General features: G+C 48.5%; 63 protein-coding genes and 1 other RNA gene (2 of these 64 running past the window's edge). 44 read left to right on the forward strand and 20 right to left on the reverse strand.

What is annotated here, in order from left to right; translation table 11 throughout:
• The 7 genes from ESP131_RS08795 to ESP131_RS08825 form a co-directional block, all read left to right on the forward strand.
• Positions 1-189: the final stretch of an acetoacetate decarboxylase gene (locus ESP131_RS08795; protein WP_029341374.1), read on the forward strand. Its footprint begins 549 nt before the window's first position; only the last 189 of its 738 coding nucleotides appear in the window; the start codon falls outside the window, past its left edge; its stop codon occupies positions 187-189.
• Between the two features lie 90 nt (positions 190-279).
• On the forward strand, positions 280-798 hold the full coding sequence (locus ESP131_RS08800) for a GrpB family protein (RefSeq protein ID WP_029341375.1): 519 nt from the start codon (positions 280-282) through the stop codon (positions 796-798).
• Entirely contained in the window at positions 791-1237 is a 447-nt protein-coding gene (locus tag ESP131_RS08805; RefSeq protein WP_029341376.1) for a DinB family protein, read from the forward strand. Before ESP131_RS08800 ends, ESP131_RS08805 begins: the two co-directional genes overlap by 8 nt.
• 19 nt (positions 1238-1256) lie before the next feature.
• Positions 1257-2144: an alpha/beta fold hydrolase gene (locus ESP131_RS08810; protein ID WP_029341377.1), complete on the forward strand. Its 888-nt coding sequence runs from the start codon at positions 1257-1259 to the stop codon at positions 2142-2144.
• 501 nt (positions 2145-2645) lie between these two features.
• Entirely contained in the window at positions 2646-3767 is a 1122-nt protein-coding gene (locus tag ESP131_RS08815; protein ID WP_034786225.1) for a GTP-binding protein, read from the forward strand.
• Positions 3768-3878: 111 nt separating this feature from the next.
• Positions 3879-5402, forward strand: a complete 1524-nt coding sequence (locus tag ESP131_RS08820) for a cardiolipin synthase (protein WP_029341379.1) — start codon at positions 3879-3881, stop codon at positions 5400-5402.
• Positions 5403-5554: 152 nt separating this feature from the next.
• Positions 5555-7930: a glycoside hydrolase family 31 protein gene (locus ESP131_RS08825; protein ID WP_069940426.1), complete on the forward strand. Its 2376-nt coding sequence runs from the start codon at positions 5555-5557 to the stop codon at positions 7928-7930.
• Positions 7931-8005: 75 nt separating this feature from the next.
• On the opposite strand, the gene ESP131_RS08830 is transcribed toward ESP131_RS08825, so the two are convergent.
• The 3 genes from ESP131_RS08830 to ESP131_RS08840 form a co-directional block, all read right to left on the reverse strand.
• Positions 8006-8806 carry an SMI1/KNR4 family protein gene (locus tag ESP131_RS08830; RefSeq protein ID WP_069940427.1) on the reverse strand — a complete coding sequence of 267 codons (801 nt, stop codon included), beginning with the start codon at positions 8804-8806 and terminating at the stop codon, positions 8006-8008.
• 105 nt (positions 8807-8911) lie between these two features.
• Entirely contained in the window at positions 8912-9493 is a 582-nt protein-coding gene (locus ESP131_RS08835) for a DUF1643 domain-containing protein (RefSeq protein ID WP_035397944.1), read from the reverse strand.
• Between the two features lie 15 nt (positions 9494-9508).
• A complete protein-coding gene (locus ESP131_RS08840; RefSeq protein WP_069940428.1) occupies positions 9509-10192 on the reverse strand; it encodes a lytic transglycosylase domain-containing protein in 684 nt (227 codons plus the stop codon).
• Positions 10193-10299: 107 nt separating this feature from the next.
• Here ESP131_RS08840 and ESP131_RS08845 point away from each other — a divergent pair, with 107 nt between their 5' ends.
• The 8 genes from ESP131_RS08845 to ESP131_RS08880 all read left to right on the forward strand — a co-directional run bounded on the left by ESP131_RS08845 (position 10300) and on the right by ESP131_RS08880 (position 17604).
• Positions 10300-10974, forward strand: coding sequence for a CPBP family intramembrane glutamic endopeptidase (locus tag ESP131_RS08845; protein WP_069940429.1), 675 nt, complete (start codon positions 10300-10302; stop codon positions 10972-10974).
• 147 nt (positions 10975-11121) lie between these two features.
• Complete coding sequence (locus ESP131_RS08850; RefSeq protein ID WP_047395960.1) at positions 11122-11544, forward strand: hypothetical protein; 423 nt, start codon at positions 11122-11124, stop codon at positions 11542-11544.
• Between the two features lie 402 nt (positions 11545-11946).
• Positions 11947-12627, forward strand: a complete 681-nt coding sequence (locus ESP131_RS08855; protein WP_029341385.1) for an ABC transporter ATP-binding protein — start codon at positions 11947-11949, stop codon at positions 12625-12627.
• Positions 12624-13442, forward strand: coding sequence for a hypothetical protein (locus ESP131_RS08860; RefSeq protein WP_029341386.1), 819 nt, complete (start codon positions 12624-12626; stop codon positions 13440-13442). Before ESP131_RS08855 ends, ESP131_RS08860 begins: the two co-directional genes overlap by 4 nt.
• Before the next feature lie 12 nt (positions 13443-13454).
• On the forward strand, positions 13455-14525 hold the full coding sequence (locus ESP131_RS08865; RefSeq protein WP_069940430.1) for a hypothetical protein: 1071 nt from the start codon (positions 13455-13457) through the stop codon (positions 14523-14525).
• A 54-nt stretch (positions 14526-14579) separates the two neighbouring features.
• On the forward strand, positions 14580-15461 hold the full coding sequence (locus ESP131_RS08870) for an ATP-binding cassette domain-containing protein (RefSeq protein ID WP_069940431.1): 882 nt from the start codon (positions 14580-14582) through the stop codon (positions 15459-15461).
• Positions 15462-15466: 5 nt separating this feature from the next.
• A complete protein-coding gene (locus ESP131_RS08875; protein ID WP_148662012.1) occupies positions 15467-16510 on the forward strand; it encodes a hypothetical protein in 1044 nt (347 codons plus the stop codon).
• Entirely contained in the window at positions 16507-17604 is a 1098-nt protein-coding gene (locus tag ESP131_RS08880; protein WP_069940432.1) for an ABC transporter permease subunit, read from the forward strand. Before ESP131_RS08875 ends, ESP131_RS08880 begins: the two co-directional genes overlap by 4 nt.
• A 91-nt stretch (positions 17605-17695) precedes the next feature.
• Here the strand turns inward: ESP131_RS08880 and ESP131_RS08885 are convergent, their stop codons facing one another.
• The 3 genes from ESP131_RS08885 to ESP131_RS08895 form a co-directional block, all read right to left on the reverse strand.
• Complete coding sequence (locus ESP131_RS08885) at positions 17696-18589, reverse strand: hypothetical protein (RefSeq protein WP_029341391.1); 894 nt, start codon at positions 18587-18589, stop codon at positions 17696-17698.
• An 89-nt stretch (positions 18590-18678) separates the two neighbouring features.
• Positions 18679-18885: a DUF2922 family protein gene (locus tag ESP131_RS08890; protein ID WP_029341392.1), complete on the reverse strand. Its 207-nt coding sequence runs from the start codon at positions 18883-18885 to the stop codon at positions 18679-18681.
• Between the two features lie 36 nt (positions 18886-18921).
• The gene (locus ESP131_RS08895; RefSeq protein WP_069940433.1) at positions 18922-19149 is read right to left on the reverse strand and encodes a DUF1659 domain-containing protein; all 228 of its coding nucleotides are present in this window, start codon (positions 19147-19149) and stop codon (positions 18922-18924) included.
• 68 nt (positions 19150-19217) lie between these two features.
• Between ESP131_RS08895 and ESP131_RS08900 the strand changes: the two genes are divergently transcribed.
• From ESP131_RS08900 to ESP131_RS08915, 4 genes are all read left to right on the forward strand, one after another.
• On the forward strand, positions 19218-20213 hold the full coding sequence (locus tag ESP131_RS08900; RefSeq protein WP_231884689.1) for a potassium channel family protein: 996 nt from the start codon (positions 19218-19220) through the stop codon (positions 20211-20213).
• A gap of 69 nt (positions 20214-20282) precedes the next feature.
• A complete protein-coding gene (locus tag ESP131_RS08905; RefSeq protein ID WP_069940434.1) occupies positions 20283-20975 on the forward strand; it encodes a hypothetical protein in 693 nt (230 codons plus the stop codon).
• Positions 20976-21034: 59 nt separating this feature from the next.
• Positions 21035-21448, forward strand: a complete 414-nt coding sequence (locus ESP131_RS08910; protein WP_023467922.1) for a hypothetical protein — start codon at positions 21035-21037, stop codon at positions 21446-21448.
• 49 nt (positions 21449-21497) lie between these two features.
• On the forward strand, positions 21498-22841 hold the full coding sequence (locus ESP131_RS08915) for a S8 family peptidase (RefSeq protein ID WP_069940435.1): 1344 nt from the start codon (positions 21498-21500) through the stop codon (positions 22839-22841).
• A gap of 47 nt (positions 22842-22888) precedes the next feature.
• Here the strand turns inward: ESP131_RS08915 and ESP131_RS08920 are convergent, their stop codons facing one another.
• On the reverse strand, positions 22889-23332 hold the full coding sequence (locus tag ESP131_RS08920; protein WP_041255063.1) for a hypothetical protein: 444 nt from the start codon (positions 23330-23332) through the stop codon (positions 22889-22891).
• Positions 23333-23466: 134 nt separating this feature from the next.
• Here ESP131_RS08920 and rnpB point away from each other — a divergent pair.
• An RNA gene (gene rnpB, locus ESP131_RS08925) (RNase P RNA component class B) lies at positions 23467-23840 on the forward strand.
• A 111-nt stretch (positions 23841-23951) separates the two neighbouring features.
• The gene (locus ESP131_RS08930) at positions 23952-25097 is read left to right on the forward strand and encodes a THUMP domain-containing class I SAM-dependent RNA methyltransferase (RefSeq protein ID WP_069940436.1); all 1146 of its coding nucleotides are present in this window, start codon (positions 23952-23954) and stop codon (positions 25095-25097) included.
• Positions 25098-25378: 281 nt separating this feature from the next.
• Here the strand turns inward: ESP131_RS08930 and ESP131_RS08935 are convergent, their stop codons facing one another.
• Positions 25379-26497, reverse strand: a complete 1119-nt coding sequence (locus ESP131_RS08935) for a hypothetical protein (protein WP_197499313.1) — start codon at positions 26495-26497, stop codon at positions 25379-25381.
• Positions 26498-26977: 480 nt separating this feature from the next.
• Here ESP131_RS08935 and ESP131_RS08940 point away from each other — a divergent pair, with 480 nt between their 5' ends.
• Complete coding sequence (locus ESP131_RS08940; RefSeq protein ID WP_156772495.1) at positions 26978-27739, forward strand: hypothetical protein; 762 nt, start codon at positions 26978-26980, stop codon at positions 27737-27739.
• An 88-nt stretch (positions 27740-27827) separates the two neighbouring features.
• Entirely contained in the window at positions 27828-28619 is a 792-nt protein-coding gene (locus ESP131_RS08945; RefSeq protein WP_257785289.1) for an SMI1/KNR4 family protein, read from the forward strand.
• 55 nt (positions 28620-28674) lie between these two features.
• Here ESP131_RS08945 and ESP131_RS08950 read toward each other — a convergent pair whose 3' ends face one another.
• Both ESP131_RS08950 and ESP131_RS08955 read right to left on the reverse strand, forming a co-directional pair.
• Entirely contained in the window at positions 28675-28863 is a 189-nt protein-coding gene (locus tag ESP131_RS08950) for a hypothetical protein (RefSeq protein ID WP_069940440.1), read from the reverse strand.
• Between the two features lie 85 nt (positions 28864-28948).
• Positions 28949-29860: a tol-pal system YbgF family protein gene (locus ESP131_RS08955; protein ID WP_069941025.1), complete on the reverse strand. Its 912-nt coding sequence runs from the start codon at positions 29858-29860 to the stop codon at positions 28949-28951.
• 116 nt (positions 29861-29976) lie between these two features.
• Between ESP131_RS08955 and ESP131_RS08960 the strand changes: the two genes are divergently transcribed.
• The 7 genes from ESP131_RS08960 to ESP131_RS08990 all read left to right on the forward strand — a co-directional run bounded on the left by ESP131_RS08960 (position 29977) and on the right by ESP131_RS08990 (position 33244).
• A complete protein-coding gene (locus tag ESP131_RS08960; RefSeq protein WP_069940441.1) occupies positions 29977-30894 on the forward strand; it encodes a hypothetical protein in 918 nt (305 codons plus the stop codon).
• 4 nt (positions 30895-30898) lie between these two features.
• Complete coding sequence (locus ESP131_RS08965; protein WP_069940442.1) at positions 30899-31294, forward strand: hypothetical protein; 396 nt, start codon at positions 30899-30901, stop codon at positions 31292-31294.
• A gap of 46 nt (positions 31295-31340) precedes the next feature.
• Complete coding sequence (locus tag ESP131_RS08970) at positions 31341-31631, forward strand: hypothetical protein (RefSeq protein WP_035397924.1); 291 nt, start codon at positions 31341-31343, stop codon at positions 31629-31631.
• Between the two features lie 25 nt (positions 31632-31656).
• Positions 31657-32157 (forward strand): GNAT family N-acetyltransferase, encoded by a 501-nt coding sequence (locus tag ESP131_RS08975; protein ID WP_069940443.1) that lies wholly within the window; start codon positions 31657-31659, stop codon positions 32155-32157.
• Positions 32158-32176: 19 nt separating this feature from the next.
• Positions 32177-32401: a hypothetical protein gene (locus tag ESP131_RS08980; RefSeq protein WP_069940444.1), complete on the forward strand. Its 225-nt coding sequence runs from the start codon at positions 32177-32179 to the stop codon at positions 32399-32401.
• 74 nt (positions 32402-32475) lie between these two features.
• The gene (locus ESP131_RS08985) at positions 32476-32694 is read left to right on the forward strand and encodes a hypothetical protein (protein WP_029341406.1); all 219 of its coding nucleotides are present in this window, start codon (positions 32476-32478) and stop codon (positions 32692-32694) included.
• A gap of 73 nt (positions 32695-32767) precedes the next feature.
• Complete coding sequence (locus ESP131_RS08990; protein ID WP_069940445.1) at positions 32768-33244, forward strand: glutathione peroxidase; 477 nt, start codon at positions 32768-32770, stop codon at positions 33242-33244.
• A gap of 78 nt (positions 33245-33322) precedes the next feature.
• On the opposite strand, the gene ESP131_RS08995 is transcribed toward ESP131_RS08990, so the two are convergent.
• Both ESP131_RS08995 and ESP131_RS09000 read right to left on the reverse strand, forming a co-directional pair.
• Positions 33323-33784: a hypothetical protein gene (locus ESP131_RS08995; protein ID WP_069940446.1), complete on the reverse strand. Its 462-nt coding sequence runs from the start codon at positions 33782-33784 to the stop codon at positions 33323-33325.
• A 3-nt stretch (positions 33785-33787) separates the two neighbouring features.
• The gene (locus ESP131_RS09000; protein ID WP_069940447.1) at positions 33788-34699 is read right to left on the reverse strand and encodes an EamA family transporter; all 912 of its coding nucleotides are present in this window, start codon (positions 34697-34699) and stop codon (positions 33788-33790) included.
• Between the two features lie 156 nt (positions 34700-34855).
• On the opposite strand from ESP131_RS09000, the gene ESP131_RS09005 reads away from it, so the two are divergent.
• The 7 genes from ESP131_RS09005 to ESP131_RS09035 all read left to right on the forward strand — a co-directional run bounded on the left by ESP131_RS09005 (position 34856) and on the right by ESP131_RS09035 (position 42494).
• On the forward strand, positions 34856-35809 hold the full coding sequence (locus ESP131_RS09005) for an SMI1/KNR4 family protein (protein WP_231925605.1): 954 nt from the start codon (positions 34856-34858) through the stop codon (positions 35807-35809).
• 428 nt (positions 35810-36237) lie between these two features.
• Positions 36238-37791 carry a lysine--tRNA ligase gene (gene lysS, locus ESP131_RS09010; RefSeq protein WP_069940448.1) on the forward strand — a complete coding sequence of 518 codons (1554 nt, stop codon included), beginning with the start codon at positions 36238-36240 and terminating at the stop codon, positions 37789-37791.
• A gap of 120 nt (positions 37792-37911) precedes the next feature.
• Positions 37912-38796, forward strand: coding sequence for an N-acetylmuramic acid 6-phosphate etherase (gene murQ / locus ESP131_RS09015; protein WP_058705319.1), 885 nt, complete (start codon positions 37912-37914; stop codon positions 38794-38796).
• 12 nt (positions 38797-38808) lie between these two features.
• Entirely contained in the window at positions 38809-40182 is a 1374-nt protein-coding gene (locus tag ESP131_RS09020) for a PTS transporter subunit EIIC (protein ID WP_069940449.1), read from the forward strand.
• A gap of 82 nt (positions 40183-40264) precedes the next feature.
• Complete coding sequence (locus ESP131_RS09025; protein ID WP_069940450.1) at positions 40265-41311, forward strand: DUF871 domain-containing protein; 1047 nt, start codon at positions 40265-40267, stop codon at positions 41309-41311.
• Positions 41308-41835 carry a general stress protein gene (locus tag ESP131_RS09030; protein WP_069941027.1) on the forward strand — a complete coding sequence of 176 codons (528 nt, stop codon included), beginning with the start codon at positions 41308-41310 and terminating at the stop codon, positions 41833-41835. The genes ESP131_RS09025 and ESP131_RS09030 overlap by 4 nt, the downstream gene beginning before the upstream one ends.
• A 101-nt stretch (positions 41836-41936) precedes the next feature.
• Positions 41937-42494 (forward strand): DUF1349 domain-containing protein, encoded by a 558-nt coding sequence (locus ESP131_RS09035; RefSeq protein WP_069940451.1) that lies wholly within the window; start codon positions 41937-41939, stop codon positions 42492-42494.
• Positions 42495-42777: 283 nt separating this feature from the next.
• On the opposite strand, the gene ESP131_RS09040 is transcribed toward ESP131_RS09035, so the two are convergent.
• Positions 42778-43884: a citrate synthase/methylcitrate synthase gene (locus ESP131_RS09040; RefSeq protein ID WP_069940452.1), complete on the reverse strand. Its 1107-nt coding sequence runs from the start codon at positions 43882-43884 to the stop codon at positions 42778-42780.
• 165 nt (positions 43885-44049) lie between these two features.
• On the opposite strand from ESP131_RS09040, the gene ESP131_RS09045 reads away from it, so the two are divergent.
• Positions 44050-44316 carry a hypothetical protein gene (locus ESP131_RS09045; protein ID WP_069940453.1) on the forward strand — a complete coding sequence of 89 codons (267 nt, stop codon included), beginning with the start codon at positions 44050-44052 and terminating at the stop codon, positions 44314-44316.
• A 53-nt stretch (positions 44317-44369) separates the two neighbouring features.
• Here ESP131_RS09045 and ESP131_RS09050 read toward each other — a convergent pair whose 3' ends face one another.
• The 6 genes from ESP131_RS09050 to ESP131_RS09075 form a co-directional block, all read right to left on the reverse strand.
• The gene (locus tag ESP131_RS09050; protein ID WP_069940454.1) at positions 44370-45149 is read right to left on the reverse strand and encodes an HAD-IIB family hydrolase; all 780 of its coding nucleotides are present in this window, start codon (positions 45147-45149) and stop codon (positions 44370-44372) included.
• A 124-nt stretch (positions 45150-45273) separates the two neighbouring features.
• Positions 45274-45969 (reverse strand): dihydropteridine reductase, encoded by a 696-nt coding sequence (locus ESP131_RS09055; RefSeq protein ID WP_069940455.1) that lies wholly within the window; start codon positions 45967-45969, stop codon positions 45274-45276.
• 28 nt (positions 45970-45997) lie between these two features.
• On the reverse strand, positions 45998-46750 hold the full coding sequence (locus tag ESP131_RS09060; RefSeq protein WP_069940456.1) for an iron ABC transporter ATP-binding protein: 753 nt from the start codon (positions 46748-46750) through the stop codon (positions 45998-46000).
• Positions 46747-47811: an iron chelate uptake ABC transporter family permease subunit gene (locus tag ESP131_RS09065; RefSeq protein ID WP_069940457.1), complete on the reverse strand. Its 1065-nt coding sequence runs from the start codon at positions 47809-47811 to the stop codon at positions 46747-46749. Before ESP131_RS09065 ends, ESP131_RS09060 begins: the two co-directional genes overlap by 4 nt.
• Positions 47808-48803, reverse strand: a complete 996-nt coding sequence (locus ESP131_RS09070) for an ABC transporter permease (RefSeq protein WP_069941028.1) — start codon at positions 48801-48803, stop codon at positions 47808-47810. The genes ESP131_RS09065 and ESP131_RS09070 overlap by 4 nt, the downstream gene beginning before the upstream one ends.
• A gap of 20 nt (positions 48804-48823) precedes the next feature.
• Complete coding sequence (locus ESP131_RS09075) at positions 48824-49816, reverse strand: siderophore ABC transporter substrate-binding protein (protein WP_069940458.1); 993 nt, start codon at positions 49814-49816, stop codon at positions 48824-48826.
• 387 nt (positions 49817-50203) lie between these two features.
• Between ESP131_RS09075 and ESP131_RS09080 the strand changes: the two genes are divergently transcribed.
• On the forward strand, positions 50204-51160 hold the full coding sequence (locus ESP131_RS09080; RefSeq protein ID WP_069940459.1) for a sensor domain-containing diguanylate cyclase: 957 nt from the start codon (positions 50204-50206) through the stop codon (positions 51158-51160).
• Between the two features lie 55 nt (positions 51161-51215).
• Here the strand turns inward: ESP131_RS09080 and ESP131_RS09085 are convergent, their stop codons facing one another.
• Positions 51216-51773, reverse strand: a complete 558-nt coding sequence (locus tag ESP131_RS09085) for a hypothetical protein (protein ID WP_069940460.1) — start codon at positions 51771-51773, stop codon at positions 51216-51218.
• Between the two features lie 255 nt (positions 51774-52028).
• Here ESP131_RS09085 and nikA point away from each other — a divergent pair, with 255 nt between their 5' ends.
• The 5 genes in view from nikA to ESP131_RS09110 are tightly spaced (at most 12 nt apart) and all read left to right on the forward strand, a layout consistent with a single transcriptional unit that may run on beyond the window.
• Positions 52029-53639, forward strand: a complete 1611-nt coding sequence (gene nikA / locus ESP131_RS09090; RefSeq protein ID WP_069940461.1) for a nickel ABC transporter substrate-binding protein — start codon at positions 52029-52031, stop codon at positions 53637-53639.
• 12 nt (positions 53640-53651) lie between these two features.
• Positions 53652-54593, forward strand: a complete 942-nt coding sequence (nikB, locus tag ESP131_RS09095) for a nickel ABC transporter permease (protein ID WP_069940462.1) — start codon at positions 53652-53654, stop codon at positions 54591-54593.
• On the forward strand, positions 54590-55435 hold the full coding sequence (gene nikC, locus ESP131_RS09100; protein ID WP_083254782.1) for a nickel ABC transporter permease subunit NikC: 846 nt from the start codon (positions 54590-54592) through the stop codon (positions 55433-55435). The genes nikB and nikC overlap by 4 nt, the downstream gene beginning before the upstream one ends.
• Complete coding sequence (locus ESP131_RS09105) at positions 55432-56238, forward strand: ABC transporter ATP-binding protein (RefSeq protein WP_069940463.1); 807 nt, start codon at positions 55432-55434, stop codon at positions 56236-56238. The genes nikC and ESP131_RS09105 overlap by 4 nt, the downstream gene beginning before the upstream one ends.
• On the forward strand, positions 56235-56870 hold the 5' portion of the coding sequence (locus ESP131_RS09110; protein WP_069940464.1) for an ATP-binding cassette domain-containing protein. Its footprint extends 162 nt past the window's final position; the window shows 636 of its 798 coding nt (coding positions 1-636); its start codon is at positions 56235-56237; its stop codon lies off the right edge, out of view. Before ESP131_RS09105 ends, ESP131_RS09110 begins: the two co-directional genes overlap by 4 nt.

Raw genomic sequence — 56870 nt, forward strand, 5'->3', positions numbered from 1 at the left:
ACGCGGAGTCAAATCACGGATCTTGAGATTAAAGAAGCATATCGTGGACCGGCGCGACTTCAGTTATTCGAACATGTCATGGCACCACTCGCTGACTTCCCTGTTCGGAAGATCGTCGATGCCCAGCATATCATCGCTGATCTTCGACTTGGTGGACCTGCGAAACTGTATGATTATTTAACGGATTAACGACTCTCTAACATCAACGACCTCCAAAATGGATGGTCGTTTTGTTTTACCCCAAAAACTGGCATACTGAATTGAGAGGGGGAAACGACCATGCGACAAGTTATTGTGTTACCGTATCAATCAGAATGGGCGAGTGAATACGCACGAGAAGCGGGACAATTACGAGACGTGTTTGGGGCACGTCTACATAGCATTCATCATATGGGAAGTACATCAGTTCCGGGACTCGCAGCAAAACCGATCATCGATATCCTACCCGTCGTCGATACGCTCGAGGGGATCGAGCAGTTCGACGCACAGATGAAAGCGCTCGGTTACGAGGCGAAGGGTGAATTCGGGATGCCGGGACGCCGCTATTATCGAAAAGGCGGCGACGAACGGACGCATCACATCCATCTCTATGCGGTGGGAAATCCAGAAATCAAGCGTCATCTCGTCTTCAGGGACTACTTACGTACCCATCCAGAAGAAGCTGCTGCTTATGGGGCATTAAAACAACAGTTAGCGACAACAAATCCGCTTGATATCGAAGCCTATATCAATGGTAAGGATGCGTTCGTCAAGGAGCTCGAACAACGTGCGATCGATTGGGGAAAAGCACATGACTGACTGGGAACATGCCCTCGTTCGTCATGTCAGTATTGGTGTAAAGACGTCGAAAGCGCTGTTTGAAAAGATTGAAGCACAGGACTGGAACGCGCGACCAATTCCCGGGAAACGGACCGTCGGTGAAGTCGCTGTCCATCTCGCTGTGTTACTCGAAGCCGATTTGATGATCGCAGACGGGGCGACGGCTGAAGCGATGCAGTCGTTTTATGCGACACCGGTTCCGCGCGATCAGTTATCAGAGCGAATCGATCATGCGTTTTCTGTCTATCAAGAAAAAGTCACGACCGGATTTTCGACGCGTCCGACGTACTGGGGGGTTACCGACTCGATGAATGGCTGGGCAATTGAAGCAGCCGTGCATCTCTATCATCATCGATCCCAGTTATTTGATTACTTGAACATCCTTGGGTACGAGCTAGAGATCTCGTTATTTGAATGAATGGAAGTAGGGATAGTGTATGGAATATATCGTTGAAACATCAGCCGGTCGCTTTGATACCCGGCTGACTGGAAGTGGGGACGTCACATTCGTCCTCGATCACGGAATGATGTCGAATCGACACCAGTGGGGCTGGTTACGGACTGAATTGTTAAAACGGGGACGGGTCTTTGAATATTCGCGTCTCGGGTACGGTCGTTCGAGTCGTGGCAAAAGTAAACGACTTTTTTCGCATCAAGCAGATGAGCTCGCGGACGTCTTACGGATGCTTCGTGTCGAAGGACCATATGTCTTCATCGGTCACTCGCTCGGAGCCTATATCTCGCTTGCAAGTGGACGCCTATTTGCAGACGAGACGCGTGGCATCGTCTTGCTCGATCCGTCGCATCCGGATGTCGATGCGGCATTACCGAACTGGTACGAACGAACACAAGAGGAGTGGAATCGATTCCTCTATTTCCTTAGTCACGTCCGACCGATCGCCTGGATGATTCCTGACCGTCTAGGAAAAAAGATGTTCAGTGTCTTACCGGAAGCCGATCAATTACCAATGTGGCGGCATTTTGCGGCGCCTGGACATTGGCGGGGAACACTCGACGAGTGGCAATCGGTCGAAGAGAACAATCAGCTGATTCTTTCGTTGCTCGAAGACGTGACACAGCCGGTCCTCGTCCTGTCCGCTTCGAACTGGGCAGGTGGTATGCCGGAAAGTTGGTTGAACCCGGCATTGACCGAACAAATCAATGTGGCTCACGCTGCGTTCGCCGACAGTTTACCGAACGGGATGTATCATGTGATTGCGGATACGAATCATTATACGATCGCTGGCTTTTCGCATGAGGCAGCAGAGCGGATCACCGATTTGATCGGGACGACATGGGATTTACCGATTCAAACTCAGCGGTAAGGTTGCGCATTTTTCTCTCGAATCGTTTTCCTGGGACAAGCATCGCGCTGCTTTACTTCGTTGCAGGGTCGCTCCTGCTTGTTTTCCCTAAGAAGCGATTCCGAGCTTACAAAACGTTTCTTTTCTCGTGCTTCGGAACACTGACGGAGCTGACTCTAAAGTCAGTTTCTACAAAGATAGGGGTGGCAGAATAATCCCCTATCTCATAACAAAAAGAATGACGCGTCACACGCCACTCCTACAGGAACATTATGCGCTGTCAGAGACAAACAAGACCCGCTTTCTTGCTTGAATGAAGCAGGAAAACTGGCTTGTGTCTCGCCTAAGGAAAGGGCGTGAAAAGACGCGTCATTCTCTTTTGGAGTTAGCCCCGTCTATTCCTTGAGTCGACGCTTGTCGGCTTTTTTTAATGAAATAAATCGAAATCATTCCGATTGACGTCAGGTGAAAAGTCGGTTACTCTATAAAACGTAATGATTACGTTTTAGGAGATGAATGATGATGCAACCGATATCGATCACGGTTTTATCCGGTTACTTAGGATCCGGTAAAACGACACTATTGAACCATTTACTACATAATCGCGAAGGACGCCGCCTCGCGATCATCGTCAACGACATGAGTGAGGTCAACATTGACGCGGCATTGATTGAGCAAGGCGGATTCTCGCGGACGGAAGAGTCGTTCGTCACACTCTCGAACGGCTGCATTTGCTGCACGTTACGCGATGATTTATTGCTTGAAGTCAAACGCCTCGTCGACCAAGGAGATATTGACGGTATCGTCATCGAGTCGAGTGGTATTTCGGAACCGATTCCGGTCGCCCAGACTTTCACGTACGAAGATCCGGACAGTGCAATCGACTTATCACAAGTCACGAAAATCAACGCGATGGTCACGGTCATCGATGGATACCGTTTCCTAAAGGACTTTGAGTCTGGTGAATCGTTGATTGAGCGGAAACAGGCCGTCGATGAGACAGACGTGCGCGAAGTCGTCGATCTACTCGTCGATCAAGTTGAGTTTGCAGACATCATCGTCTTAAATAAAGTCGATCGCCTGACACCGGAAGAACGCCATACCGTTATCGGTTATCTAAAGGCATTAAATCCAGTTGCTCGTTTGATCGAGACAACATATGCTCAAGTCGATCCGGCAGAGATTTTAGACGTTGATCTATTTGATTTTGAACAAGCGGCAGCAAGTGCCGGCTGGATCCGTGAGTTGAATGCGGAAGAACATATTCCGGAAACGGAAGAGTACGGGATCAGCTCGTTCGTCTACAAGCGCGACGTGCCGTTCCACCCGGAGCGCTTGCTTGCCTTGATCGAAGACTGGCCGCAAGAAGTCGTCCGGGCGAAAGGCTTCTTGTTCCTCGCAACCCGTCCTGAGATGGCACTGTTGTTCCACCAAGCAGGATATGCGTCGAACATGGAATACGCTGGTCGTTTTGCATCAGACGAAGATCGACGGACCGAGCTCGTCTTAATCGGAATCGGACTGGAGCAAGAGAAGCTCGAAGCATTATTCGATGCGTGTCTCGTCCAAGCAGATGAAACGGACTGGGCGTCACTGAATGATCCAATTCCTGGTCGCGAGATGTACGAAGAAAACTTTCTATAAGAGGTAAATCTTTCGAGAAACCGTATCTGCGGTTTCTCTTTTTTGTTATATTTTCATAGTAAATGGGGAAAGAATACTAGTGAAGGTATGTTAATTGAAGGAGGAAGGTCTGTGCGCAACCGGATTTTACAATTCGCACTCGTATTTTTAGTCGCCGGGGGCATCATTTGGGGACTATATCAACTCGGCTATTTATTTTATGTCTTAACGATTTCAGCGACAGTCGTGCCGCTCGCCGTCATCATGATCATTTTCATTGAAAACCGGACAGCGGAATCAACGATCGCTTGGTTTCTCGTCCTGATCTTCCTACCGATTCTCGGTGTCGTGATTTGGTTGATGTTCGGTCGGAATCCACGGCGTCGTCGCCGGAATCGTCGTTCGCATGACGAACGAAAATTGCTCAAACAAGCAATTCGTCCAGTCCGGTCGCTTGCCGTCAGTGAGTTGCCACCGAATCACTTGAAGCTTGCGAACACGATTCGCAACTTCGGTGGTGGCGGGGTGGACGTTCATACATCAAGTGAGATTCTGACGAACGGGGAAAAGACGTTCCCGGCGATTCTTGACGCGATTCGTCAAGCGCAGCATCACGTCCACATCCAGTATTACATCTATCGGAATGATGAGACAGGCAAGGCGATCCGGGAAGCATTGATTGAGCGACTCGAAGCCGGTGTGACGGTCCGGTTCATGTATGACGGACTTGGAAGCTATATGCTCGGTGAGAACTTCTTGCGTCCGCTACGCGACGCTGGAGCACATATCGCAGCCTATGATCCGATCTCAAGTCCTTTGTTCATCTTCACAGCGAACTTCCGCAATCACCGGAAAATCGTCGTCGTTGATGGAAAAGTCGGCTTCACCGGTGGTTTGAACGTCGGGGATGAGTACGACGGTAAGAGTAAGAAGTTCGGCTTTTGGCGCGATACGCATTTACGGCTCGAAGGACGCGCCGTAAAGGAATTACAAGCGACGTTCCTCGACGACTGGATCTATGCCCAAATCGAATCGGGTGACACATGGGAGACGTTTGCGGGTGACGAGACGATCCATCAGTACTTCCCGAAACATGACGTGGCGTCAGACGGAGCGATTCAAATCGTCACGAGCGGACCGACTTCGAAGGATCCCGCGATTCGTAATGCCTTGATTGCCGCAATCATCGCAGCACAACGCTCCATCTGGATTGCGACACCGTATTTGATTCCGGACAATGAGACGATGACCTTGCTTCGGCTCGCAGCACGTGCCGGGCTCGACGTCCGCATCCTGACACCGGGGAAAGGCGATAGTTTTACGTCTTATTACGGTACCCGTTCCTACTTCGGACCACTCTTGAAGGACGGCGTCAAAATTTATACGTACAACCGTCACTTCATCCATGCGAAGTTGTTTCTCGTCGACGGGAAGATCGGTGCCGTCGGAACGGCAAACATGGACATTCGCAGTTTTGTTCTCAATTATGAACTGATGGCGTTCCTGTACGACACGGAAAGCACCGAGCAGCTCGAGCGTGACTTCATCGCTGATTTTGACGTTTCGATTCAGTTATCATCGAATGATTACGTCAAACGACCGCTCCGCTTCCGGATTTTTGAGTCACTCTCACGTTTGATTTCACCCTTATTATGACCGAGTGTCCCGCATCGATTTTCAGGTGCGGGACATTTTTGGGTTGATTCTTCCTTGAAGTGGGAACATGAACTCTTATACACTAGATGTGTAATCGGTTGCACACTACTTAGCCTGGAAGGAAGTGAAAGGGGCGTTAGTCCCGAACCCGTATGCGAACAATTGATGAATCCCATTTCTACACGCGCGACATGAAACCACAAGCACGACCAGACGCCATCATCCAAGGAGATGTCTACCGTTTCACGGTCTTGACGAGTCGGATGATTCGACTCGAATACGCGGCGGACGGACAGTTCGAGGATCGACCAACTCAAACGGTCTTCAATCGTGATTTCCCGGTACCTGCTTACCGCATCGTCGAAAACGAGGAAGAATTGCAAATCATCACCGAGCACGTCCATCTGCATTATACGAAGGGACCGTTCGCTGCGAACACACTTTATATCGATGTCTTAGGGAACTTCAGTACCTACTACAGCCGCTATACGTTCGGCGGACCGCTCCGGACGTTAAAAGGAACGGCACGGACGCTTGATCATGCGGACGGTGTCATTCCACTCGAAGAAGGAATCGTCTCCCGACAAGGTTACGCAGCGATCGACGATTCGAACGCGTTCGTCCTGACGGAGGACCACTTCGTCGAACCGCGTCGCTCTGGTACACATGACATTTATTATTTCGGATACGGTCACGACTACAAACAGGCATTGCGTGACTTCTACCACCTGACAGGACCGACACCGATGTTACCGCGTCAAGTGCTCGGTAACTGGTGGAGTCGTTACTGGCGTTATAGTGAGAAGGAATACAAGGATTTGATGACGCGCTTCAAGACGGAAGACATTCCGTTCTCGGTCAGTGTCATCGATATGGACTGGCACGTCACCGATATCCCAGAACGCTACGGAAGTGGCTGGACGGGCTATACGTGGAACCGTGATCTATTCCCGGATCCACGCGGATTCTTACAATGGTTGAAGGATGACGACCGGATGGTCACGCTCAACTTGCATCCGGCGGACGGTGTGCGTGGGTTTGAAGAAGCATACGAGGCGATGGCGGTCGCGATGGGCGTCGATCCCGAATCGGATGTCCGAATCCCATTCGATTTCTCGGACCGGACGTTCATCGAGAACTACTTCACGAAGCTGCATCATCCGCACGAGGCAGATGGCGTTGACTTCTGGTGGATCGACTGGCAACAGGGTGCGAACTCGAAGATGAAGGGGCTTGATCCACTTTGGATGCTCAATCATTACCACGCACTTGATATCGCCCGCGATGGCAATCGACCACTGATCTTCTCACGTTACGCGGGACCCGGAAGTCATCGTTATCCGGTTGGTTTCTCGGGCGATACGATCATCTCGTGGGCATCGCTCCAATTCCAGCCGTATTTCACGGCGACGGCGTCAAACATTGGCTACGGATGGTGGAGCCATGATATTGGGGGACACCAGCGTGGGGAAAAGGATGACGAGTTATCGACGCGTTGGCTTCAGTATGGCGTCTTCAGTCCAATCATGCGCCTGCACAGTACGATGAGCATCTTTAACGGGAAAGAACCATGGCGTTATTCGACCGATGCGGCGAACGTCATGAAGAAGTACCTGCAGCTCCGGCACCAGCTCGTACCGTATATCTACACGATGAATGCCCGCAATCACTTTGACGGTTTGCCACTCGTCTCACCGATGTATTATGAACATCCGGAAGACGATCAAGCGTATAACGTCCCGATCCAGTTCTACTTCGGAACAGAACTGATTGTCGCACCGATGGTCACACCGATGCATCGGAAACTGCACATGACGGCGACAACCGCTTGGTTGCCGGAAGGCGAATGGTTCGATTTCTTCAACGGGCATCGATACCGTGGCGGCAAACAAATCCGTCTGTTCCGTTATCTCGAAGACCAAGGCGTACTCGCAAAAGCCGGTGCGATCGTGCCACTCGGTCGTCATCTCGAACAGTCGAATGCCCTGCATAATCCAGAGGATCTCGAAGTCGTCGTCTTCCCGGGAGCATCGAACCGCTTTACGTTGTTTGAAGATGACAGTACAGGTGTCGCGCACCGCGATGGTGTCAACGTCGAGACGACGTTTGCGCTCGACTGGGAAGCACGTGAGCTGACGATCGCGGCACCAACCGGACACCGTGACTTGCTACCTGAAAACCGTTCGATTACATTGATCTTACGTGGAGTCCGTGAAGGATACGTTCAGCGCGACGGAGAGAGTGTCACCGGCGTCTATGATCATGCGACGCAGTCCCTTCGTGTCGAACTCGGTGAAGTGACGGATACGATCACGTTGTCACTCCAAGTCGAGATCTCGACGAACGAGAACAAGATGGACCGGTTGTATGCATTCCTCGACCAAGCGGAAATCAGCTATGACCTGAAAGATCGTTTGTACCGTCTATTGTCACAAAAACTCGACCCGGTCAACATGATGCACCAATTGCAAGCACTCGAACTCGAGAAGGATCTCGTCGATTGTCTGCTTGAGTTGATGTTGTCTTAAATTATTGGATAGGCATGTGAAAAAGCCAGTATTCGTCATCCGTATGGACGAGGAATACTGGCTTTTTGGTTTAGGTCAGAACTCTTCGTCTATCTCTTCATCCATCCAAGACAACAGATCCTCTGCATCGAGATCGTCACCTTTACTGAGGATCAAGGTCGTGACGTCGGCTCGTTTCTGTTCTAACAACTCCGGGTTGTTCGTCAAGACTTCCATTAGGTAATACGCATAGGAGTCGAGGAAATCAGGCTGGTCATTTCGTTCGATCAATGACATGAACGCTTCGATGAGTTCTTCCTGTTCTTCATCGAGAATCATCCAATGGGAGTAGGCGAGGAGTTTTTCGTTCTCGTCATCTCCACGGAGAATGTCCTTGATTTCAGGTAACGTCAAAAATACGACATCCGGCATAATGACTTCCGGAACATCGGTACTCAGCTTCGTTAACCATTCGTCATAGGTCGCCGCGACGAAATGTGTCGTCTCATCTGAAATATCGAGGCACCAGACAGTCGGCTCAACACCTTCCGTGAAGTGGAAGTACCAAAAATAGCTACCTTCTCCTTCTGCGAATATCATAACGTTTCCTTCGACGTCCCATTCCCGGAGCACCGACAATTCATCCAGATACCGCTCGAATGTTAATGACGTCATGGAGCGGAGTGGGAGGTGCAATCCGGTTTCTTCGTCCGACCAAGTATTCTTGAACTCGACCATCACCGCAGTAGCTTCCGGGCACCCACCGTTTTGTTCCCGGATTTGTTCGAGGTAACGGACGGGGAGTCGACCGTTAACGGCTTGCTCGATTCGTTGAATGTCTGTTTCTTTGACTGAAATCATCGTTTCTTCTTGTAACTCTTTATCCCAAAATGGCATCGAATGACCTTCCTTGCTATGTAGTATGTAGACCTTGATTATACGCGAAGCTGATGGAAAATGTTTCAAAAAAAGACCCTTTCCGTTATGGAAGGGTCTGTTGCGTCATTTACGACGCAACTTTTTCGCTTTTTGTTTCATGTCGTTGTACGTGATCATCGGGCTATCGTCCATCGTCAAGCGCAGATGGTTCGGTTCACCTTTGTTCGTGATGCCGGAGCAGTACAAGATGTCGGCATATTCATTGAATAGATCCTCGTAAGCCGGTAAATGGTGCATCAGGCGACCAGGCGATCCCCAGCCACAGAGGACGACGCCATTTTTTGCTTTGACTTCAGCAAGTGTCTTCGCGACGAACTCATAGTTCGTCTCATCGAAGCTCGCTTGCGCGAACGGCAGATCCTCGCTGACGAGCAGGTCCGGCATCAAACTGATGATGTCATATTGTTTAACAGGATCACTGACATACTTCTTCATCAAATTGTACGCACGTTGTGTCGTCGTTCCAGAAAGAAAGGCGTCCGTCGTCCGTGGTGTGTAGATTAAAGCGGCGACGTGCGTACCTTCTGCGATGTCGTCAAAGATGTAGCTGCGTAAATAGCGTTTCGTCTTGTCTCGATCAAACGTCGTCTGGACGCGGATCGACGATTCCTCAATCAAGAGTTCGGAAGAATCGGCTGGTGTCATGGGTGGTGCCTCCTTTTAATTGGTCAAACGTGAGCTGATGCGAAGGAAGAATGCGAGTGTCTTCTTCTTGAGGTCGAGGTCGTTCGCATCGATCGCCTCGACTTGTTGCTGGTAACGATCATATTGGGCGAGCACGTCAGAGACATATTGTTCACTGCGATTGTATTCAAACAGTGCTGTCGCGAGCGTGTCTCGGTCCGATGTCTTCGTAACATCGTGTTGGTTCAGGTATTTCGCTGCCGTGTGGGCGCTGTCGACGAGACTCGTCGGATCGGCTTTCCCGTCACCGTCCGCGTCGACTCCGAGTCCACCATATTTCTCGATGGCTTCCGGATCCGTCACGTCGATGCCGTCATGCTCGATGTCACCGAGTGACGTGCCACCTTCGTATCCCCAACCGACCCATGTTTTCGGCATGAATTGGAATGGACCGATGGCGCCAACGGACGATTGCATCGCTGACGAGTTCGAGAAGATCGTCTCGACGCGATGAATGGAGGCGAGCAACTTCCAGTCGATGCCGTAACGTGCCGCGGCTTGTTCGTAGATGTCGATGTTCTCGGCAGGTACGCCATGCTGTCCATAATACGTACGATACATTTCATTTTGAACACGTTCCCGATTTTGCCAGTAGATAAAGCTACTGACGATGAGGGCGAACAGTACGAACAAGATGCTGATTCGAAAAACTTTTCGCATATTGTTCTCTCCTCTGTATAGGATTCCACTGAATGGTATCATATTTTAGTAGGGTCTAATAGCACTTTCTGTGACGGGAGTGTGGAATCAAAAAAGGAGTCGAAGTTATGTATCTCTTCGTAAATGGGTTTTTACTCGGATTGCTCGTCGTCCTTTCGATCATCGCAGCGGTCCGTCCGGTTGATTTGACAATCGTTCCCCGCAAGGAGTTTTATCCCTCGATGGTCCAGTCGAGCGGGATTTTATGTCTGTTGCTCGTCGGCGGAACGCTGATTAGCGGTACGCTATTGCCGGAAATCGGCTTAACGTTTTTTGTCCCAAGAGGTCCGGTCTGGTACGCGACGATTGGACTGATCGTTTTTCTTTGCATCGTCTTGCTTTTGACGGCGACCGTTCCAGCGTTTCGCAAACGTCTGCTACCGCTCTATCAAAGTGAGGCGGAACGACTGATTCTGCCGCGAACGAAAGAGGAGCGGACCGGATTCCAAATGGTCGCGCTGATGGCAGGTGTGACGGAAGAATTGATCTATCGCGGATTTCTGTTTCATACGCTCGGATTATTTTTACCGTTTTCTGACGTCAGCTTCGTCTGGATCGGTGCCATCTTCTTCGGGGTCGCCCATCGCTATCAAGGGTGGTTTGCGATCCTCGTCACAGGTCTGATCGGAGCGGGGTTCGGCTACTTATACCTAGCACTTGAGACACTCTGGCCGCTGATCATCATCCATGTCTTGATCGACCTCGTTGCCGTCTACATCTACAAGGGCGATGTTAATTCCTGACATCGTCAAAAAGCGTTGAATTTGGTAGACTAAATGTCAAGCGAAGTTATCGTTTAAATTGGTCAAGTTGACGGTTGCAGAACAGGTCAAATGACAGGTAGAATGAGAAGGTAAACGCTTACACATCAAAAGGAGATGGATGAAACCATGCGAACGATCACTTCCACTGGCGAGCGAAAGAAGACGAGTTGGACATTGAATATCGGCAATCAGCCACATTTGATGATGGATGGTGTGACAGAACAAACGCTTGATGCCGAGCAACGTGTTGTCTACGACGAATTTTTGATTCCGACGACGGACACTTTGATTCATCGGTTCAAAGCCCGCTTCCCGAACCATCTCTGCGAGAACGGGTATGATGTGTATGGCGCTGCCGCTTTTGACGAACAGGTCGTCGAACTGATTTCGAATTGGTTCATCGAGCTGGTCACCGTCTTAACAGCGATGCAGCGGACGAAAGGCATTCAGCATGTCCAGATTGAAGGCGGTGTCGCAAAACGGACCGACTTCTTACCGACCGTGCGTCGGACATGCCGGGCACTGGAGTCAACGATTAATATTTATTGAAACACCAGTCACGTGTTCAGAGGGGACGTCCATTAGGGCGTCCTCTCTTTTTTTGATCAACGAATCGAAAGAGTCAGATGTCATGAGGATAACGTGCACTTTTTTGTTCATCTCGAATCGTTTTCCTGGGACAAGCATCGCGCCGCTTTACTTCGTTGCAGGGTCGCTCCTGTTTGTTTTTCCCTAGGAAGCGATTTCGAGTGAACAAATCGCGTTTCTTTCTTCCAGATAGAAACGAAGTCGAAAGACTCGCGGAGTCGGACATGATTGTCCGACTCTTTTTCATTTTCTGGATATATTCAGGGAAAAACAGGTTGACGACAGACTGTATGGCATGTACCATACAGTTAACAGATGTACTATTGTCTTAATACAATGGTGATAATGAAGGAGGAAAGTCTAGTGCTTGAAGTGAAGGGGCTACAAAAACGATATGGACGAAAAAAGCAGGTCTTACGTGACGTGACGTTCTCTGTCGGTCTAAACGAAGTGACGTGTCTGATCGGCTTGAACGGGGAGGGGAAGTCGACGATTTTAAAAGCAATTCTCGGTCTGATTCCGGTAGATGCCGGGACGGTGACGGTCGACGGCAAAACATCGCGCGACCAGATCGCGTTCGTGCCTGATCTCCAGACGATGCCGAGCTACATGACGATCGGACAAGCGCTCGCGTATATGGCGGATCATTATCCAGACTGGAATCAAGAGACAGCAGAACGATTGCTGCAGACGTTCCAGCTGTTTACGACGGATAAAATGGCGAACTTATCAAAAGGGAATAAGGCGAAGTTTAATCTCGTCTTAGGATTCGCCCTCGATCGACCGTACATATTACTCGACGAACCGCTCGCGGGAATCGATCTCTTCATGAAGGAACAGATCGCTTGGATTTTCTCAAGTGAGTTCATGGAAGGACGGAGCATCCTGATGACGACTCACGAAATTGCTGAGGTCGAGCAGGTGATTGACCGAGTGTTATTCTTACGGGACGGGAAGATCGTCGAAGTCAAAGAGACGGATGAGTTACGTGGCCGTCATCATCAATCGGTCCAAGACCGGATGCGGGAGGTATATCAAGGATGAAACGCTGGTTGTTATTAACAAATGAAGAACTGAAACGGAGTACGAAACTACTGGTGTTCTTGATTTCAGGATTGATCGTCGCGGAAATCGCGTCACTGCTCTATCAGATTTACGATTATCAAAGCACGATCGAGAAAACGATGCGTATCGATCAGATTTCAGAAATGGACGCAATTGCACAAGTAGGTGGTGCGTTGACCTTCGCACAGGCAACGGATTTTTACGATTCAATCATTGTTTTAGCGATGGGGATGATTCTCTTGTTCGCGTTCTGGATTTGGTATCGCGACTGGATGGGCGAGACGAAGTACATTTACAGATTGCTATTGTTACCTGGTTCACGCCGGGCGATTATTGCATCAAAACTGACGGCCGTTCTTCTCGTCGTCGCTAGTCTGATCGGAATTCAGTGGGTGTTGTTGTTGCTTAGTCGTAATCTTTACTTATGGCTATTGCCAGATGCTCAACAGGTCACAGCCAGCATCAACGAATACTCCTTCTACATGAAGTTGTTCTATACGATGTACCCAACTGACATTTTATTCATTTTACTAATGACATTCATCGTCATCTCGTTCGTCTTCATGACAGTATTACTTGAGCGGTCTTTTCGAAGAGGAAAAGCGTTCTTGCTCGTCGGATTACACGGGGTTGCGCTGATTGGCGGTTATATCGTTTTAGGCGTAGCCTTGTCAGCTATTTCGAGCAACCTGAGTCAGCTGCATATGCAATTTTATTTCGGATACGTCGTGCTCTTAACGTTATATGTGTCATACAAAAATCTGCGGTTAGTCCAGACGCGCCTATCCGTATAAAGGAGAAATCTCATGAAACGATATCGTCAACTTTTGATCTATGGATTGATCATTCTCATGACAATCGGGAGCTACATCGGCTATACGCTATCGATCCAAGGCGCAGACTTGTCGCTCGAGACCGTCAGTGGAAAACCTTCGCAAGTAGAAAATTTTAATCTACGTCTTCAGACGAAAGGCATGCGTTCGACGGTTTATGATGTCGATGCTAAGGGAGCCATTGAAAAACAGTCAAACTCTTACGTCGGACAACTTTTCCGTGAAGATAGCATGACGGATTTACCAGACAAATATTATGAGTTCACGACACAAATGGAAACAAATGTCAGTGGGGGTGGGCAATCGGAATATGCGATTCAGATTAAACACAATAAACTGCAATTTAAGATGTTTACGTTCAAGACAGAGAAAATGTTCGAAAAGACATTTCAGTATGATACAAAACTTGAGACAGGGAGGGACTTACAAGCCAGTGTCGTCGATAAACAGGCGATGAAGGTTTATATCCAACTCGATCGAGTCGATCAGCCAAAAGAAACAAAACTACTTGTGCTCGATTTAACAAGCGACCGGGTCGAAGAGATCGTTCTTCAAAAACCAGTAGCGCCTAAAAACGCTCGTCAATTTTTAGCGATTCATCAAAATGAGGTCGTCTACACGGAACAACCGTCTGACAGCGATGAAGAGAACACAAAACTATCTTATTTTCTCGATGACGGGAAGGTCGTTCGGTCCATCAAGGAGTTAAATCAGCAACAAATCGGTTATACCCCCTATGCGAACGGTCGTTATCTAATTGGCTTCCGCCTGCCGGAAGGAGAGACGAAACGAATCGAATGGTCGATGTTCGACTTGGAAACGAAACGATTATCCGAGCATAGCGTAAGCAGTCCGCTTGTTTTGAAAAAGATCGATTGGTTGGATTCGACGGACGAGATGCAGCTCTATCTCTCATCAGAGACGAACGCTGGATTCCAAGTGTCCGTGATCGATCTGAAGAATGAACAACTGATGTATCAAGGTGAAATCAAGGATGCGAATCATAAAAAAGGAACACATATCTATGATTTTGCGATTCAATGAAATGGAGACGTCATACCGAAACCGGATGACGTCTTTTTGAAAGGACAGAATGATATGAAACTAGAAATCGAACAGTTATCAAAAATCTATCCGAATCGAAAACAAGCGTTGCAGGAGATCACGTTGACACTGGAAGCCGGAGTGTATGCCTTGTTCGGTGAAAATGGAGCAGGGAAGACGACGTTGATGAAGATTCTCGCTGGACTGTTACGTCCATCGCAAGGGGTGATTCGAGTCGACGGTCACGTCGTCTCACCACTAGAAGAAACGTACCGCGAACGAATCGGGTATTTGCCGCAGGAGACACCGCTTTACGGTGATTTCACGGCAACACAGTTTTTAACGTACTTGGCAACGGTCAAGGGCGTTCCTAAATCCGACATCACCTCTCGCGTTGAACAAGCCTTGATCGATGTGAATTTGCTAGAACAAAAAAATCAGAAACTACGCCGCTTCTCAGGTGGAATGAAGCGACGGATCGGTATCGCGCAACTACTGTTGAACGACCCGGACTTTCTGATCATCGATGAACCGACGGCAGGGCTTGATCCAAAAGAACGGATTCATTTTCGGAACGTCATCGCGACGATTGCGCGAAAACGAATCGTCTTACTGTCGACACATATCGTCTCGGACGTCGGGTCGATCGCAAAGGAAATCATCCTGATGCAGCAAGGGAAGATCATCCGCCAAGCTAATCCTTATACCTTGCTCGATGAGATCGCGACCTCGATCTGGTCCGTCGATGTATCGGACGAGACATTACTCGTCTTGCAGGAGACGTACCAAATGGGTGCGATTCAACAAACACGGTCTGGTAAAAACCGCGTCCGGATCATCTCATCCGATCGACCGCATCCAGATGCGGTTCAGGAAGAGTCGCAACTAGAAGATTTATACCTTTATCACTTAGATGAACGGATGCGTGGCGCGTGATGTCGATGTTACGATTCGAATCATATAAATTATATAAATCGCTAATCGTCTGGTTGCTGTTGATCGGAACGGGAATCTTTTTCTTACCGACATTAGTGGAACCGATTGATCATGTCGTCAAGTCCCGCTATTCTTCGTTCGAAGGACCAGCAACGAAAGACGTCTTTAAGATGATTGAGACAGATCGCAACATCATCAATGATCCAGATACACGAATGTTAGAAGACGACATATTTTACAAGAATGAAATCTATGCTCAAATCTTACATATGGAAGAAGCGCAAATTCAACGGCAGCAACGCCTCGACGTTTTAAAAAGCGATACGTTCGAGCAAAAGCTCGTCAATCGTATCAACGTCGCATCGATTCGCTATCACGATCCGGCGGAAATCGTAGCGACGTTCGTCAATCAATCCGGACTCCTGTTCCCGTTGATCGGACTCCTACTCGTGACGATCAGTTATACACGTGAACGCATGACCGGAGTCGAACAGTACCAGTTGACGTCGCGGAATGGACGACATCTCTTATTACGTGCGAAATGGATGGCTGCCGTTATGTACGTGACGATCATCCACGTATTAACGTATCTTGCGACGATCTTAGTCGTCCGTTATCAACTCGGACCGATCGATTGGTCGGCACCGATGCAAGCGATGGACGGACTAACTGCAGCGCCGTATCCATTATCGATTGGTGGATATGTACTGTGTACGTTCATTTATCAGGAACTAGCCTTTGTGACGCTAGCGACAGCTATTTTATGTGCCTCGTTATTCGCGAAACAGTACAGTCACGCCTTCATTTACGTAATGGTTTTGATCGGCTTACCATTGACGTATGGTTACGTCATTCCGGACGTGTTCTTCCCAGATTTCGTGCAAGTGCTGATCTTCTTTTTCCCAAGCCGCGGCGTGCTGACGCGTGAACTGTTCCAGACAGATATACCGTTCGTCTTACCGATTTTTGTGATGCTCGTTTGGATTGTACTGATCGTCACCCTTTACGTATTCATGATGCGATCTGTCAAAAGGAGGGAGCTGACATGAGCCGCGACTTATTGAAGGTGGAATGGCAAAAGGTAAAGCAACAAAAGATGGTGTGGGTTCTGCTGTGCCTTGTGTTTATCGTCGGTCTGATTTTTTCGTTTAGTCGGATGGGCTTGCCTGGAACGGAACGGACGAATGCACCGTTCGAAGGGAAATTGACGAGGGACTTCGTGCAACTGGCAACAGAAGGAGAAAAGCGTGTAACGAAGAATGGGATCACGAAAGCAGAACAGCGTGAACACGACATTTATTTGCAGATTCTGAAGGCAGACGGCCGGCATCAGTCGCAATCGCAACGTGTCGACGAATTGCGTCAAGAAGCGCGCTCAGCGACATCTGACATCAAAAAACGAAAACTCGAACAAGAAGCGTCGTTGCTTGCGAAAATCGATTATCAACGCGTCGGCAACTACCGGACGCTTGATCAATTCATCGTGTTTCTCGGTGTCGGAGGATTTGCGTTGCTGGCGATCGTCTTGACGTTAGTAACCGCGACGAGTTACTCGCGCGAAGCGCAGACCGGGATGTTGCAACTGCTCTATAGTTCAAAGCATGGTCGCAAAGACGTCCTGACGGCAAAATTAACACTCTCGATCCTGCTCGTCACTGGCATCATCCTCGTTTACAATATCGTGCAGTGGCTCTTATTTTTCCGTCAGTCAAGCGGCTGGGAGTTACCGATTCAGTTTAACTATCATGATTCTCCATACCCGTTGACATTCGGGCAACTGTATCTGCTCGCTATCTTGATGCAGTGGCTGGTCGGCATCTCGTTAGTCATGACGTTCACGTTTTTCTCGTTACTCGTCCGGCAGGTCCTTGCTGTTCTGATACTCGCATCGATCTGGCTGATTAGTCCGTTCGTGCTTGAAAAGTTCTTTGGAGGCATCATGGCGAGCGAAACGATTCGCTCACTTCTCCTCCTGACACAAGGACAGTCATTGATGGTGTTCGTGTTGTTTAAGGATTACCTTGCTATACCGGTGTTTGGGCAACCGATTATTTTACCAGTAGTCGTCATCGCCAGTAGCATCACGACGATTCTCTTGTTCGGCTGGGGTTGTTACAAGCTTGTCTCGCGTCAGTCTTCCTAAAAAAACGCTTCGGACCGGAAAAAGTTATCCGGTCCGAAGCGTTCTTTTTTTTCGTTTTGACTAGGAATCAATGCGTCCTAAGGCGAAAGCATCAAGACGTGAAGTTTTTCTCTGCCGCTTTACAGGCACGCAATAAAGCATCCTTGAAGAAGCGATCTTCCTGCGAAGCGAGTTGTTGTGTCGCTTCTTCGTCCCCACGCAGGGAGCGGGCGAGCATCTGAATGACCTTGACCCAGCGCCGGACGTGATCGAGTTGCGGGCGACCCATCGCGACGTATACCGTGAACCAATCGTTCTGATCGCGACGGATCATCCGTTGGAACAATGATTTCGCGAGATCGACTTCTTCGGTCGTCGGGAGTTCGTTCGTCTCGAAATAAAGACGTAACGCTGCGACAGCAGTCGCATACGCTGCCTTGACGTCTTCCGACGGCTGATGTTTGCCGTAATCAGATGTCGACAGATGAAGTAAGGCGGGTTTCTTTTCGACACCCGTGATCCAAGCGGAGATCGTCTTATTGCCTTTATAGGCTTGACGGTTCGCGACCGGGAGCTTCGCCGTGACATTACCGACTTTCCCGATCAAGGTCACTTTATTGTTGCGATCTTGGATTTCAGTCACTTTCATCTCGACCGTATCCCCCATTTCATGGGGAATGGCTTTCGGCTGAAGCTTTTCTCCTGCCGAGAGTGGCGAGCGCTTGCGGATCATCCGCAGTGCTTCCTGTTCAATCCGGTCGTCAAGCGACCAGAGATGCTCTGGTGGAACGTTACGGAACCGGCGACGTCGAACCTTGATGTACTGGTCAAGCGCGTCAGCAGCTTGCTCCCGCGTCGATTCGCCACGTGCGACGGGGCCGATGATGTCTCGGAGCGTAATGGATTCGAGACGTTCCATGATGCCTTCGAACGGGATGAGTTCCATTACGTAGAGACTACAGACGACGAGTTCGCATTCGCGAGGAGTGAGTGGGCGTTTGGCCATAAATTGACTTCCTTTCAGCTGGTTGATGTTTCTAGTATACCAAAAAAAAGCCATCGTCACGTAATCCCGTGACGATGGTCTGAAAAAGCTTACAAGACGAATGCCGATTCCGAACTGTTTTGCAATTCAGCGGACGCGAGACGTGTGACACCGTTCATGAACGGGTCATGGGCGACGAACAAATCTCCGATTGCTTTGATCTCAGCCACGGTCGCATTCTCCTTCGCACCAGCGATCCGTAAGCGATACGGCTTTTTCGTCACCGTATCGAACGTCAGGACGATCGTATGTTCCATCAATGGTCACTCCTTTCGTAAAATGTAGAAGATGGGTCATGCCTTCAGTAAAGCGTAGTCACGGCTGATTTCCGTCAGCGCGTAACGTCCGTCGAGTAAGCTGCCGATCGATTGCCCGATCGAAGCGACGACGTCTGCTGGAAGATTCGAACGTAAGCCGTTGTAGCGGCGGCGAGCGACGACGGCATCACCGTTTGCTGTCACCTTGTCCTTACGCTCGAAGACGATGATGAGACTCGTCTTGATCTCTTCTGCTTGTGTCATGTGTATCACCTCCTTCGCCCTTATTGACAGGGGAAGAGACCGGATTGTTCGAAAGGAATGAAAAAAACATGGTCTGGTTACGTTTTTTACGAAAAGTCTCGTTTCTACGGATGCGGACGCTCGGGTATGCGTCGTTGATTTTCGTCTTCGGTGTCGCGGGTATCATGTACGCGCTTGAGCCGGAGACGTTCGGCTCCTACTTCCGCGCCGTCTACTGGACGATGACGACCGTCGTCACGGTCGGATACGGTGACTTCTTCCCGAACTCGGATACCGGTCGCATTCTGACGATTTTCGTGTTTATCTTCGGAATTGGGATCGTCGGTGGATTGATCTCAAAACTGGTCGACGGTGTCCAGTTGATTCGTAATCAAAAGGAAAGAGGGTTGTTACAAGTGAAGGAAACAGGACATACGGTCGTCTTCGGTTACAGTCGGCGTTCGAAGCACGTCATCGAGTCATTGCTCGAACATACGGATGTCGTCCTCGTCGACGACCTAGAGCGAGAGCCATTCAGTCATCCCCGGTTCCATTACGTCTGTGGTGATCCGGCACTGACGTCGACGCTTGAGCGAGCGCACATCGAAAAGGCGGTCCGCGCGATCGTCCTCGCGGATCATTCGATTCCGCCGGTCCATGCTGACGGACGAACACTGTTGATCGCTTCAAGCATCGAACGGGCGAACCCGAACATCTACACGATCGTCGAGATGATGCTTGAAGAACACCTCGACAGTTTTGAACAGGTCAAGGTCGATGAAGTGTTGCTTGGTGACGAGACGATTGCCCGGATGGCGATCCTCGCGTCCCATCATCCCGGCGTGACGAAGGTCGTGACGAATTTGTTAACGAAGGATGGTGAAGGGATGTTCTCGATTCCGACGCGACCGGAATGGGCGACATATCGTGATGCGTTTCATGCCTTGCTAGAAGAAGGGGTGACGATTCTATCCGACGGGAAGCGGCTCGATTTGAACCAACGTCTCGACGAAACGATTCCGAAAAACGGAACGCTGATCGTCTTATGTTCGGAGGAAACCGCCCAACGAATCGGAGCAATTTAAGGTGTGCATGATTCAACTAATCTTTTTTCGGGTATAGTAAACAAATTTACTAAACGGAGGAAAAGGATTATGACACAACCACAACCAGAATGGATTCAAGAATTATTCGAGACGGTCGATCAAGGTGAAATTAAAAATGCACCGAAATTACTCTATATGGCATTGACGCTTGAACCAAGTTATTTTACAAAAGCAGTTATTCGTTTTAATCAACGATTGGAAGTCGAACCATTAACGGACGTTTCGGAACTACTGACGGTCTATCGTCAATTCTTCCTCTCAGCTAATCCGTCAGAGGAATACTGGTCACTTGCCTGGAACGAACTCATCCAGACCCTACAACATATGATTGATCGACCAGAAACGCAGCAATTACTTAAAGAACATATCGATTTACTCGACTGGTGGTCAAGTGAATCGTTGCTGTCACTCCCGAGTTGGTTAACGATTCTCGACGTTGCAGAACGCATCGACGCGCTTGATCAATTTAGCAGTTATCTTCCAGATATCTTTGAGAGCTACGCGCTCGAGACAGCAAAGGATGAACCGTTCGCCCGTCTTGCCTGGTACGCACTCGCAAGCAATCAACAAAACTTGCTTGCCCCGTACAGAGACCGGATTGAAGCCGGTTCGTCGAAGGAAATCCAGTCTCTTCGTCAAGCGGATCTCGTCGATCAAATTGAAACGACACGGGTCGTTATGTTAAAGTCGAAAGATAACGAGCCGATTGAATTAACATTTGATCGAAAATGGACATTATAAATTATCGAAGAAAAAATGACACCTAGAAGCCGCACGAATCCAATCCAAGGGGTGTAGGGATGATTCACGTCAATTTACCGAGTGGTGACTATGTCGTGTTAGTAGAAATAAATCGTGAAGTGCTGCTGTGTCATTCGATTGAAGAAGCGGAACAAGCACAACGCGACCGGTATGAACTGGTCGGACGGATGAGCGAACGCTTGCCGGCAGAAGTGATTGGACCCTCGATTGCGGACTTCGTCCGCTTTTCGACCGGGTTCATCGGCGAAGAAGTAACGTGGCATGAAGAAGAAGAAGCGTTCTTTTGCCAACAGTTCGAGACGTTCGACGGTTCCCCGTTAGGTGAAGACCTGACGGGTATCGATGCAACGCGTTGGCGTGCGGTCCTTGCACGCTATTATGCTTACGTGACGATCGGAAAGATCATTCCTTTTGAAGTCAGCGAAGAACCGGACGGTACGGTTCCGCTTTAGTCCAGACGATTCTTCGGTCGGCGCGTAAACAGAGAAGGGCAGTGTTCCCATGAAAAAGCAACTTGCACTACTCACGCTAGCGACAATCGTCGCCATGCCAACGTCTGCTTTCGCGCAGTCTCAATATGTACAATACGACCCAACCTTTACAGAACAACAAAAACAAGAATGGTTGGCGAATCAAGGTCTGACCGAAATTCGTGCCCTGAAACAAAAAGGATTCTCTCTCGTCGAGCCCCTTGCGCATCTCGAGGAAGAGGATATCGACGCCGATTTGATTCCGATCACGGACGTCAAAAAAGCGACGGATTCTGCCCAGTTCCAGCAAACGTACCTCGATCAGTCACGAATTCCGGCTTACTGGAAGTACAGCCGCGGGAAATCGGATGTTCGTGTTGCGATCATCGATGACGCGATCGATACGAAACACCGTGAGTTCAAGGATGTCATCTATAAAACAACGACGATTTCCGGGATTCGAAAACCAGATGATCACGGGACACATGTCGCAGGGATTGTCGGGGCGCGTGAAGACGGTCAAGGAATCGTCGGTGTCGCTTCGGGTGTCAAGCTGATCGGGGCGGACGTCTTTGACGGAGAATATGCCGGGTCGATCGATATCGGCGACGGTATTTTGTATGCCATCGAGCAAGGGGCAGATGTCATCAATCTGTCGCTCGGACAATATGAATACGATCCATATATGGAGTCCGCGATCAAAAAAGCAGAGGCGAAAAACATCCTCGTTGTCGGTGCAGCTGGAAACGACGGGAAGGGGAAAGTTCTTTTCCCAGGCTCAATGAGTCAAGTCGTTGCCGTCGGATCAGTCGGGACGCTCGGGCGTGCCTCGACGTTCTCGAACTACGGCAAAGGACTCAACATCATGGCGCCGGGTGAAGGGGTTTACTCGACGATCGTCGGGAATAAATACGGCTACTTGGACGGAACGTCGATGGCGACACCAGTCGTCAGCGGTGTACTGGCACTCGCAAAATCGAAGAATCCGTTCGTCTCGAACACGACGATGCGCAGTAAGTTATATGCGGCAGCGACGAAAAAATCAGGCGATACGAAGTCGCATTACGGGACGGGTCGCTTGAACGCTGGAATCTTGGCGACGTTACCAGCACCGATCTCGAAGATCTCGTTGCCGTCAACGGTCAAGCCGAATCAGCTGTTTTCATTCTATTTCGATGAGTACGCGAGTGCGAAGACGACGACACGTCTTTATAAGGACGGGAAGGTCGTCAAGACGTTCACGCAATCGAATTTAACGAACGGGACGCATAAGTTTACGTATAAGTTGAAAGAGAAGGGGGCTTACAAGCTCGTCTTTACAACGACCGGTGGACGCCATACGCGGACCGTTGAACGACTCCTGACAGTGAAATAAAAAAAGCGCCTCCCACCGAGTGGGAAGCGCCGTACGAGACCTGAAGATTACTTCGGGTCTTTTCCTTTTTTATAGACGGGCGTCGGAGGTGTTAATGCCTCTCCAGTCCACGTGATCATCGCTTCCATCTTGTATCCTGTGTCATCCTCATGGACGAACGACAGGCGACTGGAATCGATCAATTGGTATAAACCATAAGCGACCTGGTCGGCCCAAGAGCGTAACGTCATCGCATTATCATACAACGGGATTTGCTCAGGGAAACGTTCATTCATAAGCAAGATATCGTGTTGATCGAAATGATAGCTACGTTTTGAGAGTGCATCGGGCGCCTTGACGTTGAACGGCTCGAACGCGTGGATGAGCTCTCCTTGACGATAGAAGGCGAAGATGCCGTTTCGCAGATGAAGTGCCTTGATCTCATCGATCTCGATCAGGAATGTCAACTTGCGAACCGTTCGCCGGTTCGTACCAGAGCGTCGTTTTTTCATGCTACATGCCCCCTTCTGAACTCTTGTACTATACCGTGAAATGAGGCAGGGACGCAACTTTTTCGTTTATAAAACGAGAATTGCCTCTTGCAGGAAAGCGGCATCTACGCTACACTCATAAACAGTGACTATGTTGGTTCGGACAATCGCGGGGCATTTCGGTGCTTTGAGGAAAGTCCATGCTCGCACAGCCTGCGATGGCTGTAGTGATCGTGCTACACAAAAAGATAAGTGTAGGCAGCGTCAAGCTGACGGCAGAAGGAACGCCTAAGTCTTCGGATATGGCCGAAACTTCTTGAAGGTGCCACAGTGACGGAGCTTCATGGGAAACCATGAAGGTGGAACGAGGTAAACCCCACGAGCGAGAAACCCAAATTTGGTAGGGGAATTTCCGGAGCGGAACTGAACGCGAAGGAGAGCGTATGCAAATACGGAGATAGATGATTGTCGCCTGCGTGTGAGGGTCAAACCGTTTGGAACACTAAGGAACAGAACATGGCTTACAGGACCACATAGGCTGTTATTTTTAAGTTGAACGAGAGTCCAGGTCCACCCTGGGCTCTTTTTTTATTGCAATGAAACGATTCAGTGGAAGAAACAATAAAGGAGTGAACGCGATATGGCAAAACGCTTAGTCATCGCGACAGCGGCGATGGGAATCGAAGCGCTCGTCGCAAAAGAAGTCCGTGCGTTAGGATATGAATGTACGGTCGAGGACGGAAAGGTCTACATCGATTGTGAGATGGAGGACATTCCCCGTTTGAACATGTGGCTTCGGACAGCGGACCGGATTAAACTCGTAGTCGCTGAGTTCCGCGCGACGACATTCGAAAAATTGTTCGATCAAGTTAAGGCACTACCGTGGCACGAATTGATGCCGTGGGATGCAAACTTCATCGTCAACGGTCGTTCGGTCAAGTCGAAGCTCTTCTCGATCCGTGACTGCCAGAAGATCACCGAGAAAGCGATCGTCTCGCACATGCAAGAAGCGTACAACAAAGGAACGGAATGGTTGCCGAAGACAGGCGCGAGCTATCCGATCGAAGTCGCCTTGTTAAAAGACATCGCAACATTAACGATCGATACGTCTGGCGACGCGTTACACAAACGCGGCTACCGTGAGTTCCACTCGGCCGCGCCACTCAAAGAGACGATGGCAGCAGCGATGCTGATGCTGACGAACTGGAAGCCGGATATGCCGCTCTACGACGTCTTCACCGGTTCAGGTACACTGGCGATTGAAGCAGCGATGATCGGGCGTAATATCGCACCAGGGATCAACCGCGAGTTCGTCTCACAGGAATGGAAATGCATTCCGAAGAAGGCATGGTTCGATGCGATCAACGAAGCGAACGACAAAGCCGAGTGGGACAAACCATTGAAGATCTACGCAAGCGATGTCGATCCAGAGATGGTCAAGCTCGCAAAAACGAACGCAGAACTCGCAGACGTCCGCGATGCGATCAACGTCATGCAACGCGACGCAGCAGACTTCAAACCGAAGGAAGACTTCGGTGTCATCATCGGGAACCCGCCGTACGGGGAACGTTTGGAAGACGCACGTGAAGTCCATCAGTTGTACCGCAAGATTGGTACGGCGTATAAAGAATTCCCATACTACAGCGTCTATATGATCACGTCGTATGTTGAGTTCGAAAAAGCGTACGGTCGCCCAGCGACGAAACGTCGGAAGCTCTATAACGGGAACATCGAAGTTCAGTTTTATCAGTATTATGGTTTGCGTCGGAAACGTCCGCAGGCTTAAGCGATTTGTGAGAGGTGAGTGGGCGGCAGTTCCCACTCACTTCCCACTTTTTTATTTTTTCGCAATAAATCATGAGCCGTTCGGTTGAGCGGTTTTTTTGCGTTTCAAAAGCTGCTCGAATCGAAATCACCAAGTCTTTTAGGATGACATTTCGGATTGCACTGAACTTTTTAATGCCAGTTCGATTGTTGAGAAATTTTCAAATCGTAACTTTTTTACATACTTACGTTCTGTTTCTGTCAGAAAGAAAAGGCACCTGAGTGCCTTCAGGGTAAACCTTTTTAATTGCCGTTGATATCGGGTGTAGGTAAATCTAGCGAGGTAAATCCGGATGTATCTAAATTGCTGTTCAAGTCGTTCAAATTTTGGATAGCTTCTTGTCCTCTATAGTATCCGTCCTGACGCGTTTCCATCTCATTACTCTTGAGTAGTCTTTCTGAACTCACTAATTCAGAGGCAGTGGATTGCATCTCGATGATTGCAGTCGACAAGGTGTTGGCGATGTGTTTAATACTTCCATCTGCTGTGGGCGATTTCTGAATGCCGATGATTTTTTCCGACATACCATTTACCATGAGAGACAAAGAATCGCCAGTTGTTAAATCATCGCCTTCTGCTGGGTATTCGAGTGACATCTCGTAATATTTGTCATCCGCTTCTTTCAACATGGCTGTCAGTTGAAATTGACCATCTAAAAATTCTGCAATCAACTCTCCGTCATCTTCATTCATTACATTTGAAGCATCAGTACTCGTTTCGGTAGCATCACTAGAAGAAGCGTTGAAGATAGCTTCATTAAGCGGAATTGCCCGTAAAGTTTTTTCCTCTCGATTAGGTAAATAGTTTTCAGCTTCGTCCCATGTTTCAAAACTCTTAGAAACCGTATACGTCTCTAAGCTGTATGCTATATCTAATAAATTTTGAGAGAGAGGTTCGAGTTTTTCCGCTATCGCGTTTTCTACATTTGTGAATGGGACATCTTCATTTTTCGCCATGTACGCACCCGCAGCCATCATATGAGCAATTTGTGCGGCTTCGTTCAATATTTCAACTTGCGCGTCTACTCGATCTCTCACATCTTGGGTGACAGTTTTTTGAAAATCTTTGATTCGAAGTTGTTCTGTTTCTTTCATCTTTTTTTGTTCTTTAACAATACGGTTCACTAACTCGGTTGTGGATGAAATAGCCTTCTCAACAACAGGCTTCCCTGTATCTAAAGCATTTTGGACATCTTTTGGAGAGAAATCGTTATTCGTTTGTTCTACATTTGTTCCGTGTCCGAAAGAGGCGAGATCTCTCGGATCAGAAGCTACAGGTGTGTCACTTTTTTGTTTTGCTTTTTCTGTTTTTGATTCGGTAACAGGAGTTTCCTTTTTAACTTGTGATGATTTAGTGTGCATCCCAAGAAAGTACGATCCTCCGATTATTACAACTGCAAGGATTCCGATAATCCAGCGTATCTGGATGGTCCGTCTGTTATAACGACTATATTTAAAAATACGTTTCCTTTCATTGTCCACGACGTATCCTCCATTAGTAATTTTTTTATTTAATCCTAATTTAGTGCATTAATGTTTTTAATTTCCATATTAATTCTAACTCAAAATGGTTTATTATACGATATGGATTTAGGCGATGGGATAACTATCTTCGCATCGAACAATCATATACCTAACGTATATGAATATTGAAATACAGTTAATGCATTGATTTCCAAGTGTTATAGTTTCTGTCGTGAAAGGACACAGGTAAAAGTTACATTTAGTATATGCATGATTGATGTTGCACAATCATTACATAGTTTTTAAGAAACTCTCTAGATTAAATTAGGACAATATCAAAAATCCCTTTGAAATGACATACTTAAAAAAGTACAAACTTTGAAAGAGTTTTTGATTAGCACAAAGTATATTTTTAAGCAGGATGATGCGAATAGTAGTCAAAAGGTAAACATAAATGATGTACTTATACATACTGAGGGAGAAAACATGACAAGGATCTGGATAGAAGAGTATGAAGTAATGGGTGATTTAGGTCGTCTGTTCGGTCACTTTTTAGATATGGATGATTCAATTAAAACGGCATATTTAATAAGTCCGTCAGAGGATGACGAATGTATTACACCGACGAAGAAAATTTTGTTTGAGTTTTTAGAGCATCGAAACGATTTTCCGTTGTATCTGTATTTTTCAGATGAATATGTATTAAGAGAACGACATCAGCAGTTCTTTCAGCAACAGGATATTGACTATACCATTCAAACGGTTTATCCAAGTCGAAAATATCATTTAGATCCGCTTGTTTATTTTACAGTTGAATTAAAGAACAAGGAGGCACTCATTCGCGTCATTCGCGAGACGTACTGGTTAGCAGAAGAGAATGTTTTCTATGTGATTTCGAATTACGATAATTTAAAATTTACGTTTGAGGAAAGGCAACATTGGGGTTTCCAGCAATATCTACCGATTGCTTCATTTGATCGAACTCCTCCATCGGTGCTTATCAAGCCTGGTCATGACGGATGTGGTTTTTTCATATGTTCAAGCGATCGATCGGTGAATTCGTTAGAAAACGTCATTCGGAGTATGCCGGAAGAAATCATCACATATCAAGTCAATGATGAACTATATGAACTTGAGTAATGAAGAGTAAATTCACTCTTCAGCTATCGGAGGTGCTGCATGAAACCAGCCATCAAACAGATCAATCCATCGCCCGGGTGTATCACTAATCGATCTAAAGCGTGCAGAAAAAATCCTCGGTGTAAAATTCCCGACGGATTACATTTCACTCATGCAGGAATCAAATGGTGCAGCCTTTCATGACTGGCAACTCTATTCGATACCTACTGAATCGAGTCATTCTGAAGTCGAAGATATCATCCACCATCACATAAATCGTCCAGATGATTTACCGAAGGATATGATCTGCTTTGGTGAACATTTAGATGGGAGACGGTTGTGCTACCGGATTCGACTTCGTTTTTTACAAGAGCTCGTCTTCACGTGGCATCCTAAAAAGGGGCTTGAAAAATACTGTGCCTCTTCACTCAACGAATGGGTAGAATCCGAAATGTTACGTGACCGGGCTAATAAAAAGATTACCCTGGGTACTTTTAGTGTTAGTAGTCATCGACTGCTCGTGACGGATTCGAATGAAAAAGATGTAGCATCGATTGTCTTGGAGCAAGTGAAGTCTGGCGCATGGACGGCTTCCGTTACATATGATTCAGATGGAACGGTTCGTTTACTTACAGTATACGAAGGTGTCGATCAGCCGACGGGCAGATGGACGCGCTCGCATGAGATTGCGATTGATTCGGGATTTGTACTGATTGGTGATGATGTTGCGTTTCGTGAGGAGGAACTAGCCGAGGAACTCTTTTTCGGTCAACAGAACGTCCATTTGTTTCGAGCGGGTATCATGACCGATTCTGGATATGGAGACGGCATCTATCATCTGAAAGTAAAGAAAAATCGCGATAAACAAATCATCGGAGTACGAATCAATTTCATGGAGTAGCAATCGAAAGACCGGTAAGGAATCCTCCTTCGACCGGTCTTTTTGCGATATGTAGTTATTTGATATTGTCGATGGCGTTGCCATCCTGATCGACTTGAGTAGAAAGTCCAGTCCAGCCACGACCTTTTGTCTCTAGCCAGCTGGTGAATTCGACGAGAAATTCCTCGTGAGGTACATGGCCACCATCTTTTTTGACAATGACGTACCTGTCAAACTTTACATATGACTCCTTCAGTAATTCCATGCGTGATCTCCTCCTAAGCAGCGGATGCGAAAGTAAGAGTATAGCGCTCGAAACATTCATTTACAAATGATATCCATTTATCTTTCTAGTTCAACAAATGGTCCGCTCGACATAAAACCGTCACCTTCACACCATCAGCGACAGAAAAGCCATTCAAACGCGTGCCATCATTCATGCGAAGTGATGTCGTTTGGACGATGTCCTGGAAGAAAAATAGGTCACTTCGTAAACGACGCAGTAACTGGCGAACGTGATCGTACGTAATCGCTTGACCACTCAATTCCGTCAATCGCTCGGCTAGCGCAGGATACGTCGACGTCGTGCCCGTCATGATTACGAAGAGTGCCAAAAATCCGTTCGGATTCAGTAAGATGGTTTGATTTCTCCACTCGACGAAGGTTCCCTCTGAACTGCTCCTTAAGACGATTTCTTGATCGTCAGCTTGATATCCCTGAAACGAACGTTCATTGATCAACGTCTCCGTTCCGTCTTGAATTTTTCGATAATAAAGACGGTCAAACAGGTGCTCATCTTCAACGAGTAATTCGTTTCGGTATTTGTTGAGTCGTGCCGCTTCGCTCGGATGCTTCACGTGTTCTCGGTATTCGAGTTCAGCAAGTGATTCGCGAGCTAGGTAGATGCTGCAGTTGACGACGAACATATGCGTCAGTGTCGTCTGGATGTCGCTCAGAGCAGCGTCGACCGTACCGTCGAGCGCTCGGCTGAAGTGACGTATCGCTTCCGCATACTGGCGTTTGACATAAAGAATATAGCCGAGACGATAATTCGCAAGCGGGTGGTTCGGACGAAATTTAAGTGCCATAGTCAATGCGCGACGCGCTGCGCCATAATCCGGCGTCTCCGAAAATTTCGAGTACTCCGCTTGGCGGACGTACAGATTCGTCAGTTCGTCTTCCAATTGTCTTCTTTCATCTCGATCCGTCGTTTCCCGAATGGCGTGCCGGAGTTCTTGCGCTCGTGCATAACTCGTTATCATCCCGTTCATCCTTTCTGTCTCTTTTCTTTCATCATAGGGCTGACCAACGTATGTGACAAGCTGTCACAATGGTGTTGCTACTCTATAGGTATCAACACTAAAGGAGTCGATGTGAGATGAGAAACGAAAGCAAATGGATCCGATATGGCATTTTAAACGGGGAAGTCATCGAGGAACCGACATGGTCAGCTTGCGTACAAGATGTCATGCAACGAGCGAGTCAACAAGAAGTGACGGATGAAAAGATTCTCGATTGGATCGAAGAAGCAAAACAGCGTCATGCACCACTTGACGATCATGGGATGGAAGCATTGTTTGATCCAAAAAGACAAGCGTTACCCTATCACCTGTTTGACGGGTATGTCCGAGGTATCGTTCGTATGATGAACGAACTTGGGATTTTGACAAGTTCCTGTTGTGACGGTCACGGTAAACGAGCTGCTCGGGTTTATACGCAGGATTTGCTGACGAACCAGCAACGGTATTTGCTTCGTTTAGCGGCAGACGCGGTTCCAGGGTTAACTGTGTCCTTACAAAATCGGTGGATTCAACTTGAAGTGAGAGACCAACGTTCGCTGTTGCTGGATTTGGCGGAAGTATTATATCGCATCAAACAAGACGCGTCGACGATACAAGAGCTGGAATTGCAACGCTTCAGAAAGCGTCTTTTAAGATGGCTCGCAATTCCTGGACAAAGCAGAAGGGAACAGATGGTTCGCAGTCGTGTACAACAGGCAGTCCGCCGGTTTGCTGACGATTCTTTTGTCGATGAAAAAGGGAACCTGCTCGTGACCTACCATCAAGGGGAAGGACCGGTCATTTTATTATCGGCACATCTCGATACCGTCGACCGTATCGATTCGTACCGGACGCTATTTCAGGAAGGAACAATCTTAACGAGCTCAAACGGGATTCTTGGGGCAGATGATCGAGTGGGTATCGCTGCGATTCTTGAACTCATGGAACGCATCTCAGCGAGGAACGATCAAGCTCGCATTTTCAGTCGAAGAGGAAATCGGTTGTCGTGGTGCTGAAGCGATGGACGCGTCCTTTTTAGAGGACGTCGACGCAGCAATCGTCTTTGATCGCCGCGGTACACGCGACATTGTAACAGGTTGTTATGGCGAGTTTGATTTTTGTGAGGAGGCTTTTGGCGCATGTTTTGAACAAGCCGGTCTGTTGAGTGATATGCCAGATTGGCGAACGACACGGTACGGAGGAAGCAGTGATGCGAAACTATTCGCGCTACGAGCTATTCCAACTGTCAACTTGTCCGTCGGCTATCTGCATGAGCATACGGATTTTGAACAGGTTGATTTTGCAGCGACGCTCGAAACCGTCCGTTTGGTCGAAACGTTACTCCATCATCGGTTGCTCGAGCGTTATTTCGCTGAGCGGACAGAAAATCCAACTCTAGGCGGATATACCGATTAATGGATTCCAAATATAGTAAAAAGGAGAGGTGAGAGGAGACGATACGATGTGGATCATACTGGGTTTACTGGCGATTGGATTTACGGCACTGAATATCATCTTTTATTTGATCGGTAAGGACTATCGTTTCCTGATGGTGCTCGGACTGAGTTTTACGGCACTGACTTTGTGCGCTGAATACCGACTCGTTGCGGAATTCGTGGCGCGGGAGGATTGGGCAGCGTTACAGGACGTCGTACCCGGCATGGAGCGGGCTTTGTGGGTATTGACGTTCATCTCGATCGGATTAAATGTATTGCCGCTACTGTTAGACTACCGAAAGAATCGATCTCGTTGACGAATCCAAGAGGAGCTGAATCCTGATGAGCTATACATTTTCACCGCTGACGCAACGACAGGCGGAACAGATTGCCTACGAGTGGCAATATGACGGGGCGTTTGCATTTTATGATATGCCGAATGACGAAGAAGATTTAGCAGAATTTCTCGATCCAGCAAAGCGGACGGAACATTATTTTGCTGTGTTGGATCGTGAAGAATTGATTGGTTATTATGTATTTGAACCAAACGCAGACGTCGTTGACGTCGGGCTTGGCATGCGACCGGACTTGACCGGGCGAGGAAATGGTACGGCATTTTTAGAAGCCGGTCTTGCGTTCATCATGGACCGGTATGCACCTAAGCAAATCGAATTAGCCGTAGCGACATTCAACGAGCGGGCGATTCGCTTGTATACGAAGAGTGGCTTCCTTCCAGTCGAACGGTTCCAACAGGCGACAAATGGTGGAAGTTATGAATTTTTGAAGATGCGTTTACAACCCATCCACTCGACGGAACCTTTTCCAAAATCTATAAGTAGATAACAGAAAAGGAGATGATGTCATGGCACGCTGTACGAATTGTCAGTATAAGTTCAGCACAAAAGAACTACTCGCTGTCAGTGTTGCAATACATGGGAAAGGCAAACCATGTCCGAACTGTGGCGTGAAACAATACATGTCCCGGAAGTCACAATTTTATCTTTCACTCGGGAATATCAGTCTCTTGTTCGTCCTGTTCTTGCCATTTCTAATCCGGTTGAGCGACCGGGAAGAATCGATGTGGTAAGATGTCGGTTACCTTCAATTTCATGAAACTTTTTCCTGAATCCACCAGTAGATAAGGAAGAAGGAGATGGTCAGATGGTACGTTGTACGAATTGCCAATATAAGTTCAAAACGAAAGAAGTGCTCGCTGTCGGATTTGCGAAACATGGGAAAGCATGTCCGAACTGCGGCGTGAAGCAATACATTTCAAAAGACTCGCAACATTACTTATCGCTCGGATACGTCAGTCTCTTGTTCGTCTTGATCCTACCGTTCGTCATCAAACTGAGCGACAAAGAAGAGACGATCTGGTAAAGCATTACGCGCATGCCTGAAAACGACAGGGTGCGCGTTTTGTCTTATACTCGGGGCAAAGGAGCTGGGAAACATGCAAACCGTATACGATGCAACCGTACAAAACGCAGCGGGCGAGACTGTTTCATTAGGTGACTATGCGGGGCGTGTCCTCGTGATCGTCAACACGGCAAGCAAATGTGGGCTCGTCAAACAACTTGGCGAACTACAGGCATTGTACGATAAATATGACGAGCAAGGAGTCACGGTGCTTGGCTTTCCGTGCGATCAATTCAATCAGCAGGAGTTCGCGAATCAGGAAGAGACGATGCAGTTCTGTCAGCTGAACTATGGCGTGACGTTTCCGATGTTTCAGAAGATCGATGTCAATGGACCAAATGAACATCCGCTTTATACATTCCTAAAACGTGAACGGTCGGGTCTGCTGTCGTCAAAGATTAAATGGAACTATACGAAGTTTTTAATCGATCGCCAAGGACGTGTCGTACAGCGGTTCAGTCCGGTCGATTCCGTCCAGTCGGTTGAAAAAACCTTATCTTTGTATCTATAATCCAAGTAACCGTCCGGCGCGAGTCGTTGGGCGGGACGAACGAATACCCTACCTTTGGCGAGGTAGGGCTTTTTTATGTCATTCAACGATGAGCGAATCAAATGAATAGGTGACGATTGCATCGCTTCGCTTATGTCCGAGATCAGTCAGGACCGGTGGACGGGGGGATAAGACATGAAAATCCTGTTCGAACGCCCGGAGCCAGTAATGGATCCAGTCTTTTGTAGGATCGAGATTCATCATTTTACGTGCGAATGTCAGTAGCTTTGAATCGGTAAGCGTCAGAAGTGGAATCGGATTGATCTCAACATTTTCTTTTAGTTCATAGAGGTCCGGTGAACGAAGCAGAATCGCATCCGCCTCGAAGGTCAATCGGAAGTAATTGCAGCTGTAGTCACCGACGATGATCATCGTCTCCTCCGTATGCCCACGAAAATGAAAGATCAATCGGTTACCATTTGCGACATCAACCGAGAGCTGATCGAGTCCGATATGATAATCCTCGCGAAATTGCAGTTTTTCAAGCGTGATTTCTTGCATGATTTAGCCTCCAGTCCGAGTTTGTCGTTCTTCTGTCAAAACAGTTTGGCGCGTTGCTAGGCGAGACGAACCAATCAATAAGGCGATTCCGAGTAACAATAACGAGATCCCGAACCAGGCCGTACCACTTAATTCTTCACCGAGGACGAACACACCAAGCAAGGCGGCAGTCAGCGGCTCACCGAGCGAGAGCGTGACGGCAGTCGACGATGGTACGTTCGACAGTCCTTTCGCGAATAACCAGTAAGCGATTCCAGTCGCAACGACGCCAAGATGGAGGCTGATTCCGGCACCACGTGACGTGAACAACCAGGAGAGGTCGAATAAGAAGAGCAGAGGTGACAACAGTAAGGCGCTCGTCGTGAAAATGACGGCAACGACTGACAGCGGTGCGTGTGTCTTGACGAGGTTTCGACTGACGAACGTATACCCGGCAAACGATAGTCCGGCACCGAGTGCAAGGACGATTCCGATTGGATCAATCGCAACCGTTCCTTGATTGTTCAATAGCAACAGACAGCCGGTGATCGATAGTCCGGTCGATGCCCACCACAGCAGCGCTGGACGTTTCTTTAGGAACAGCCACTCGATACACCCGGAAAAGATTGGTGCGCTACCGATTGCGACGACGGTACCGACGGCGACACCGGTCATCAATACAGCGGAGAAGAACAGCGGTTGGTAAGCCGCCATGCTGACGGCAGCGAGTAAAATCGTCCGCACCGGCCAGTCGCGTAACGTCAGCGTTCCTTTGAAGAGAACGAGACAGAGTAAGAACAATCCACCGACAGCCAGACGAACGGCACCAATTGCAATCGGGTGTGCATCTTCTGGCGCAAAGGCTTGTGAGGTCCCCGTCGTGCCCCAAAAGATCGCAGCAAGTAATATGAGCAACATCGATGATGATTTAGACATGGGTCACCTCTTCGAATGCAATTTTTTAAAATGATATTAGAACGAGAATACCACAGAACGAATAGGATGGAATACACCAAATAATTGAAAAAATGGTATGGTGTATAGGGTGAAGTCGTATCATTCACGAATACGAAAATGAAAAGGATGGACCCCATGAAAGAAATGAACCAAATCGAAGCGGTACTTGACGTCTTATCACAAAAAATCAATCACGGGTCGACCTTCATTCAGCGGCGATACGATACAGGAGTCGCTCAATTCAATTTGAATGACCCGGTGACGGAACAGGCGATTCAGTCATTTGAAAAACAGTTCAAGCTAACGTTACCAAGTGAATATAAGACATTCCTTCGTTTACATGACGGAGCGGAATTGTTTATGATTCAAGGTCTCGGCATCGAACTCTATCCACTTGAGAAAGTCATTGAAATGACAATCCAAGCTAAAGAGTACGATCTGATCCATGAAGACTACGATCATTTCTTGATGATTGGCGAAATGAACGAAGGATACGTCTTGATCCATACGGAAGATGCGAAGACAGATGAGACACCCTATATGCACTGGATGTTTCATGAGTTGTCGACAGAGGAGACTGATCCGATTGGACAGAACTTCGGCACGTTCCTTGAATATGCGATCATTTCGCAAGGGGATATGTTCTGGGAGTTCAAGGACTTCTCGATTGCAACAAATACTTATTATGTAGAGAATCACAATTCTGAAGAGGAAGTGAGCAAACCACGACCGATTCGCTTCGTCGACTCGGTTCGCGTTGAAATCGAGTATCCGATTGCGAAGAGGGATGCGTATTTCTCGGTTAAGATTTTCGAAGGGAAACAAGAACAAGAACGCCTTGGTTCAAGCTACGACTCGGATTCGCGCTTTGAAAAAGTGATGCAATCGGTTCGAGAATATCTAATGGCAGAGCGATTCCAGTATTCGTCAATCATGGTCTTTCAAACGGAACATTGGTTTTGGCAGAACGAGGACGAGACAGGTGATCCGTTGATTCGTAACTATAATCCGCAACGTCAAGGACTGCGCTTCGATGGATATCGTGCCTTTGTTGAGGAACCACCACGCCCACTTCCAGGGTGGGAATGATACAATCAATGTTCGGATTCGATGATTTTCACCATCGAAACTCAAAATAAAGTTTTATCTTGTATCCACTCATCTTTCAAAAAAGAATTGACAATGAACTGGATGAATCTGTATGCTAATCAAAATTACATAGTCAAGGCGATGACGAGAAGAGTAGGAAGAAATTGACGGTGCCAAGCGAGTCCGAGATGGTGAGAGCGGATGACCGGGTTTCTCTCTGAAAAAAGCCTCCGAGCTTCGTACGGATTCCGATATGGATGATGCTACGATGGGTTCTCCCATTATCGAGAGCATGTATGATTGTACATGTGAAGGTTCGTCTGGTGACAGGCGGACGAACAAAGGTGGTACCACGGGAAGCTGATTCTCGTCCTTTAGGCAACTAACGGGCGAAAATCAGCTTTTTGTCTACTACTGGAGGAATCATCATGCATTGGGCAGAACACACTGCAAGAACCATCATCGAGCGTCAGCCAGATAAAGAGACATACGTCTGCGCTGCCGGGATCAGTCCATCGGGTCCCGTTCATATCGGCAATTTCCGAGAAGTCGTCACGACGTACTTCGTTGCGCGTGCGCTGCGAGACCTCGGTAAAGACGTCCGCTTTTTGTTTTCGTGGGACGATTACGATCGTTTTCGGAAAGTACCAGCGGATGTCGATCAAGCATTTACTCGATACATCGGGATGCCTTATAACGCCGTTCCGGCACCGGATCGATCCGACATGAGTTACGCGACGTACTTTGAACAGCAATTCGAAACGATGCTGACAGCATTCGAGATCACACCAGACTACCGTTATCAACACGAAGCCTATACGTCTGGCATTTATGCTGAACAAATCATCCACGCGTTTCGCCATCGTCACGCGATTTATGACATCTTGATCGACCATAAGACAGCGGCAGGATCCGATAATGAGCGAGCAGCGTTTTACCCGGCGACCGTCTATTGTGCTGCTTGTGGAACCGACGCGACTACCATCGATTCGTTCGATGAAGCTGAAGCCACGTACCATTACAGCTGTCGATGTGGTCATATGGCAACGGTTGATATGCGGACGGAACATCGGATGAAATTGAACTGGAAAGTCGATTGGGCGATGCGCTGGGCACATGAAGGCGTCGATTTCGAGCCGGGTGGAAAGGATCATTCGGCAGCAAACGGAAGTTACACGGTTTCGTCCCGGATTGCGCAAGAAATTTTCCAACAGCCGGCACCGCTCTATCTCCCGTATGAATTCATTCGTCTAAAAGGGGAGTCGAAAAAAATGTCGAGTTCAAGCGGTGGTGTCTTGACTCCGCAAGATCTACTCGCCGTCTATCCACCGAGCATTCTTCTGTTCTTATTTGCGAAACATCGTCCGAATCACGCCTTTCATATCGGGATCGATGAAGATGTGTTACGCAATTACAGTGAGTTCGAGCGTTTTGTCGCACACTCATCGCGTCAATCCGAAGACATTCAGCAAAGTCTGCGTTGGAGTCATCGTGGAACTGCTCATCTTGTTTCGTTTACGCAGTTGACGATGATTGGTCCGATGGTTGGTTTTGACCCTGATTTGATTGAAAATGTGTTTTGCGCGAGCGTTCCACCTCAACAGATTGACCGTGCTCGTACTTTCGTTACGCAATGGTGTCCGGAGCGGGAACTTCATATCAGTTCTGTTCCGAATTATGAACTACATGCGCAACTGTCGGGAACGGAACAGGACTGGATCCAACAATTCGTCGTTGCTCTTCGAACGGATGAAGACATCCTCTCTGCCTTCTACCGTTTGACACGGCAAGCTGAAAAAAAGGAGACGCTTCGTCTGCAGAAACACTATGCGACGCTACTCTATCAACTGACGATCAATCAATCCTACGGACCACGCATCCCGTTACTCGTCGCGACGATTGGTCGGGAGCGAATGTCTGCGTTACTGGACTTTGCGAATGAGGAAATTACGACAAGCAGGAAATCAAGAGACCGAGCCTGAAAAAGGAGAACAAAACCTTATTTTTATATATCGAAATTTAATTTCAAAATTAAATAAAAAATATTGAATTAAAATTTCTTAATTGTATAATAAAGGGAGGGAAGAGAAAGGGTGAAGCAGATGTTAGATCAATTAGCAACGGAACGTCGAAATGAACAGACGATGCAACTCGATGAGATGACAGTCGAGGATGTCTTACGGGTGATGAACGCTGAGGATCAAACGGTCGCGACGGTCATTCGGGAACAAATTCCTGTCATCGCGGAAGTCGTCAAACACGTCATTGCATCATTCAATAACGGAGGACGCTTGATTTACATCGGTGCCGGTACGAGCGGGCGGCTCGGGATTCTTGACGCGGCAGAATGTGTACCGACGTTCGGGGTCTCACCAGACATGGTCGTCGGTTTGATTGCTGGCGGCGAACGCGCGTTAATCAAGGCGGTCGAGGGAGCAGAAGATAGTCGGACGCTTGCCGTCGACGATTTGAAAGCGCTCCAGCTAGAAGCACGTGATACGGTCATCGGGATTGCAGCAAGCGGGCGGACACCGTATGTCATCGGTGGGCTTGATTACGCGAAGGAAGTCGGAGCGGTGACGGCAGCGATTTCTTGCAACACGGATGCGGTCATCAGTGGGCACGCGCGTTATGCGATCGAAGTCGAAACAGGTCCGGAAGTCTTGACGGGGTCAACAAGACTAAAGGCTGGAACGGCACAAAAGCTCGTCTTGAACATGATTTCGACAGCGGCGATGATCGGTGTCGGCAAGGTCTATCAAAACCTGATGGTCGACGTCCAGTCAACGAACGAAAAACTGGAGGTCCGGGCGAAGCGAATGATTTGTGAGGCAACAGGAGTCGATGCCGTAACGGCGGAGCGTGTCTTTAGTGAAGCGAACGGGCACGTCAAGACGGCGATCGTCATGATTCTCGCGAATGTTCCGCATGCGGAAGCCGTCGAACGATTACATCAAGCGAACGGATTTGTCCGAGACGCACTCTAAGGGGGAAACACGATGAAGAAGGAAGAAGTGCTGGCACACGCGATTCTCGAGCACGTCGGTGGAAAAGATAATCTCCGGCAGCTTGCGCACTGTATGACGCGGGTTCGTTTATCGTTAAAGGATCCGACGCAAGCCAATATCGATGCGTTAAAGCGGATTGATGGGGTCATGGGGGTCATCGATGACGAGACGTTACAAATCGTCGTCGGTCCGGGAACGGTCAATCGGGTAGCGGACCACTTAAGTCGCGAGACGGGACTCGCAATCGGGGAAGAATCCGTTGATCCGAACTTGACGCCAGAAGAACGAGCCGCCGTCGAACGGCAAAAAGTAAAAGCAAAACAACAGTCACCGTTCAAACGCTTCTTGCGCCGAATCGGGAACATCTTCATTCCGCTCATTCCGGGTCTTGTTGCTTCCGGTATCATCAACGGTGGTGCGAACTTCGCAAAAAATGCGGGTGTCGATGCAACACAGACATGGATGCAGATTTTACTCTTGATCGGTGGGACGGTCTTTGCATATCTCGCAATCCTTGTCGGTTGGAATACGGCGAAGGAGTTTGGCGGAACACCGGTGCTCGGGGCGATTGCCGGTGGGATTCTATTCAACCCCGTGCTTGCGGACATCACGATTTACGGGGAACCGCTCGTTCCAGGCAGGGGCGGCTTGTTTGGTGTCATCTTCGCTGCGTGGTTGATGACGTATCTTGAGAAACACATCCGTCGCTTCATGCTCGCATCGATTGATATCATCTTCACGCCATTGTTGACGGTGCTGATCGTCGGATTCGCCTCGCTCTATGCGATCATGCCGGTTGCTGGACTGTTGTCAGACGGTATCATGAAAGCAATCAATGCCGTACTTGAGGTCGGTGGACCACTCGCCGGAGCCGTGCTGGCAGGCTTCTTCCTACCACTCGTCATGGTTGGTCTTCATCATGGATTAACACCGATCCATCTCGAGTTCTTGAACACGATTGGCAACACGCCACTCTTACCGATTCTTGCAATGGCAGGAGCGGGTCAAGTCGGGGCGGCAATGGCGATTTTCGTCAAGACGCGCAATCCGCGCCTGCGTAACATCATTAAAGGTGCGATTCCGGTCGGTTTCCTTGGAATCGGTGAACCATTGTTATACGGTGTTACGTTGCCGCTCGGTCGTCCGTTCGTAACGGCATGTCTCGGCGCAGCAGTCGGTGGTGCCTTCCAAGCAACGATGAAGACGACGGCGCTTGGAGTCGGCGTATCCGGTTTATCATTGACACCGTTGATCGACAACGGAATGTACTTGACGTACATCGGTGGTCTCGTCATCTCGTACGCGGCAGGATTCCTGTTCACGTATTGGTTCGGTTTCAAAGAAGAGATGGCAGACGGTATTTAAGGTATTGAAAAGCAGTTGAATCCTTCGAAAAAGAAGGAATCAGCTGCTTTTTCCCTAAGTAGAGAAGTGAAGGAGTGAGTCGATGAAAGGATTATCAATCTATTTAAGTGAACCGATCACAGACGAGACGAGCGAGTGGCTACAGCGGATGCGTGTTGTTGGCTTTACGTCGCTCTTTACATCGCTACATATTCCCGAGGACGATTCTTCACTGTACGTCGAACGCTTGCAAGCGCTCGGTCGTTTAGCACGTGAGCTCGGATTCGAACTCGTAGCGGACATCGCACCAGCGTCGCTCGCGACGCTCGGCAAGACATGGGAGACGGCAGCGACGTTAACGGACTGGGGTGTCACCGGACTACGTCTTGATTACGGCATCAGTCCGCAGCAAATCGCGACGTTATCGAACCAAATGATGGTCGCACTGAACGCCAGTACGTTAACAGCAGACGAATTGACGGAGATGAAGGCACAGGGTCTGCGAATCGATCAAACGGAAGCGTGGCATAATTTTTATCCGCGACCGGAAACGGGACTCGACCGGACATGGTTTGACGAAAAGAATGCCTGGTTGCAGACGAAAGGATTACGGGTTCAAGCGTTCATACCGGGTGACGAGACACTCCGTGGACCGTTGTTTGAGACGCTACCAACACTTGAAGAACACCGAAATGCGGCACCGTTCGCCAGTTACATCGACTTACAATCGACCGTTGATCGAATTCTTGTTGGGGATCCACGATTGACGGAGGCGACGATTCGGCAATTCGAAGCAGAGCAAGACGGAATCATCGTACTGCGGGCACTCGCGAACGGACAGCAAGCACAACGGGAGACGGAAACGAATCGGTTTGATCCGGCGCGGGATGTCATTCGATCCGTCGAGTCGCGGATGAAGCCGTCGACGATCGATCTAACACCGCAAGATCCGTCTGCCCGTCCGCTTGGAACGATCACGATCGATAATGAAAAATACGGACGATACGCGGGCGAGGTTCAAATCACGAAACGTAATTTGTCGGCAGATGAGCGAGTCAACGTCATCGGACGCGTGATTGAGGCTGATCAACCATTGATCGCACGGCTTGGTCCAGGAAGTAAGTTCCGGATCGAATGGGTGACGCCATGAAGCAGCTCGTTGCGGAACGACTCACCTATCTGTACCGAGGGGAGCTGTTCACGGTCGTCACGATTTTACCGCTGAGTTGGTTTGGTAATCGTGTCTTTCCACGACTGCAGTTATTTGAACTCAGTGCCTTTTGGATGTCACTGTTTTTGTTTGAGCTGTTGTTGATTCAAGGAGCTTGGTATTGGTACAGCAAGTCAAGGCGTCTGAAGAAGGAAGGAACGTCAGTCACCCCGGTACCCGTCGTCCGACGATTACGTCACTGTCGTGTCATCAATCTGGCTTTGATCGTTCTGACAGCGTGTGCGTTCGGAATCGATTGGATGCGTTTCCGATCTGAGCTTCCCGTCTCCGGAACACAACTTGCCTTGTTATTATATGTATTCGCAATTCTTGAATATATCAATTATTTCCATATCCAACTTATGTACGATAACCGGTCAGATGTGCAATACTTAATACGGAACAGACGTTTGAAACGATCAGCATTGAATAAGGATATGCAACGACTTCGCCAAGTAGTCTAAGGGTTCATAGAAAATAGGAGGGATTGTATGCTCGATATGCTCATTCGTGGCTATCGAAAGTTACGGAAGTTAAGAGGACGTTAAGAGGGAGGATATTATCAATGAAGTGGCTCAATCGACCGTCACGTAACGAACAGGAAACACCATTACGCTTCATGACGGATCCGGATACGGATTTTTGGCGCAATACCCATTATCAGTTCAACCGTCTGACGGGGCATGCACTGTTGCAGGATGCACCGGAAGGAGAGTTCAAGTGCCGAATCGAAGTAAAATTAAACCCGAATGCGACATATGATCAGGCGGGGATTTTGCTTTATGTGAACGACGATCACTGGGTGAAGGTCTCGGCTGAGTTCATTCCGGATGGTCCATCGCATCTGGGTGCCGTCGTGACGAGCTTCGGGTACTCGGACTGGTCGTGTCGGGACGTTGACAATACGCTGTTTGACGCACCGCTTGTCTTTGAACTCCACTATCTCAATCAAGACGTCACGTTATATCACGTGACAGGAGAGCACAAAGAGCAACTCCGGATCGCACACTTACATGACGTGACCGATTTGAAGATTGGACCGTATGCGTGTAGCCCGGATGTAGAAGCGGCAGGGTGTGAAGTGGAAGTACTAGATTTCGTATTAGATACAATCGTTAAATAAAACGCCATAGCAAATGGGGCTGACTCAAAAGTCAGTCTCTACAAAGATAAGGATGGCAGAATGATGATCTGCCATCCTTATCTCGTAACAAAAAGAATGACGCGTTTCGCGCCACTCCTACAGGAATAAGCGCATTTATGCGCTGTCAGAGACGAACAAGACCCGTTTTCCTGCTTCAACGGAGCAGGAAAACTGGCTTGTGTCTCGCCTAAGGAAAGGGCGTGAAAAGACGCGTCATTCTTTTTTGAGTCAGCCTCATTTTTTGATCGTAACTAGAGACTAATCAAAACTTAGCTGCTTGTTCCGGCATCTGCCCTGTATAGGACGATTGTGGTCTGAAGATCCGGTTGTCTTGCGATTGTTCGAGGATGTGTGCCGTCCAGCCGATGATACGGCTAGAGGTGAACGTCGGTGTGAACAGTTCTTTCGGAATGTCGAGTCCTTTTAAGACGGCTGCCGCGAAGAATTCAACGTTCGTATACAGTTTTCTACCCGGTTTGTATTCCTCGAGTAAATCGATTGCTGTTTGCTCCATTTGTGTAATCAGGTTGAACCAATCGCTCTCTTGTGCGAGATCTTTTGAGACGACTTTTAAGGCTTCTGAACGCGGATCGCGTGTTTTGTAGACGCGGTGACCAAAGCCCATCAGTTTTTCGCCTTTCTCTAACTTGTTCCGGATCCACGGTTCGATGTTGTCGATCGTTCCGATTTCATCAATCATCTCAATGACTTCTGACGGAGCACCACCATGAAGCGGTCCTTTCATGGAACCGATCGCGGCACAGACGCCAGAAATCATTTCCGATTCCGTCGAGACGACGACACGGGAAGCAAACGTCGAAGCATTCATGCCGTGTTCAATCGTTAGGATCAGATACGCCGTCAGCGCTTTAATCTCAACTTCACTCGGCAATTGTCCTTTAATCATATAGATGTAATTCGCGACGTGATCAAGTTCCGGATTCGGTTCGATGAAGTCAGCACCTTGATTTTTTTGATATTTATAGGCAATGATCGTTGGCAAGAGTGCTGTTATGTGCATCGCTTGATCAATTGTCGGTGGCCAAGCGAAAGCGGGTGTACCAAGTGCCGAGATTGCTGTTCGCATCGTACTCATGACATCCATCTCGTTCGGCAATGTATCGAGAATCGTCTTAACGTAAGAAGGAAGTTCACGGTAGCTCGTCATCTGTTCTTTGAACGTGACCAATTCCGATTCAGTTGCAAATTCATCATTCCAGATGAAATACGCCACTTCTTCGAATGAATAGGATAATGCGAGTTCCTTTGCCCAGTGTCCGCGATAGATAAGGTGACCTAACGTTCCATCGACTAAACCGATTTGTGTTTCAGCGGCAATGACGCCTTCGAGTCCTTTTTTGTATTCCATCTTCAACACTCCTTTTCTAATACCTATAATCAGTATGACGTACGTTATCACTAAATCACCAGTAATTTGAATGCGTTTCCAAAATTATTCTGTGAAGCGCTATAATTAGAGGGCATTCTGTTTCATGAAACAAACCAAATATATAGTAACCATGAAGGAGTACATATGAATAAAGCAATGATCATTCGCTTATTGGGATTTTTCTTTGTATTACATGTCTTTTTAATGATCGATATTTTCTTTTCCGTGAGCCGAACGATTCTTGAGCCGCTTGCATTAGTCGTTGCTTCATTGACCATGCTCATTCCTGTGAAACGGCTCAAGCCACTAGAAGAACAAACGCTGTCGGTTTTCAAATCGAGTATCGCTGTCCTAGTAGGAATGCTCTTGATGAGCGGATTATTCTTACCCATCGTATTCATCTTTGGATGAGTAACTATTGATAGAGATTTAACTATTGATCCGAAAATTTCATCAGGCGTTATTTAGGAATACGACGTGGAATAGACGTATTTTTGGCTTAGATGCCTGATTTGTTCGACTATGTGAGATTCTAAATGACTGGTTGAGTTAATGGTGTCATCTGCGTAAAAACGGAGTGTTTTATGGCTACCGATCATGACCGCATACTGTGCTCCTTTGAATAATTCGATATCATTCGCGTCATTCCCAAAAGCAATGTATCCCTCGCTCTCGATCCCGAGTGATTGTAAAGCAGTCCGTTTATTGATGGTGGTCGGACTAATGTCCAATACTTGTTCCAATCCATGATAATGAACAACGACATCCATTCGAAGTAGCTCGTTTTCTAAGGATTTCAGATTGTTGGCACTCAAAATGAGGATTTTTATGATTCGATCATGGTGAGCTAGCGGAACATTTTGTGCCGTCTTACCCGGATCTAGATTGTTCAGAATAGGATGGTCTTGCGGTCCGTTATATGTATAATTCCAGTCACTATCGATTAAATATGTGGCTTTATGCTTGTCGAGTAATTCTGTGATAAAAGAAAGCTCACGATCGTCGAACGATTTTGATTGAACGATTGTTTGTTCCGATGCGACCAACGATCCGTTTCCGCCGATTAAGATATGATCGTGGAATGAAGGATGAATGACAGGTAGCATGTCACGGATAGGACGTGCCGAAGCAAAAATCACACGGTGCCCGTCGTCCTCGACTGCATGAAGCGCCTGTACGATGTCTTGAGACATCGTTTCTCCTTTAAAACAGATTGTTCCATCGAGATCAAATACAAAATTCATAAGCAACCCTCCAAAAGTCAGTTGATGCACTTATCATAACAAATATTTACAGATAACATACCAATTCCTTATTTTGAAAAAACAAAAAGACTCCAGTCAATGCTGAAGTCTAATCATTGGTACCTTATACAAAAAACGTATCTAATTGGTCTTGACGTTTATCGAGCATGATCTGTGCTGCCGGAATGTTAGCAACTCGCAACACGTCAATCGTGTCACGGAGAAATTCATCACTACCAACGATATAGAACAAACCGTCCTTGTCCGCTGTCATCGCTTTGACAGCATCGTAGTAGGCAGCGCGACTCTCGACATAAGCCGGGCTGAACTGCTCATGCGAAGGAAGCTGAGTTTTGAATAGTTCAGTTTGCGCAGAATCGACGTTCAACGAGTGCATGTGCGGAATGCCACTTCTATCAGCCTGATGTTGCAAGATGATCGGACGAAACGTTGCCAGACCAACGCCTGCTGACAGTAAGTAAACCGAACGATGTTCCCGGCGTAGTGGAATGTTCGAATGCGTCTTAAACAAAGCAATCTTCTCACCTAGTTTCAGCTGCCGAAGTGTCTGCTTAAAGACGGAACATTCCGGTTTGATCCGTGTCGTGATGCCGATCGTTCCTTCATGAGGGAGCGTCGAGATCGACATATGCCGAATCAGACTGCGGTTCGGTTTTTCGCCTGCATTAAACCCTTCTAGCGCCATATGCGTATGGGCGCCTTCCTCCCAAACGAAATTATCTGGGCGTTGCAAATGAAACGTATAGGTGTGTTCGCCTTCTTGCGTTACCTGTTCTAGGGGTAGCCAATCGATCTGCATCGTTCATTCCTCATTTCTATATAAAGTATCAATAGACAGCAATCGGACCGTATGGACCTTCGATGATCTCAAGAGGGGTCTCGAAGATTTCGGATAACAGCGCTTCATCCATGACTTCGGCGACCGTTCCGAAAGCGGCAATTTGTCCGTCCTTCATCGCACAGATGTGATCTGCATATTTCGCAGCAAAATTGATGTCGTGCAAGACGGTGATGATCGTCCGTCCGAACGTATCGGCAACATGTCGTAGATAACCCATCATTTGGACCGAGCGGGCGATATCAAGGTTATTGAGGGGTTCGTCGAGTAGAATGTATTCCGTTTCCTGACAGAGTACCATCGCGACATATGCCCGTTGCCGCTGTCCGCCCGATAATTCATCGAGGTAGCGGTTCTCAAGCGACGTCAACTCGAGAAAATCGATGTATTTCGAGATGATCGTCTCATCGTCAGCCGTCAAGCGACCTTTTGAGTAGGGGAAACGTCCGAAGCCGACGAGCTGCCGGACCGTAAGCCGGGTTACGAAATGATTTTCCTGTCGCAGGATGGTGATGATCTTCGCTAAGTCTTTCGATTTGCTACTCGTCACATCCATACCAGCGACTTCGATCTGTCCGGCATCGAGATCAAGCAAACGACCGATCATCATCAACGTTGTCGACTTACCGGCACCGTTTGGACCGATCAACGCCGTGAATCCGCCTTTAGGAATCGTTAAGTCGATTGGACCGATTCGGACCTCATCCGTATACGATTTTTTAACTTGTTCAAGTGATATCATAGGGACCTCTTTCTAAGCAACACGACAAGGAAAATCAGACCGCCGAACAGTTCAATGATGACGGAGACGACGCTTGGCGTGTTGAAAATGTGATACATGAAGAAATAGGCAGTCGTCAAAACGAAGAAACCAATCGCGAATGCCATCGGGAAGACGTATTTATGATCGTACGTCGCAGCGACCTGATAACTGAGTGTCGCCACTAAAAAGCCGAAGAACGTCAACGGTCCAATCAATGCCGTCGACATCGACATCAGGAGTGAAATCAGAATCAAGAAGTAGATGACACTGCCACGATGATTGACGCCGAACGATGTCGCGACCTCTTTACCGAGCGCGACGACGTTGAGTCGTCTTGACGAGAAGAAGAGCAACAGACCGACGATGAGGACGACCGGAATGACAATCGGGAAGTAAGCCGCGTCGGCATTCGTGACCGAACCGAATAATCGTGCTTGTAAGATATCGAATTCGGACGGTGCAAGCATTTTTCGCATGAATGACGACAGCGAGTTCAGACCCGTGCCGAGAATGATTCCGACGAGTAACATCAGCTGCAGGTTCGCGTATTTTCCGGACAACAACCATCCGTATAATAAGAGACTCATCGCGAGCATGATCGCGACCTGTGTCAAAAAGGCGCTCGTGCCGGTAAAGCCGACGAGTGCTCCCGCACCGAAGAAGAAGATCATCGATGTCTGGATCGTCGAGTAGAGAGCATCAAAACCAAGCAGGGATGGTGTGATGATCCGGTTGCTCGTGACCGAATGAAAGGCGACGGTCGCGAGACTTTGGCAAATTGCCGCAATCGCCATCGTGATGACGGCGGTGATCCGGCGTTCGACGACCGGCCAAAAGGACGGAGAATCAAACGGAACCGGATTATTGTAGAGCAAGAGACCGATCGTACTGAGCACTCCGCCGCTGAGGAACAGAATGAGGAAAATCCAGTAGCGGCGCTCGAGTCGTTTCGACTGAAACGCAGACGCCCGGCGATTGGTTTCACGTGTAACGCTCGGTTGAATTCGTGTATGTTCCTGTTGTCTAATCGCGGTACTCATCTGACACCTCCAGTCTTCCGTCGACGTAACAGAATGATGATGAAGACGGCTGCCCCGACCGTTCCGAGAATCAAGGAGACCGGTAGCTCAAACGGACGGATGATCGTGCGTGAAATCAAATCACTGATTAAAATCGTCGCCATCCCAATCAGACAGACCCACGGCAGATTACTACGGAGATCGTCACCGCGAAACATCGAGACGATGTTCGGAACGATCAAGCCGAGGAAGGGCAGATTGCCGATGACGGTCGCGACGACACCGACTGATAGGGCAATCAGCCCGGTCGCGATCAGCATCAACCGATTGTAGTTGACGCCAAGACTCGTCGCGACGTCTTCGCCGAGTCCGACGAGCGTCAAGCGACTCGCAAGAAAGAAGATACAGACCGTGACACCGATGATGATCCAGAGGTATTCGTAGCGACCGATCTGGACGGATGCGAACGAACCGACGAACCAGCCTTCGATCGCTTGGCTGGCACGGAAGAACAACCCGAGGAACGTCGAAATCGCGGAGATGACGGCTCCGAGCATCAGTCCGATGATTGGAACGATCAACGATGACCGCAACCGGACCGAACGGAGAAACCAGAAGAAGACCATCGTTCCGATGAACGCAAAAAGAATAGCACCGCTCATCCGCATCATCAACGATGGTGCCGGAACGAGTAAGTAAACGGCTAACAGTCCGAGTCCCGCCCACTCGATCGTTCCTGTCGTCGTCGGTTCGACGAGGCGGTTTTGCGTGATCAGTTGCATGACGAGTCCAGCCATCGCCATTGCAGCACCGGTCAGCATCAAGGCAAGTGTCCGTGGAACACGTGTGATCCAGAACATATCAAAATCGTTCGCGGCACTCCGTAGTTCGTAGACACCCGTGAAGAGAGACGCGGTTGCGAGCGCTAAGACGAGACATAAGGTCAAGACGAACGGCTTCGTCCAAACGACAGAAAAGGAAGGTCGAGCCGGTGGCTCAACTCTTCCATTCATTTGTTGCTGTGCGTGTGCCATTACTTCTCGAGCGCTTTCGCGATGTCAGTGAAGAATTCCGAGTACGTCTGAATCGATTCATTCAAGTACGTATCTTTCGGTGCGTAGACGATTTTGTCGTCTTTGATTGCTTTTGTTTTCTGCAGGGCAGGCGCACGGTCGATGACATCTTGCGCCGGTACGGCACCTTCTGCGTTTCCAAGTGGTGCGTCACGGTCAAGGACGAGTAACCAGTCCGGGTTACTTTGAGCGATTGCTTCGACCGAAACTTCATCCCCTTGGTCGTTACCTGATTTTTGTTTGACTTCGAGGGCTGGTTTCCAGTCGAACAAATCATACATTGGTCCGAAGACACGTCCACTCATCGGAGCCGAGAAACCGATATCGTCACCTGAGACGATGACCGACATGATGCTGTCCTGTCCGTTATATGATTTTTTGACATCTTTGATCGATTGCTCAAGCGTTGTGACGAGCTGGTCCGCTTCTTGTTTTTTATCAAAGATCTGTCCGAGTGTCTCTGTCGTATCTTCAAGTCCTTTGACGAGTAATTCACCTGGCGTACCGGAGTCTTCCGGTAAAGTGATGTCAAGGTCGATGACAGCGGCGTTCGGAACGAGTTTTTTGATGTCTTCATAATGATCAGCGAAGCGTTGACCGACGATGACGACGTCCGGATTAACACCAGCGATCGCTTCGAGATTCGGTTCGAAGTGCATGCCGACATCTACGATATCTTTATCTTTTGCATATGGTGACTCAGCCGGGAGCAGTCCGACTGGTGCTGCTGCAAGTTCGACGTCCCATGCGGCAAGCGTCTCGAATGTCCGGTTGTCGAGTGCGACGACCCTCTTCGGATCAACCGGGACGTTGACCGTTCCGTGTTCATCCTTGATTTTGACCGTCTTCGGTGCTTCCGCGTCCTTCTTTGTGTCTGCTTCTCCTGCGTTCCCGCATGCCGCCAGTAAGACAGCAAGCGAACTCACGACGAGTGGTGTTTTCCATTTCCCCATGATGATTCAGCTCCTCTTGTTTAATTTGATAACGCATGAATCACGGATTAAGTAGCAGATGGATTATGTAGTTCTATCTGAGTCATCTGTTCTTAATAAGTGATAATGATTATCATTGTCATGTTCACCGAGAATGATAGCAGACGATTTTAGAAGGCGCAACGCTCATTTCCAGCCAAATGGCTGTCCGAATTTTTACCTTCTATAAACTATACGAAAATAAAAAAATGATAATCTTTCTCAATTAGGACTAGAAATAGGAACATCGAATGTTTTTTACAAAAATAGGTTTGAATGATAGTCAAAAGAGAAAGTGGTAATAAATGTAACCTTTTCGTTTTTCAAATCAGAGACGCTGCATAAGATGACTTCGAAATGAGGTGCTGTATGAATCAACCATTTGAAGACTTGAAGATGTATCAAAATTTTGATGAATTGGCAGATGATGTCCTCGATTTTGCGAAAGAGATTCTACCCGAGCAGATGCTGTATTTATCAGCAATCGAAGCAGGACAACAACGGATGTTGAAGATTGCGAACGACAAAGCAGATATCCCGATGGTGGAAGGCATGCAGATTGAATTGAACCAATCGTTATGTAAGCTGATTGATTTCGAGACGAAACAGCCGGTCGTGCTCGAAGATATTCCGAACGCGGAACAACTCGGCGACTGGCGAAAGGGTCTGGAGGAGGCTCACGTCCGCTCCTATCTGGGTATTCCAATCGTCTTGACGAGCGGGGAGACGTTCGGCACATTATGTGCGATCAATAATCGGGTCAGCTTGTATGAACAGAAGAATGTTCAGCTGTTGCAACGGATCGTCCGACTCTTTTTGTACTATTTGGAGCTTGAGCGTCATGCTTGGAAGGATGCGTTGACAGGACTGCATAATCGACGGTACTTAACGAAGCAGTTCGAGGAGTATCCCGGGCAGACAGGGGCCGTCTTCTTCCTTGATCTCGATGGCTTTAAGCAGGTCAATGACGTCTATGGACACGAGACGGGGGACATCGTCCTGCAAGAGGTCGCACAACGCTTGCGAAAGTTCGTCCGCGAACAAGATGATGCGATGGCCGTACGACTAGGCGGTGATGAATTCATCCTCCATTTCGGTCATTCGGATTCAAGGGAAGGGTGGGAACGACTCGCAGAGCGGATCGTCACTGCGTTAAGTGAGTGGGAAACGGATTACCGCGTGTCGACGAGTATCGGGATCGTGATGTATGACACCGCGTTTCGTCCAGAGTTGCAAGCCTTGTTACAGCAGGCGGATATTGCGCTATATGCCGCTAAGTCGTCTGGGAAGAATACGTATCAGTTCTATGAGATGGCGAAGAAATGAACGAATATCAAAAGACCTGACGCTTCTGAATCTCTTCAGAAACGATCAGGTCTTTTTAGTTGCCATGAAGACGATAGACGATCCGAATGATGTCCTTTTTCGGAAGGTCAGGGTATTTGAGACATAACGTCTCGACGCATGTCACGGGATCGACATCTTCTAATAAGCGGATGGCTTCCTTTACGACTGGATCATGTGGTTCGGTGACTTCGGAAACTTTAACAGTGGAGTCGCTCGATTGATGAATCAGGTAAAACAATACCGTATGTACAGATACGAGCACGACTTTTGTCGCGAGAGAAATCGTGATCGACGCAACGTAGAGGTCCATCCAAAGTAAGACGCTCAAACTGACGAAACCGTTCACGACAGCAAACAGTATGTTCGAGAAACGACGCTTAAACAGTCCGCCAAGCGCACGCATCATCCCGTCAAAGACGACGCTGACGACCAGGCTAGCGAGATAGAAACATACGAGAAACACCAGACAACCAACGAACGAATCGTAGGACACATCTCCGACGTAGAAAATCAGTCCATCGATCATCAGTAAAGGGAGCACTAAGAGCAGACTGAGCAACACAAGCGAGACCGAGGAAACCAGTCGTGACATCCTATCATCCTTTCCGTGCAAATGATTTCGTTAGACAAGAAACGCAGCATACAAACTAGGATACCGTTTAACACAGTTGATTACAATTATTGACAAACAAGAGGCGTATACAGAATGTTACTCAGTTAAGCGTGGAAATCCTGTCAAAAAGCGTCTTTACGACCAGTTAACATCTGGATTATCCATTGACAATCCTTACCTTTCCCTCTTACAATTGAAAATGATTATCAATACAAGTTGGGAGTTCTGCCTACCATGAACGTTAACCGTAAAAAATTACTGATTTCTACCGTCTCGATCCTGTCTTTGACATCATTATTGATCGGCTGCTCGAACCCGGGCAAGTCGACAGGAGAGCGAAAAGATAAAGATACATTGACGCTCGCGTGGCCACGCGACGTCGGAACGATGAACCCGCACGTCTATAATCCATCACAACTGTTCGCACAGTCGATGATCTATGAGCCACTCGTCCACTACGGAGAAGGTGGAAAGCTCGAGCCATACTTAGCCTCGTCTTGGAAGATTTCTGAAGACGGAAAAACGTATACGTTCACGCTCCGTGACGGTGTCAAGTTTTCGGACGGTTCGACGTTTGACGCAGCAATCGTCAAAAAGAACTTTGACGCGATCCTCAAACAAAAAGCCTTACATAGCTGGCTTGGCTTCATCACGAAAATCGAGAAGACGGAAGCCGTCGATGCGAAGACGTTCCGCCTGACATTATCCGAAGCCTATTACCCGACGATTCAAGAGCTCGCGGTCGTCCGCCCGGTCCGTTTCCTCGGAGAAGCAGGATTCCCGGAAAACGGCGATACGTCGAAGGGTGTCAAAAAAGAAGTCGGGACAGGTCCGTGGATGCTCGACGAATACAAACCGGATCAGTATGCGACGTTTAAGGTCAACAAGAACTATTGGGGTCCGAAGCCGAACATCGATCACATCAAGGTCGACATCATCCCGGATGCAGAGACACGTGTCTTAGCACTCGAAAAAGGACAAGTTGATCTGATTTACGGTGAAGGGGCGATCAGCATCGATGCCTTCAACCAGTTGAAGACGGATAAATCCTACAAGACAGAAATGTCCGAACCAGTCGCGACGCGTCTTCTCGTCTTGAATACAAAAAATAAGCGTCTGTCTGACGAACGCGTCCGCCAGGCGCTCCAGCACGGGTTTGATAAAGCTGCTCTCGTCGAAGGGATCACGTCGGGAATAGAAGCACCAGCTGACTATCTGTTGCCACCGAACATGCCGTACACGTCGAACCTGAAAGTGGAGCAACGGGATTATGACGTCAAGGAAGCGAATCGTCTCCTTGATGAAGCAGGTTGGAAACTGCCGAAAGGTGAAACGATCCGCGTCAAGGATGGTCAACCGCTGCAAATCGGGATGATGTATGATGCGGCCGAGCAGGTCCAAAAGGCGATGGCCGAAACACTCCAGTCGGAATGGTCGAAAATCGGCGTCGAACTGAAGACGGAAGCCGTCGAACTGCCGGATCAAGTCCAGCGCTTCAAAGACAACCGATTTGACATCAACTTCTATAGTAACTTCGGTGCACCGTATGATCCGCATACGTTCGTGAACCTGATTGATACGGATGGCTTCGGCTTCAAGGAAGCGATTTCGGCTTATCCGAATAAAGAACAACTGTTGCAAGAAATCAAAGATGTCTTAAAAACGACAGACGAGACGAAACGTCAGAAGATGTACGCCGACATTCTGCCATCACTCCAAGATCAAGGGGCATTGATTCCGATTTCGTACTTGAAGAAGATGGCAATCTATCAGTCGGACGTGACGAACTTCCAGTTCCCGGCGAACCGGGATGAGAGTCCATTTGCCCGGATTGGCATTAAGTAAAGGAGGGATGACATGGGGGTCTTCCTCGTCAAACGCATATTATCCGTCATCCCGATCTTGTTACTGGCGGTCTTGATTCTGACAGGGTTGATTCATTTGTCACCGGTTGATCCGGCACAGGCCTATCTGTCTGCTGCTCATATCCAACCGACGGATGAACTACTCGCTGCCAAACGAGCAGAATTCGGACTCGATCAACCGTTCTACCAACAATACTTCGATGCCGTCATCCGCTTGGCGCAGCTCGATTTCGGCACATCGTATCTTTCCGGAAAACCGGTCCTTGAAGATGTCTTACTCCGCTTACCGCCAACGGTCGAGCTGGCAGTGACGAGTCTACTGCTCGCACTCGTCATCAGTATCCCGCTCGGGTTCCTTGCCGGGATCAAGAAGAATGGATTCTTCGATCATCTCAGTCGGGCAATCGCCTTCATCGGGGCTTCGATTCCGTCGTTTTGGCTCGGGTATCTGTTCATCTTCTTCTTTGCTGTCCAGTTGGATTGGTTTCCGGTCGGTGGGACGGGAAGTGTGATGCACTTGATCTTACCGGCATTGACACTCGCCTTTCCGTTGATTGCCTTGTATACACGATTGCTCCGTGGCAGTGTGATTGAAGCATTGAATGAACCGTACGTCTTGTTTGCCCGGACACGTGGCTTAAAGGAAGGACGGGTTCTTGGGAAACACGTTCTCCGGATGGCGATTCCACCGATGATCACGGGTCTTGGGATGAACCTCGGGAAGTTGCTGACGGGAACGATCATCGTCGAGACCGTCTTCTCGTGGCCAGGATTCGGTCGTTACTTCATTGAAGCGATCTTTGACCGGGACATGCCGGTCATCCAAGGCTATGTCTTTCTCGCGGCACTCGTCTTCATCGGTAGCAGTTTGCTCGTCGACATCATTCAAGCCGTGCTCGATCCACGACTAGCGAAAAAAGGAGGGACGGTATGAATACTCCACTTCCAGCAACGATGATCCGGTCGCGGTATACACCGCTTCTTTATCTTTGTGCATTCGTCTTAATCGGGATGGCAGGCATTGCGTTGTTCGCACCATGGATCGCGCCGCATGATCCGAACCTCGTCGACTTGACGCAAAAGCTTCATGGTCCGTCGTCAGCCTATCCGCTCGGAACCGACCAGCTCGGACGCTGCCTCTTGTCGCGCTTGATTTACGGCGCACGGATTTCACTCGGTTGCGCCGTGTTGATTTTCATCGCCTCACTTGCGATCGGACTGTTTGTCGGAACACTAGCCGGCTATCGTGGCGGTTGGGTCGACCAACTCTTGATGCGTCTGTGTGACGGTGTGATGGCATTTCCGAGTCTGATTCTCGTCCTCGGCCTCGTCGGTATCTTCGGTCCAGGTCTCAAGCAAGTCATCATCGCCTTGATGCTCGTCCAGTGGGTCTACTACGCGCGGATGTTCCGCGGAATGGTCATGACGTTGAAGACGGAAGCGTTCATCGCCGCCGCTCGCGTCAACGGTTCGTCTTCGTGGAAGATCATTCGGACGCATATCCTGCCGAACATCTTACCACCGTTGCTCGTCATCGGGACGCTTGAGATGGGCTGGGCGATCATGGATATCTCGGCGATGTCGTTCCTCGGGCTTGGTGTCCAGTCACCGACAGCCGAGTGGGGGGCGATGATTCACGAAGGAAAATCGTACATCCGGACGAATCCGGAATTGATGATTTATCCGGGACTTGCGATCATGCTCGTCATCATCAGCTTTAACCTAGTAGGAGAACAGTTAGCAGAACGATTCGGTGTATCAAAAACGATGAAATGAGAGGAGGTGCCCGTATCGAACCGATCTTAGCTGTCGACGGTCTGACCGTCCGTACGAAACAACAAGTAACATTGATCGAAGGTGTGACGTTCTCAATTCAAGCTGGACAGATTCTTGGTCTTGTCGGAGAGAGTGGCTGTGGGAAAACGGTGACGAGTCTCGCTTTAATGCGTCTGCTCAATCCACAGACAACAGACGTCACCGGCGATATTCGACTGAACGGAACATCAATTCAATCCTTATCAGAACGCGCTGTGCGAACGATTCGGGGCGGTGAGATTGCGTTCATCATGCAAAATCCGATGAGTGCCTTCACACCGGTCTACTCGATCGGGCACCAGATGATCGAGACGATTCAGACCCATTCACGTTGTTCAAAACGTGAAGCGAAACAACAAGCGATGACGGCACTCGAAGAAGTCAATCTGACGGATGCCGCCCGGTTGCTCAAAGCTTATCCATTCGAACTGAGTGGGGGAATGTTGCAACGGATCATGATCGCCTTAGCCGTTGCCCTGCGCCCAAGCGTCTTGATTGCCGACGAACCGACGACGGCACTCGACGTCTTCAATCAGAAGACGGTTCTTGAATTACTCGAACGGATGCGGGCGACTTACGGAACGGCGATGTTACTCATCTCGCATGATCTCGGTGTGATCGCTGAACTTGCAGACGATGTCCTCGTCATGCAGCAAGGACGGATCGTTGAGCGAGCAGATGTTTTTGAATTGTTTGATCGACCGCAACATCCGTATACACAGTCACTTCTTGCCCAGCATCTAGGAAGGGAGGCGTTCGGATGAGTCTCTTGCAGATCGATCAAGTCTCACACGTCTATAAACGCCGGTTTCAACCAGCAAAGACCGTCTTACACGATGTCTCATTGACGCTTGAAGCGGGACGCTGTCTCGGATTGCTCGGGTCGAGTGGTGCCGGGAAAAGTACGCTCGGACGATTGTTGCTCGGACTCGAACGCCCAACGACCGGAACGATTTGGTTCAATGGTGTCGATCGCCACGCGACAAAACGACCATTTCAAGGTGACGTTCAAGTCGTCTTCCAGGACTCGTTTGCTGCGGTCAATCCAAAGCTTACGGCTGCCGATATCATCGCCGAACCGCTTGATAACTTCATTCGTTTAAAGGGTGAAGTACGGCAACAGCGTCTCATCACGCTTATTGAACAAGTCGGACTCAAGGCAACGGATTTGACGAAATATCCGGCGCAGTTCAGTGGAGGGCAACTCCAGCGGATCGCGATTGCGCGAGCGATTGCTGCTGAACCACGACTGATCGTGTTAGACGAAGCAGTCAGCAGTCTCGACATGGTCAACAAACGATTGATTCTTGCATTGTTAGCTGACTTGAAACGGCTACACGGTCTAACATATGTCTTCATCACTCATGACATTAAAGCTGCCGAGCAACTCTGTGAC

It is taken from the genome of Exiguobacterium sp. U13-1 (genome assembly GCF_001750115.1).
Classification (GTDB): domain Bacteria; phylum Bacillota; class Bacilli; order Exiguobacteriales; family Exiguobacteriaceae; genus Exiguobacterium_A; species Exiguobacterium_A acetylicum.

Bases quoted from the DNA above. Each gene is read 5' to 3' on its own strand.
- ESP131_RS08800 (WP_029341375.1), top strand. From the start codon at position 280: ATGCGACAAGTTATTGTGTTACCGTATCAATCAGAATGGGCGAGTGAA.
- ESP131_RS08805 (WP_029341376.1), top strand. From the start codon at position 791: ATGACTGACTGGGAACATGCCCTCGTTCGTCATGTCAGTATTGGTGTA.
- ESP131_RS08810 (WP_029341377.1), top strand. From the start codon at position 1,257: ATGGAATATATCGTTGAAACATCAGCCGGTCGCTTTGATACCCGGCTG.
- ESP131_RS08815 (WP_034786225.1), top strand. From the start codon at position 2,646: ATGCAACCGATATCGATCACGGTTTTATCCGGTTACTTAGGATCCGGT.
- ESP131_RS08825 (WP_069940426.1), top strand. From the start codon at position 5,555: ATGCGAACAATTGATGAATCCCATTTCTACACGCGCGACATGAAACCA.
- ESP131_RS08830 (WP_069940427.1), bottom strand. From the start codon at position 8,806: ATGCCATTTTGGGATAAAGAGTTACAAGAAGAAACGATGATTTCAGTC.
- ESP131_RS08835 (WP_035397944.1), bottom strand. From the start codon at position 9,493: ATGACACCAGCCGATTCTTCCGAACTCTTGATTGAGGAATCGTCGATC.
- ESP131_RS08840 (WP_069940428.1), bottom strand. From the start codon at position 10,192: ATGCGAAAAGTTTTTCGAATCAGCATCTTGTTCGTACTGTTCGCCCTC.
- ESP131_RS08845 (WP_069940429.1), top strand. From the start codon at position 10,300: ATGTATCTCTTCGTAAATGGGTTTTTACTCGGATTGCTCGTCGTCCTT.
- ESP131_RS08850 (WP_047395960.1), top strand. From the start codon at position 11,122: ATGCGAACGATCACTTCCACTGGCGAGCGAAAGAAGACGAGTTGGACA.
- ESP131_RS08860 (WP_029341386.1), top strand. From the start codon at position 12,624: ATGAAACGCTGGTTGTTATTAACAAATGAAGAACTGAAACGGAGTACG.
- ESP131_RS08865 (WP_069940430.1), top strand. From the start codon at position 13,455: ATGAAACGATATCGTCAACTTTTGATCTATGGATTGATCATTCTCATG.
- ESP131_RS08870 (WP_069940431.1), top strand. From the start codon at position 14,580: ATGAAACTAGAAATCGAACAGTTATCAAAAATCTATCCGAATCGAAAA.
- ESP131_RS08875 (WP_148662012.1), top strand. From the start codon at position 15,467: ATGTTACGATTCGAATCATATAAATTATATAAATCGCTAATCGTCTGG.
- ESP131_RS08880 (WP_069940432.1), top strand. From the start codon at position 16,507: ATGAGCCGCGACTTATTGAAGGTGGAATGGCAAAAGGTAAAGCAACAA.
- ESP131_RS08885 (WP_029341391.1), bottom strand. From the start codon at position 18,589: ATGGCCAAACGCCCACTCACTCCTCGCGAATGCGAACTCGTCGTCTGT.
- ESP131_RS08890 (WP_029341392.1), bottom strand. From the start codon at position 18,885: ATGGAACATACGATCGTCCTGACGTTCGATACGGTGACGAAAAAGCCG.
- ESP131_RS08895 (WP_069940433.1), bottom strand. From the start codon at position 19,149: ATGACACAAGCAGAAGAGATCAAGACGAGTCTCATCATCGTCTTCGAG.
- ESP131_RS08900 (WP_231884689.1), top strand. From the start codon at position 19,218: ATGGTCTGGTTACGTTTTTTACGAAAAGTCTCGTTTCTACGGATGCGG.
- ESP131_RS08905 (WP_069940434.1), top strand. From the start codon at position 20,283: ATGACACAACCACAACCAGAATGGATTCAAGAATTATTCGAGACGGTC.
- ESP131_RS08910 (WP_023467922.1), top strand. From the start codon at position 21,035: ATGATTCACGTCAATTTACCGAGTGGTGACTATGTCGTGTTAGTAGAA.
- ESP131_RS08915 (WP_069940435.1), top strand. From the start codon at position 21,498: ATGAAAAAGCAACTTGCACTACTCACGCTAGCGACAATCGTCGCCATG.
- ESP131_RS08920 (WP_041255063.1), bottom strand. From the start codon at position 23,332: ATGAAAAAACGACGCTCTGGTACGAACCGGCGAACGGTTCGCAAGTTG.
- ESP131_RS08930 (WP_069940436.1), top strand. From the start codon at position 23,952: ATGGCAAAACGCTTAGTCATCGCGACAGCGGCGATGGGAATCGAAGCG.
- ESP131_RS08935 (WP_197499313.1), bottom strand. From the start codon at position 26,497: ATGCACACTAAATCATCACAAGTTAAAAAGGAAACTCCTGTTACCGAA.
- ESP131_RS08950 (WP_069940440.1), bottom strand. From the start codon at position 28,863: ATGGAATTACTGAAGGAGTCATATGTAAAGTTTGACAGGTACGTCATT.
- ESP131_RS08955 (WP_069941025.1), bottom strand. From the start codon at position 29,860: ATGATAACGAGTTATGCACGAGCGCAAGAACTCCGGCACGCCATTCGG.
- ESP131_RS08960 (WP_069940441.1), top strand. From the start codon at position 29,977: ATGAGAAACGAAAGCAAATGGATCCGATATGGCATTTTAAACGGGGAA.
- ESP131_RS08965 (WP_069940442.1), top strand. From the start codon at position 30,899: ATGGACGCGTCCTTTTTAGAGGACGTCGACGCAGCAATCGTCTTTGAT.
- ESP131_RS08970 (WP_035397924.1), top strand. From the start codon at position 31,341: ATGTGGATCATACTGGGTTTACTGGCGATTGGATTTACGGCACTGAAT.
- ESP131_RS08975 (WP_069940443.1), top strand. From the start codon at position 31,657: ATGAGCTATACATTTTCACCGCTGACGCAACGACAGGCGGAACAGATT.
- ESP131_RS08980 (WP_069940444.1), top strand. From the start codon at position 32,177: ATGGCACGCTGTACGAATTGTCAGTATAAGTTCAGCACAAAAGAACTA.
- ESP131_RS08985 (WP_029341406.1), top strand. From the start codon at position 32,476: ATGGTACGTTGTACGAATTGCCAATATAAGTTCAAAACGAAAGAAGTG.
- ESP131_RS08990 (WP_069940445.1), top strand. From the start codon at position 32,768: ATGCAAACCGTATACGATGCAACCGTACAAAACGCAGCGGGCGAGACT.
- ESP131_RS08995 (WP_069940446.1), bottom strand. From the start codon at position 33,784: ATGCAAGAAATCACGCTTGAAAAACTGCAATTTCGCGAGGATTATCAT.
- ESP131_RS09000 (WP_069940447.1), bottom strand. From the start codon at position 34,699: ATGTCTAAATCATCATCGATGTTGCTCATATTACTTGCTGCGATCTTT.
- ESP131_RS09005 (WP_231925605.1), top strand. From the start codon at position 34,856: ATGAAAGAAATGAACCAAATCGAAGCGGTACTTGACGTCTTATCACAA.
- lysS (WP_069940448.1), top strand. From the start codon at position 36,238: ATGCATTGGGCAGAACACACTGCAAGAACCATCATCGAGCGTCAGCCA.
- murQ (WP_058705319.1), top strand. From the start codon at position 37,912: ATGTTAGATCAATTAGCAACGGAACGTCGAAATGAACAGACGATGCAA.
- ESP131_RS09020 (WP_069940449.1), top strand. From the start codon at position 38,809: ATGAAGAAGGAAGAAGTGCTGGCACACGCGATTCTCGAGCACGTCGGT.
- ESP131_RS09025 (WP_069940450.1), top strand. From the start codon at position 40,265: ATGAAAGGATTATCAATCTATTTAAGTGAACCGATCACAGACGAGACG.
- ESP131_RS09030 (WP_069941027.1), top strand. From the start codon at position 41,308: ATGAAGCAGCTCGTTGCGGAACGACTCACCTATCTGTACCGAGGGGAG.
- ESP131_RS09035 (WP_069940451.1), top strand. From the start codon at position 41,937: ATGAAGTGGCTCAATCGACCGTCACGTAACGAACAGGAAACACCATTA.
- ESP131_RS09040 (WP_069940452.1), bottom strand. From the start codon at position 43,884: ATGGAATACAAAAAAGGACTCGAAGGCGTCATTGCCGCTGAAACACAA.
- ESP131_RS09045 (WP_069940453.1), top strand. From the start codon at position 44,050: ATGAATAAAGCAATGATCATTCGCTTATTGGGATTTTTCTTTGTATTA.
- ESP131_RS09050 (WP_069940454.1), bottom strand. From the start codon at position 45,149: ATGAATTTTGTATTTGATCTCGATGGAACAATCTGTTTTAAAGGAGAA.
- ESP131_RS09055 (WP_069940455.1), bottom strand. From the start codon at position 45,969: ATGCAGATCGATTGGCTACCCCTAGAACAGGTAACGCAAGAAGGCGAA.
- ESP131_RS09060 (WP_069940456.1), bottom strand. From the start codon at position 46,750: ATGATATCACTTGAACAAGTTAAAAAATCGTATACGGATGAGGTCCGA.
- ESP131_RS09065 (WP_069940457.1), bottom strand. From the start codon at position 47,811: ATGAGTACCGCGATTAGACAACAGGAACATACACGAATTCAACCGAGC.
- ESP131_RS09070 (WP_069941028.1), bottom strand. From the start codon at position 48,803: ATGAATGGAAGAGTTGAGCCACCGGCTCGACCTTCCTTTTCTGTCGTT.
- ESP131_RS09075 (WP_069940458.1), bottom strand. From the start codon at position 49,816: ATGGGGAAATGGAAAACACCACTCGTCGTGAGTTCGCTTGCTGTCTTA.
- ESP131_RS09080 (WP_069940459.1), top strand. From the start codon at position 50,204: ATGAATCAACCATTTGAAGACTTGAAGATGTATCAAAATTTTGATGAA.
- ESP131_RS09085 (WP_069940460.1), bottom strand. From the start codon at position 51,773: ATGTCACGACTGGTTTCCTCGGTCTCGCTTGTGTTGCTCAGTCTGCTC.
- nikA (WP_069940461.1), top strand. From the start codon at position 52,029: ATGAACGTTAACCGTAAAAAATTACTGATTTCTACCGTCTCGATCCTG.
- nikB (WP_069940462.1), top strand. From the start codon at position 53,652: ATGGGGGTCTTCCTCGTCAAACGCATATTATCCGTCATCCCGATCTTG.
- nikC (WP_083254782.1), top strand. From the start codon at position 54,590: ATGAATACTCCACTTCCAGCAACGATGATCCGGTCGCGGTATACACCG.
- ESP131_RS09105 (WP_069940463.1), top strand. From the start codon at position 55,432: ATGAGAGGAGGTGCCCGTATCGAACCGATCTTAGCTGTCGACGGTCTG.